Origin of the sequence: Nocardiopsis sp. NPDC058789 (assembly GCF_042745575.1) — a bacterium.
GTDB classification, from domain to species: Bacteria; Actinomycetota; Actinomycetes; order Streptosporangiales; family Streptosporangiaceae; genus Nocardiopsis; species Nocardiopsis eucommiae.
In genome coordinates, this window is sequence record NZ_JBHYOW010000020.1 from 1 (window position 1) to 56,699 (window position 56,699).

Sequence of the window (56,699 nt, forward strand, 5' to 3'; positions counted from 1 at the left end):
GCCCTGTGATGGGGTGGGAGAGTAGGTCGCCGCCACGGTTTTTCTTTGAGGGGGAGGGTTCGTCTTTCGGGGCGGGCTCTCCTCCTTTTTTGTTGCCTGGGTTTGTGCGTTTGTGAATTGGGGTGTGGGCAGCCCTGTGTGGGCGCAGGCGTGGGTTCCCCCGGTATTGAGGTTAGGCCTTCTGGGTGGGGGCTGTCAGGGGCGGCCAGGGGGGGGGCTGTGGACAACTCGGCACTGGGGGGTTGAAGCGGATGACACAGCTGGGGGTGTTCGACCACCGGGAGGCGGGGCTCCAAGCACCCCCGCGGGGTTGAGGGAGCTGCACGACCGCGCGTTCACCCCCCGCGATGAGGGGGTGAACGCGCGGGTCACGGCGATGGTGGGGGGAGTGTGAGCCGCTCGCGCGGTTCTGCTCGGGTCACCGTCCGATCGTGTCGGTGGCCCAGTCGATGTGCTTCGCTGTTTCGGTGAAGACCCACGGGCCCACGCAGGCGACGTTCTCGTCGTAGTCACCGTCCCGGCTGACCAGGCCGACCAGCTCCCAGCCGTCCTCGGTGCCACGGATCATGGGGCTGCCCGAGTCGGTCGAGCAGACCTGCGCCTCCCCGGTGGGGTGCTCGGAGCACAGGTCGTCGTGGAGCTCCGCGCAGCGTTCGTCCGCGACGATCTCGGTGTCGAGCTCCTGGAGGATCTCCGGCTTGGGCTCCTGGCCGAGCTCGTCGACCACGCCCCAGCCGAGGGCGCGTACCTCGGTGCCCGGCTCCGGACGGTCCTGTGCGACGGGTACGGGGGTCTGCTCGACCGGAGAGTCCAGCTTCAGGAGCGAGATGTCGTCGCGCACCAGAAGGAAGGAGTGGGGGTAGTCGGGGTCGTCGCTGACGTCCTCCGCCTCGTAGTCCGGGTGCTGGACCACGTCGACGACCTGGCGTTCGCTGCCACCCTCGTCACGGTTGTCGCTGCCCACCCGCACCGAGATGCTCTCCGTCGCGAGCAGGTCGAAGTCGGAGCAGTGGGCGGCGGTGAGCACCCACTGTTCGTCGATCAGCGAACCCCCGCAGTAGTGCAGGCCCCGGTCGTCGAACAGGGCCGTCACGAACGGGTAGTCCTCACTGGCGTCGACCCCGCCGATGATGGCGGAGGCGGGTGCCGCCGAGACGAGGAGTGCCGCGGATCCCACCGCCGCGACCAGTGTCGCTCTGTTCATGCCTGTCCCTTCGGTTGTGATCTGTTCACGAACCTAGAAGGGCGTCCCCCGTCGGCACATCAACCGCGAGGGCGAACCGGCGACGACGAAAGTCGGGCCCCGACGGGGTTCTGGTGGGCACGAACGGAGGTGAAGCGCCCGGCTGGGGGGCGGCCGGGCGCTTCGGTCCTAGAAGCCGTAGTTGTACATCGAGCCGCCCGGGTAGACGTTGCCCACGCCGTTGCGGTAGGCGTAGCCGCCGTAGTTGGCGCCCTCGACGAAGGTCCAGCCGCCGAGGGTCCGGCCGTTCAGCGCCACGTACCAACCGGCGGCGTTCGGGTCGGTGTAGCCCCGCAGCGCGAAGTGGATGTGGGCGCCGGTGGTCGAGCCGCCCGCGCAGAGGCTGTTGCCCTGGGTGCCCAGGTAGTGGCCGGTGCCGACGTTGTTACCGGGCAGCCACTGGTAGTCCTCCAGGTGGTAGTAGTCCGTGGAGTACCCGTTGTCGTGGATGACCCGGGTCCAGCCGGTGCACAGGGAGTAGGCGTAGCCACCCCTGGCGGCTCGGGCCTGGCCGTTGCCTCCGGCGAAGTCCACGGAGCTGTACGGCGGACCACCGCTGAACCCGTGCGGGCCGCCGGTCATGATCATGGAGGTGCCGATCGAGAACGGCAGGCCCACTCCCGTGTAGGCCATGGGGGAGAGCTGGTCGGGGTCCGTTGAGGCCGCGACGGTCTCGCGCTGTTCCGTGTCCATCAGTTCGGATTCGGCGAGGATCCGGGAGAACTCGTCGGTGCCCTCCAGTCCGATCTCCCAGGTGCCGTCGAGTTCGGCGGCGAACAACCAGGCGTAGGGGTCCTCACCCTCGATCTCGGGGGCGGTCACGATGGCGACGCCGAAGGCGGCCTCGTCGGTGGCCTCCCGGATGTCGACCCGCACGTCGCGGTCCTGGGCGGCGAGGGTGGACAGCTCGGTGGAGCGTTCCGCCAGGACGTCCTCGATGACCGAGTCGGCCAGTGAGGGAGCGGTGGTGGGGAGGTCGTCGGCCACCTCGGATTCGAGGAGGATCTCGACGTTGTCAGCGGTGCTCAGGGGGTTCGTCTGCGCGGACCCCGCTTGTGCGGACGCGGGGGTCATACCCGTGACCACGAGTGCGACGGAGGCGGTCAGTACGAGGGGGAGTCGGGGGGTTGGCAGTGTCAACGCTTCTCCTGGGGGAGTCGTGCGAACGGGGAGTGACACCACAGGCTCTGAACGTGGCTACCGCAGAGTAACCAGGCCCCCAGGAGCGGACAAGGGGTGTAACCGGAAACTTCCTCCGGCGACACCCCCGAATTGGTTGGTTAGTTACCGTTCCAGTGCCAGCAGGAACTCCTTGCGCTCCAGGCCACCCGCGTAGCCGGTCAGGCTTCCGTTGGCACCGATGACCCGGTGGCAGGGGACGATGACACTGATCGGGTTGCGCCCGTTGGCCATGCCCACGGCGCGGGACGCGGTGGGTCGGCCCAGTTCCTGGGCGAGCTGACCGTAGCTGGAGGTCGCCCCGTACTGAATGGTGGTCAGTGCCTGCCACACCTGGAGCTGCCAGGGCGTACCGGCGGGAGCGAGGGGCAGGTCGAACTGCCGCAGCCGCCCGTCGAAGTACGCGGCCAGCTGCTTCCTGACCTCGGTGAACGGGGCCTCGTCCCGGACCCAGTCGGACGGGACGGCCCGTCGGGTCCCGTCCCTGGGCGGTGTCAACAGCCCGCCCAGGGCCTCGCCGTCGCCGTACAGCGTCAGTTCGCCCAGGGGCGAGTCCATCGTGGTGTGGCGGGTCGGGCCGGGGAGGGGAGCCCGGAACGTCACCGCGGCCTCGCGCGCCGGGGCGACCGGCTCAAGATCCATCGGGAGTGCTTCTTGGGTGTTCATCCTGATCCTTCTTCCTCGGGTAGTCCCAGCGACGCCCACAGGAGGTGGGTCGCGTACGAACGCCACGGGCTCCATGCCTCCGTCGGGGCCGGACCCGTTCGTTCCAGGGCCTGCCGCACCCCGAGGTCCGTCTCCAGTAACACGTCCGGGTCGCCCAGCCCGCGCATCCGCACGTAGCCGGCGGTCCACGGGCCGATCCCGGGCAGCTCCAACAGCCTGTGCTCCGCCTCGTCCCGGTCGCAGCCCGGGCCCAGGTCCACGCGGCCCGAGGCGATCGCCCCCGCCACGTGGGTGAGGGCCCGTCCCCGGGACACGGGGATGGACATCCCCGCCGGGTCGGCGTCGGTGAGGGCCTCCGGGGAGGCGAACGTGTGGGTGAGGCCGGGGAACAGGCCGTCGAGCCCGGTACCCAGCGGCTCCCCGTACCGGGACACCAACCGTCCTGCCAGGGTACGCGCGGCCCTGACCGAGACCTGCTGGCCCAGGACCGCGCGGACCGCCAGTTCCGCGGGGTCCACGTGGCCCGGGGCGCGTACCCCGGGGCGTCGGCGCAGGACCGGGCCGAGCACGGGGTCCGGCCCCAGGACCTCCGCGACCGCGTCGGGGTCCGCGTCCAGGTCCAGGAGGCTTCGGCAGCGGCGCACGGCGCTGGTCAGGTCGCTCGGGTCGGTCAGCCACAGGCGGCACAGGACGTGGTCGGAGCCCGCGGAGAGCGCGACCACTCCGGGGCCGTGGGGCAGGCGGAGTGTGCGCCGGTACGTGTCGTCGGAGTACTCCTCCACACCCGGGACCGCGCGGTCACCGAGGAAGGTGAGCATCCCGGCCAGGTCGATGGCGCCCCGGTAGGGGAGCCGCAGCACGATGCCGCTGGTGGGCGGTGTGGTCGCCCTGCGGCGGGCCGCTCGCATCTCGGAGGGGGAGCGGTCGAAGACCGCCCGCATGGTCTCGTTGAACTGCCGCACGCTCGCGAACCCGGAGGCGAAGGCGACGTCGGCCATCGGCATGTCCGTGGTCTCCACCAGGACGCGCGCCGTGTGGGTGCGCTCGGCTCGGGCGAGGGCCAGGGGCCCCGCGCCGACCTCGGCGCTGAGCAGCCGGTTGAGCTGGCGTTCGCTGTAGCCGAGGTCCTCCGCGAGGGCGCCCACGCCGCCCCGGTCGACGGCACCGTCGTGGATCAGCCGGATCGCCCGTCCCACCACGTCGGCGCGCACGTTCCACTCGGGGGAGCCGGGCACGGTGTCCGGTCGGCACCTTTTGCAGGCGCGGAACCCGGACTCCTGTGCGGCGGCGGCCGTCCGGTAGAAGCGGACGTTCTCCCGGCGCGGGGTCACTGCGGGGCAGCTCGGTCGGCAGTAGATGCCGGTGGTGCGCACGGCGGTGTAGAAGACCCCGTCGAAACGGGAGTCCCTGCTCCGTACCGCCCTGTAGCGCTGTTCGTCGTCCATCACAACCACCATGCTCGCCGAGTCCGGAGACGGATGCTGGCGGTTTTCGGACACCCAGGTGGGGTCAGTCCTCGCCGTTGAGGTAGTCGATGTAGACGGGGCGCAGCGCCTCGTGGACCTTGGGGTCGTGCTCCGCTGAGAACGCCTCGTAGAGGAGCCCCGACACCTGGGCGACGCTGGCCTCGCTGGCGTCCCGGTTGCCCGCGGCGGCCTCGGCGGCGGGGAGCAGCCGCAGCAGACGCCAGAGGAAGGCCACGTCCCAGCGCTTCCGCGCCAGTTCCAGGGCGCGTTCCCGCAGGTCCTCGGTACTGGTCTGTTCGTATCCGTCGTCCATGGTCGGACGATACCCGCCCCCGTGCCCCGCACCCGCGAGTGACCTGGGTTACTCTTCACACGAGTTCATCATCTCCCCCACGGGAGCGCCCTCACGAGGGGCGTCCCGAGGGGAACGTAGTGAGGGGTACGCCATGGCCGAGGCCGCCGCGCGCGTCGTCGTCGCGAAGCCGGGACTGGACGGGCACGACCGGGGGGTCAAGATCGTCGCCCGGGTCCTGCGGGACGCCGGAGTGGAGGTCATCTACACCGGGCTGCGCCAGACCCCGGAGATGATCGTGGCCGCCGCGCTCCAGGAGGATGCGGACGCCATCGGGCTGTCGGTGCTCTCGGGTGCCCACATGACGATGTTCGGCCGGGTGATGGAACTGCTGCGGGAGAACGACGCCACCGACATCCGGGTGTTCGGCGGGGGCATCATCCCCGACTCCGACATCGCTGAGCTGGAGGCGATGGGGGTCGCCCGGATCTTCACACCGGGTGCGCCGACGGCGGAGATCGCGGACTGGGTGCGCGAGAACATCCGGCCCGCGCACGCGGCCTGACGGCCGGTGACCTTCGTCGCACTTCGGTGGAAGTCCGATGCGGGGCGGATCGGCCCGGGATCGGTGTTATCAGCCGTGTCTCTGGTCACATATGTTCCCATGTGGGAGGCCCCGTAGTGCCGCGTGAGCGGCATTTGTGCGTCAGGCCATGGGGTCAACGCGACCCTGGTGTCCGGCGGCCAGACGAGGGGCGACTAAGCTTTGCGCATGTCGCGGGTGGCAACGCCGCGGCGATCTCGATCTCTGTAGGCGGCTCACCCCCAACGAGGGGTTTGCGTCGTGTGACACCCCTTCAGTGCGTCACCGCCGATCCGGACACGCCACCCCGGTACACACTTGAGCCAGCGAGTTACAAGGACGGACCCTCGTGGACCTGTTCGAATACCAGGCGAAGCAACTCTTCGCAGAGTACGGGGTTCCCGTACCCCAGGGGAAGGTGGCGAGCACGGTCGCTGAGGCGCGTGCCATCGCCGATGAGTTCGCCGCCGCGGGCAAGCCCCGCGTCGTCGTGAAGGCCCAGGTCAAGACGGGCGGCCGTGGGAAGGCCGGCGGCGTCAAGGTGGCCGAGGGCCCCGAGGACGCCGAGGCCAAGGCCGAGCAGATCCTCGGCATGGACATCAAGGGCCACACGGTCCACCGTGTCCTGGTCGAGGAGGCGAGTGACATCGCCGAGGAGTACTACTTCTCCTTCCTGCTCGACCGCGCCAACCGCAACTTCCTCTCCATCTGCTCCAAAGAGGGCGGCATGGAGATCGAGGAGGTCGCGGAGACCAACCCGGACGCCGTCGCCAAGATCTCGATCGACGCCCTGAAGGGCGCCCCGGCCGATGTGGCCGCGGAGATCGTCAAGGCCGGAAACCTGCCCGAGGCCGCGGCCGCGGGCGCCACGGAGATCGTCTCCAAGCTGTGGGACGCCTTTGTGGGCAAGGACGCCACCCTCGCGGAGGTGAACCCGCTCATCCTGACCAAGGACGGTCGGGTCGTCGCCCTCGACGGCAAGGTGACCCTGGACGAGAACGCCGAGTTCCGCCAGGACCTGGAGAGCCTGACCTTCGCCGAGGAGGGTGACCCGCTCGAGGTCGCCGCCAAGGCCAAGGGGCTCAACTACGTCAAGCTCGACGGCGAGGTCGGCATCATCGGTAACGGTGCCGGTCTGGTCATGTCGACCCTGGACGTGGTCGCCTACGCCGGTGAGAACCACGGCGGCGTCAAGCCCGCCAACTTCCTCGACATCGGTGGCGGCGCCTCCGCCGAGGTGATGGCGAACGGCCTGGAGATCATCCTGGGCGACCCCGCCGTCAAGAGCGTGTTCGTCAACGTCTTCGGTGGCATCACCGCCTGCGACGCCGTGGCCAACGGCATCGTGCAGGCTCTGGAGCTCCTGGAGCAGCGCGGCGACGACGTCAGCAAGCCGCTGGTCGTCCGCCTGGACGGCAACAACGCCGAACTGGGTCGCCAGATCCTCGACGAGCGCGCCCACCCGGCCGTTCGTCGGGTCGACACGATGGACGGCGCCGCCGCTCAGGCCGCCGAGCTCGCGGCGAAGTAGGGGACAACACACCATGGCTATCTTCCTCAACAAGGACAGCAAGGTGCTCGTCCAGGGCATGACCGGCTCTGAGGGCACCAAGCACACCCGCCGTATGCTCGCGTCCGGCACCAACATCGTTGGTGGCGTGAACCCGCGCAAGGCCGGGCAGAGCGTCGACTTCGACGGCACCGAGGTGCCCGTCTTCGGCTCCGTCGCGGACGGCATGGCCGCCACCGGCGCCGACGTCACCGTGATCTTCGTTCCGCCGAAGTTCTCCAAGGACGCCGTCGTCGAGGCGATCGACGCCGAGATCGGTCTGGCCGTCGTGATCACCGAGGGCATCCCGGTCCACGACACCGCCGCCTTCTGGGCCTACGCCGGTTCCAAGGGCAACAAGACCCGCATCGTCGGCCCGAACTGCCCCGGTCTCATCACTCCGGGCCAGTCCAACGCCGGCATCATCCCGGCCGACATCGCGAAGCCGGGCCGCATCGGCCTGGTCTCGAAGTCGGGCACGCTCACCTACCAGATGATGTACGAGCTGCGCGACATCGGCTTCTCGTCCGCCGTCGGCATCGGTGGCGACCCGATCATCGGCACCACGCACATCGACGCCCTGGCGGCCTTCGAGGCCGACCCGGACACCGACGTGATCGTGATGATCGGTGAGATCGGCGGCGACGCCGAGGAGCGCGCGGCCGACTTCATCAAGGCCAACGTGACCAAGCCGGTCGTCGGCTACGTCGCCGGCTTCACCGCCCCGGAGGGCAAGACCATGGGCCACGCCGGCGCCATCGTCTCCGGCTCCTCCGGTACGGCCGCCGCCAAGAAGGAGGCCCTCGAGGCCGTTGGCGTCAAGGTCGGCAAGACCCCGAGCGAGACCGCTCAGCTGGTGCGCGACCTCTTCTAGGAGGACGCGCCCCGCGGGCGCTCGTTCAGCACGGCTCCGCCCCGCCACCGGTGACCTCCGGTCGGTGGGGCGGAGCCGTGTCGTGTGTGGGGCCTCAGCCGCCGAGCTCGCGTCGTCGGCGCTGGGCGACGAGCTGCCCGACGAGGGGGCCGATCACCATGAGGCAGAAGAACCCGAGGAAGACCGTGATGGCGTAGACGTTGCCGCTGACGAACGAGGGCGTGCCCCACACCAGGAGGAGGAAGCCTCCCCAGCCCAGGAGACCACCGACGTTCACCCCCTTGTCCTTCTCGGAGACCTCGTCCGTGGTCTCGTCGGGGACGGCGGGGGAGGTGGGGGCGGCCGGTTCGGGTACGGCGACGGCGCTGGGGGCCAGCCGGGTCGGCAGGTCGTCGAAGAGCGGGACGAGGTCGGCGCTGTTGACGGCCCGGAGGGCGGCGTCCGAGCGCTGGTCGTGCTCCTCGGTGTCCAGGCGGCCCTCCTCGAACGCCGTGCGCAGCTTCCCGAGGGCCTCGTCGCGTTCGGTGTCGGAGAGCCGGTAGCTGCGGCCGGGTTCGAGCTCTGCCATGGGGGCGTCCTTCGTGCGGGGGGCGGGCTGTCATCTTACGACGTATCGCGTTTGCGGGGCGTTCCGCCGAGGTGACGCGGGCACGACACGCGCCGCCCGGATACCACGGAGCATTCCGGTCCCTGGCAGCATAAGTCGGGTGAGTACGCCAGGATCTCCCCCCGACCGAGGCCGACAGTCGAAGCGGTCCACGAGCACCAGCGACGGGGCCTCCGAGGGTGTGCCCGCGTCACCGCACGAGACGGTGGGTCGACCGATCTACGCGACCGGCGGGATCGCCGCCGCGTCGGCGGCGGGTATCGGCCTGGCCGTGATCGTCACGCTCACCATGGCCGGGTGGGTGGCGGCGCCGCACGACACCTTCGGTGAGGACATCGCGGACCTCCTGCGGGGCGCCGTCCTGTCCTGGTTGGTGGGCCACCACGTCTCCTTCTCCGTCGCGGAGGGGCAGATCAGCCTGTTGCCCATGGGCCTGGTCCTGCTTCCGGGGCTGCTGCTGTACCGGTTCGGCCGCTGGCTGGCGCGCGGCTGCGTGATCGAGCGGCTCCGGCACGTGCACCGGGCCGCGCTGGCCATCGCCGGTCCCTACGCGGCGATCGCGGGCACGCTCGCGCTCCTGGCCCGCACCGACGAGGCGGTGCCGAGCATGCCGCGCGCGCTGCTCATGGGGTTCGTGATCGCCTTCATCGCGGGTGGGCTGGGCGTGCTGCGCCAGCTCATGCGGGACAAGGGAGTGGCCGCGCGGGACCTGCTGGACCTCATGCCCGCACGGTCGCGTTCGCTGCTGGTGGGCATGCTCGCGTCCACGGGGACACTGCTGGTCGGGGGGCTGGTGCTGTTCCTGGTGGCGCTGGGGCTGAACCTGCCGGAGGCGGTCGAGATCACGCGGTCGCTGGCTCCGGGGGTGGTCGGCGGGACGCTCCTGCTGATCGTGCAGCTCGCCTACTTGCCCAACGCGGTGGTGTTCGCGGTCTGTTACGCGCTCGGCCCGGGTTTCGCGATGGGGGTGTCGACGGTGGTCGCGCCGACGGAGGTGTCGGTGGGCGCGCTTCCCGCGCTGCCGATGCTGGCGGCGCTGCCCTCCAACGGCGCCGCCCCGGTGCTGTCCCTCGGCGCCCTGGTGGTGCCGTTCGTGGCGGGGGCGATCGGCGGGGTGCTGACCCAGCGCAGCGCTCCGGACGTGGTCAGCGAGGCGGCGCCCCTGTGGGGGTTCGTGTGCGGTGTGACGACGGGGCTGCTGTTCGCGGCCCTGGCCGGGGTCGCGGGTGGCTCCCTGGGGGCGCAGCGGCTCAGTGAGGTGGGGCCCTCGGCCTGGCAGGTGGGTGTGGTGGCCGCCCTCGAAGTGGGGGTGGCGGCCGCCGTGGCGGCGTGGATCGCCAACTGGTGGTACACGCGCAAGCAGTCCCGGCTGGTCGCCGCCGAGCGGGTGGCCGCCCCGGAGCCGCGCCCCGAACCCGCCGTGCCCGTGGTGGAGCTGCCCGAGGACGTTCCGGTCGGCAAGGGGCTGGCCACCGTCACGGCGCTGCGTCCCCGCGAGGAGGAGAAGGTGGTGGAGGAGGCGCCGGAGCCGACCGTCGCCGAGCGCCGCGCCGCGCTGCGGCGGGTGCGTCAGGCCCGCAGGCGCGACCGCGTCGTGGAGCGTCAGGCGCGCAGGGAGGCCCGCCGGGAGCTGCGGGCGCAGCGCCGGGCGGACCGGCGGGCCGAGGGCGGTTGGTGGCGCCGTGGCCGGGGGGACGAGGAGGCGGAGGAGGAGATGTACGGCATCACCTACGAGGCCGCCCCCGACGAGCCGGAACGTCGCGACTGAGGTCGGGAGACGACGGAGGGCACGGCCACCGGCCGTGCCCTCCGTCGTCGTCAGGAGTCCCGCGGGCGGGTCAGTCGCCCTGGGGGACGACCCTGCGCTTCTCGGGCTCGAAGATGGCGTTGACCAGGTCGGTGCACCACTTGAGGAGTTCGAGGTCGCGCAGCGGCTTGCCGCCGAGCCCGCCCGCCTTGGGGACCGGCACCAGGAGGGTCTTGGTGGACTCCTTCTGGATGGACCTCGGGTACATCCGGCGCAGCCGCAGCTCCTGGGACTCGCGCAGCTCCACCGGGGAGAACCGGATCTGGTTGCCCTGCATGACGACGTCGGCCAGTCCGGCGGACTTGGCCAGCACCCGGAACCGGGCCACCGCCATGAGGTTGTCCACCTGCTGCGGCGGGGTGCCGTAGCGGTCGGTGAGCTCCTCGTAGGCGGCGAGGACGTCCTCCTCGCTGGTGACGCTGGCGATCCGCTTGTACGACTGGAGGCGCAGGCGCTCGCCCGGGACGTAGTCGTGCGGGATGTGCGCGTTGATCGGCAGCTCCACCTTGGTCTCGACCTCGGCCACGGCCTCCGGGTCGCCCTTGAGCTCGGCCACGGCCTCACCGACCATGCGCACGTAGAGGTCGAAGCCCACGCCCGCGATGGTCCCCGACTGCTCGGCGCCCAGGATGTTGCCCGCGCCCCGGATCTCCAGGTCCTTCATGGCCACGTACATGCCCGCCCCGGTCTCGGTGTGCTGGGCGACGGTGGCGAGCCGTTCGTAGGCGGTCTCGGTGAGCGGGCGCTCCGGCGGGTACAGGAAGTACGCGTAGGCGCGCTCGCGGCCACGCCCCACCCGGCCGCGCAGCTGGTGCAGCTGGGACAGGCCGTAGGTGTCGGCGCGGTCGATGATCAGCGTGTTGGCGTTGGGCACGTCCAGGCCGGACTCGACGATGGTCGTGGAGACCAGCACGTCGAAGTTCTTCTCCCAGAAGTCGACCATGACCTTCTCGAGCTGCTGCTCGTTCATCTGGCCGTGCGCGTAGGCGACCCGGGCCTCGGGGACCAGTCGCTTGATGGAGGCCGCCACCTTGTCGATGGAGGCCACCCGGTTGTGCACGAAGAACACCTGTCCCTCGCGCATCAGCTCGCGGCGGATGGCCGCGGTGATCTGCTTGTCCTCGTAGGGCCCCACGAAGGTGAGCACGGGGTGGCGCTCCTCGGGCGGGGTGAGGATCGTGGTCATCTCACGGATGCCGGTCAGACCCATCTCCAGGGTGCGCGGGATGGGCGTGGCCGACATCGCCAGCACGTCCACCTGGGTGCGCAGCCGCTTCAGGGCCTCCTTGTGCTCCACGCCGAAGCGTTGTTCCTCGTCGATGATGACCAGGCCCAGGTCCTTGAACCGGGTCTCCTGCGACAGCAGGCGGTGGGTGCCGATCACCACGTCGACCTCGCCGGAGCGCAGGCCCTCGCGGGTCACCTCGACCTCCCCGTCGGTCTGGAACCGCGACATCGGCCTGACCGTGACGGGGAAGGACGCGTAGCGCTCGGTGAAGGTGGACAGGTGCTGCTGGACCAGCAGGGTGGTGGGCACCAGCAGTGCCACCTGCTTGCCGTCCTGGACCGCCTTGAACGCGGCGCGCACCGCCACCTCGGTCTTGCCGTAACCCACGTCGCCGCAGATCAGACGGTCCATCGGGACCGACTTGGACATGTCCTTCTTGACCTCGTCGATGGCGGCGAGCTGGTCGGGCGTCTCCACGTAGGGGAAGGCGTCCTCCAGTTCGTTCTGCCACGGGGTGTCCGCGCCGAAGGCGTGGCCGGGGGAGGCCTGCCGGGCCGAGTACAGGCGGATGAGGTCGCCGGCGATCTCACGGACCACCTTGCGGGCGCGGCTCTTTGCCTTGCTCCACTCGGCGCCGCCCATCTTGGACAGCGTGGGCGCCTCGCCGCCCACGTACCGGGTGACCTCGCCGAGCTGCTCGGTGGGCACGAACAGGCGGTCGCCGGGCTGGCCGCGCTTGGAGGGCGCGTACTCGATGAGCAGGTACTCGCGGGTGGCGCCCTGGATCTGGCGGCTGACCATCTCCAAGTAGCGGCCCACGCCGTGCTGTTCGTGCACGACGTAGTCGCCGGGCTTGAGCTGGAGGGGGTCGACCGTTCCCTTGCGGCGGCTGGGCATGCGCCGCATGTCGCGGGTGGAGGACTTCTGTCCCACCAGGTCGGTCTCGGTGAGGACCACCGTGTGCACCGACCGCAGCAGGAAGCCGTGGTCGACCAGCCCGGTGGTGACGGTGGCGATCGCCTCCTTGGGCGGCTCGACCAGGTCGGCGGAGAGCGTGGCGCCCAGCCCGGCGTCCCTGAGCATGGCCACCAGGCGTTCGGCGGGCCCGTGCCCCTGGGTGACCAGCACGACGCTCCAGTTGTCGTGCAGCCAGCTCTTGACGTCGGCGAGGGCGCGCTCGGTGTCGCCCCGGTAGGAGTCGGCGGGCACGGCACCCACCACGACCGCGTCGTCCTCCTCGCCCGCGTCCTCACCGGCGCTGAAGGGGGTCAGCCCCCACCAGGGCAGGCCCAGGCCGGTGGCGACCGAGCGCAGCTCGGAGATGGACATGTAGGCGGACTCACCGAGGTCGATGGGGGCCTCGCCGCCTGAGGCGGCGTTGATCCATGAGGCGTCCAGGAACTCGGCGCTGGTGGCCTCCAGCTCCACGGCGCGGGTACGGATGCGCTCGGGGTCGCAGCCCAGCACCATGGCGTTCTTCGGCAGGTACTCCAGGAAGGGTTCCATGCGCTCGGCCAGCACGGGGGCGAACGCCTCCATGCCCTCGACCGAGACGCCGTCGGCGATCTTGGTGAGCACCTCGGCCAGCGAGGGGTGCTCGGCGGCCAGGGCACGGGCGCGCTCGCGCACGGTCTCGGTGAGCAGGAGCTCGCGGCAGGGCGGCGCGAACAGGCCCGAGGCGGCCCGGGAGTCGGCGCCCTCCCCGCTCTCGCCGGGGGTGATGGAGCGCTGGTCGGCCACCTGGAAGTACCGGATGTCCTCGACGGTGTCGCCCCAGAACTCCAGGCGCAGCGGGTGCTCCTCGGTGGGCGGGAAGACGTCCAGGATGCCGCCGCGCACGGCCATGTCGCCGCGCTTCTCCACCAGGTCCACGCGGGCGTAGCCGGTGTTGGTCAGGGAGCTGACCACGTCCTCCAGGGACGCCTCGTCACCGGGCCGGATCCGGACCGGTTCGAGGTCACCGAGCCCGGCCACCAGCGGTTGGAGGACGCTGCGGACGGGGGCCACCACCACGCGCAGCGGGGTGGTGAGCGGGTCGGAGGGGTCGGGGTGCGCCAGACGGCGCAGGACCGCCAGGCGCTGGCCCACGGTGTCCGAGCGCGGGGAGAGCCGCTCGTGCGGCAGGGTCTCCCAGGCGGGGAAGAGCGCGACCGAGTCCGCGGGCAGCAGTGAGCCGAGCGCGTCGGTCAGGTCGGCGGCCTCCCGCTCGGTGGCGGTGACCGCGAGCACCGGCCGGTTCGCGCCCACGGGGGAGTCGGCGGCGAGCGCCCCCACCATGAAGGGGCGCAGCGCCGCCGGGGCGACGAGGTCGAGATGGGGATCGCGGCCGCTTCGGGCGGTCTCGATCGCACTGTGCAGTGCCGGGTCCCTGGAGACGTCGGCGAGAAGTCCAATGAGGCTCATAGCACCAAAAACTGGAAGTGGTCCGGTTCAGGAGTCGGGTCCTGCCCTGACGCCGACACCCGCGTGCGGCGGGCACGGTTGCCGCCGTCCCGCGAGTCGAGTGGGGACGGTCCGGTGACGGTTGTGGGCGGCCGTGTGTGTGGATGGGCGTGGCCACCCGGCTTCCCTCAGCTTATCCAGTACCACCGTCGCGCGCGGGCCCGGTCGGGAGGTCGGCGGTTCGGTCACCGCCCGTTCCCGACCTGCCCCCGCCCATGGCGATCCGGAGAGGTCACTACGGAGTGAACCGGCTCTGAACTGCTGATATTCCGGAGTGACGGGTTCGCCGCCGGGGCAGGGGACCGGCCGGGCATACGCTGGACGCTTGTGGAGGGTTCCGCTGAACGGTCAGAGAAGAGGATGCGCGTGGTGAGTGCCCACAGACACGGGAGCGGACCGGGCGGCGACACCGGCCGACCGGGTGCCCCGGCCTTCGCACCAGGTCCGGACGGCCTCGCCCACTTGGAGCTCATCCTCAGCGGCGCCTACCCGCTGGCCGGGTTCATGACCCGCGACCAGGCGGAGTCGGTGGCGCTCCGGGGACGGCTGCCCGACGGACGCCCCTGGCCGGTTCCGGTCACCCTGGAGGTGCCCGAGGAACTGGCGGGGAGGGAGCGGCTCACCCTCACCGACCTGGAGGGCGCCCCGCTGGCCGAGCTGGTGGTGAGCGAGAGCTGGGAGTCGCTCGGTGAGCCCGGTGTGCACCACGTGGCGGGGGACGTCACCCTGCTGCGGCCGCCCACCTACGGGGTCCTCAGGGAACTGCGGTCCACCCCGGCCGAGGTCCGTGCCCAGAGCGGGCTGGAGCCCGACCGCCCCCTTCTGGCCGTGGTCACCGACCGCCCGCTGCACCACCGGGCCCTGCACCAGATCCGTGCCGAGGCCGAGGCGCTGGGACGCGCCGAGGTCCTGGTCATCGTCGACACCGGCCTGCACGACCCGGGGCTGGCCGACGCCGTGCTGGCCGCCGAACCGCTGCTGCCGCCCCGGTCGTCGTTCGCCGTGGTCACCCTGCCCCGGTCCCGGGCCCGCGCCACTGGTGCGCTCGGGGGCACCTGGACCGAACGGGACGCCGCGCTGGCGGCGCACGTCGCCGCCGCCTACGGTGCCACCCACCTGCTGGTCGAAGCGGGTGGGCGGGCTCCCGAGACCGAGCGGGTGATGGCGCTGCGTCCGCCGCTGACGGTCCTCGACCCCGAACCCTGGCGCTACGACGCGAACGAGGCGCTGTGGAAGCCCCTCACCCACGTGGACCCGCGCACCGTCCTCGCGGAGCCGACCGACGACGAGGTCGCGGCCGAGCTCGCGCACGGCCGCGAGCTGCCCGCCTGGTTCACTCCGGCCCGGGTCGGCGCCGAGCTCGCCCGACTGCGCCCCGCGCGCACCCGACGCGGCCTCACCCTGCTCTTCACCGGCCTGTCCGGCTCGGGCAAGTCCACCATCGCCCGCGGTGTGTGCGACGGCGTCCGCCGCTCCGGCCGCACCGTGAGCCTGCTCGACGGTGACGTGGTGCGGCGGGTGCTCTCCAAGGGGTTGTCCTTCTCCCGGCAGGACCGCGAGCTCAACATCCGGCGCATCGGCTACGTGGCCGCCGAGATCACCCGCCACGGCGGGGTGGCCGTCTGCGCGCCGATCGCGCCGTACGCGTCCGGGCGGGCGGAGGTCCGTGCCATGGTGGAGGAGTTCGGGGACTTCTTCCTGGTCCACGTTGCCACGCCCCTGGAGGAGTGCGAGGCCCGCGACCGCAAGGGCCTGTACGCCCAGGCCCGAGCGGGGAGCATCCCCGAGTTCACGGGGGTCTCCGACCCCTACGAGGAGCCGACCGACGCCGACCTGGTCGTCGACACCGTGGGCGCGGACCCCGCCGAGTCCGTCGCCCAGGTGCTGGACGCCCTGCGCGCGGGCGGCTGGCTCCCCTCCGACCAGCACGTGAGCGAGGACTGATGACGAGCGACACCCCGACCCCGCCGGTGCCCGGGCACCGGATGCTTCGCCTGGTCGAGGTGATGGAGACGCTGCGCCGGGAGTGCCCGTGGGACAGCACCCAGACCCACGAGTCCCTGGCCAAGTACCTGATCCAGGAGTCCTACGAGACCCTGGAGACCATCGAGGACGGTGACTACCCCCAGCTGCGCGAGGAGCTGGGGGACGTGCTGCTCCAGGTGGTCTTCCACTCCGCGATCGGCGCCGAGCGCCCCGAGGGCGACCCGGCCCGGTTCACGGTGGACGACGTGGCCGACGCCATCATCGACAAGATGACCCGCCGCCATCCGCACGTGTTCGGCGGCCAGGACGTGTCCGGCACCGACGAGGTGTGGTCGAACTGGGAGGCCATCAAGGCGGCCGAGCGCTCCGCGAAGGCGAAGGCCAGGGGCGGCACCGGTGAGACCTCGGTGCTCGACGGGGTGCCCTTCGCGCAGCCGGCCGTGCTGTTGGCCTACGAGCTCCAGAAGCGTGCCGTACGCAACGGGTTCCCCGCCGACCTGGTGGGTGACGACGGCTCCGAGGGCGGGGAGCTGTTCGCCGCCGTGGCCGCCGAGCGGGACCAGGGTCGTGACCCGGAGAGCGACCTGCGCCTGGCGGCCCGCCGCTTCGACACCCGTGTGCGCGCGGCCGAGGAGGCCGCCCGCGCCGAGGGCCACGAGCCCCGCGAGCTCACCGACGAGGAGTGGCGCGTGTACTGGTCGAAGACCCGGTAGACGGAGGAGGACGGCCCGGAGCGGTGTCCCGCCCGGGCCGGAACGCCACGGGCGGCACCGGCCCCCGCCGACCGCGTCGCGCGACCGCCTCCCCGCCCCGGCGAGCCAGCGACGACCGCGTTCGGCCGTGGAACCCCGGCCCAGCTCGCAGGAACCTCAAATCGGTCGCCTACATCTTGACGCCCGTGTGACCCGTGCAACACAGTGCTCTCACCTCGGGGTCCGGGGCTTCGGCACCCTCCGCCGCGGCCCGGGCCCCCGTACACGTGGGAGCCCCTCATGCGCCGGTTCGGCAACGCCCTCGCGGCGTTCAGCACCAGATGGGTGCCGGACGCCTTCGTCTTCGCGGTCATCCTGTCCGCCCTCGTCTTCGGGATGGCCCTGTTCCTGACCGACCGGACCCCGATCCAGCTGGTCGGGGACTGGTACGGCGGGTTCTGGGGCCTGCTGGAGTTCGGGATGCAGATGACCCTGGTCCTGGTCACCGGGTACGCCCTGGCGTCCTCGCCCCCGGCGCGGCGGGCGATCCGCCGGGTGGCGGGGCTGGCCCGGGGTCCGCTGACCGCGGTGCTGGTCACGGCGGTGGGATCGGCGCTCCTGGGCATGCTGCACTGGGGGCTGGGACTGATCGCGGGCGCGCTCCTGGCTGTGGAGGTGGCCCGATCCTGCAAGGAGCGCGGGATCAGGGTGCACTTCCCACTGGTCGTCGCGGGCGGCTACACGGGGCTGATGGTCTGGCACAGCGGCCTGTCGGGTTCGGCGCCCCTGCTGGTCAACACCCCGGGGCACTTCCTGGAGGACCAGATCGGTCTGGTCCCGCTCAGCGAGACCATCTTCCAGCCCTTCAACCTGGTCTTCCTCGCGGCCATGCTGATCGGCGCCCCGCTGCTGCTGATGAGCATGACCCCCAAGGCGGGGGAGAGCGAGGAGATCGGCGACACCACCGGCGGCGACCCCGCGCCCGGTCGGCCCGGCCGTGACGAGCTGCGCGCCCTGTCCCCGGCGCAGCGCCTCATGCACAGCCGGGTGCTGGTGTACGCGGTGGTGGCCGTGGGGCTGGTCCACCTGGTGCCCGCCCTCGTGACCAACGGCGTGGTGGGCATGGACATCAACCTGCTCAACTTCGCGTTCCTCATGGCCGGGCTCGGCCTGCACGGGACGTTGGCGGGGTACTCGGCCGCCGCCGCCGAGGGGGCGAGGAACGCCTCGGCGGTGATCATCCAGTTCCCCTTCTACGCCGGGATCATGGGGATCATGGACACCTCGGGACTGCTGGAGGTCATCACCCAGTGGTTCATCTCGTTCTCCACCCCGTTCACGTATCCCTTCTGGGCCCTGATCAGCGCGTGCCTGGTCAACCTCGCGGTGCCCTCGGGCGGCGGCCAGTGGGCGGTGCAGGGGCCGGTGGTCATCGGCGCCACCGAGTCCCTGGGCATCCGGCCCGGAGTGGGCGTGATGGCCGTGGCCATGGGCGACCAGCTCACCAACGGCATCCAGCCGTTCTGGGCACTGCCGTTGCTCGCCCTGACCAAGCTCAGGGCGGGCCGCATCCTCGGCTACTCGGCGGTCGTGATGCTCTTCGGCATCCTGGTCGCCTCGCTGTGCATCACGTTCCTGACCTGAGCCAGCGGACGCCGTCAGTCAGCGGATGCCGTCGGGCAGGTCACGCACGTTGATGACCTCCGTCGCGGGATCACCCGGCGCCAGCCCGGAGCTGAACGACTCCTGCGGACGGCGGGCGGACTCACTGATGGTCAGCAACAGGCCCACGATCAGCCAGTTGGCCATCAGCGCGGATCCGCCCGCCGACATGAACGGTGTGGTCATGCCGGTGAGCGGGATGATCAGCGTGGCGCCGCCGAGGACGATGAACACGTCGAACGCGGTGATGAACCCGTAGCCCAGGGCGGTGAGCTTGAGGAACACGTCCCGGCAGCCCAGGGAGATGCGCAGGGCCCGCTGGGCGAACAACAGCAGCAGGGTCAGCACCGCCATGAGCCCGGTCAGGCCCAGCTTCTCGCCGGTCGACACCAGGATGAGGTCGCTGTCGGCGGCGAACAGGTTCTCCGCGTTGCCGCCGTCGAACCCCGTGCCCAGCAGCCCGCCGTAGGCGAGGGCGATCATGCCCTCCACCACCTGGAAGCTGCCGCCCTCGCTGTGGTACACCTCCGGGTCGAAGGCGTTCAGCCAGATCCGCACCCGGTTCTGCACGTGCCCGAACATCAGGTACGCCACGTACGCCCCGCCGGAGAAGGCGACCAGTCCGATGAGCACCCAGGACTTGCGGGCGGTGGCCGCGTACAGCACCGCCAGGAACGTGCCGAAGAGCAGCAGCGAGGTCCCCAGGTCCTTGGTGCCCACCAGCAGCAGGATCGCCACGCCCCAGCCCACGGCCATCGGGGCCAGGTCCCGGGCGCGGGGCGCGCTGAACACCTTCACCCCGCCGACCCGGAAGGTACGGGTGACCAGGGCCATCACGTCGCGCTGGCGGCCCAGGTACGAGGCCAGGAAGATCACCAGGAGAACCTTCGCGAACTCCGAGGGCTGCATGGTGAAGGGGCCGATCATGATCCACCGCCGGGCGCCGAGCACCTCGTGGCCCAGCGGCGACAGCGGGAGCAGCAGCAGGACCAGCGCGGCCAGGGCGATCAGGTAGGTGTACATCGTGAGGCGGCGCGGCTGCCGGACGAACGCGATGGCGGCGGCGCACAGGACCATGCCGACCAGGGTCCACATCAGCTGCCGGTCGGCCTCGCTGCTGCCTGGCGCGTGGTCCCGGGTCATCTGGAGCGCCCAGATCATCGTGATCCCGATCCCACTGAGGGCGGAGGCGACCGGGAGCAGCACGGGGTCGGCGTAGGGGGCCACGAACCGCATCAGCACGTGCAGGGCGAGCGACCCGGCGCCGAGCACCAGTCCGTAGACCAGGACACGGTCCTCCACGCCGCCGGTGACCGCCAGCGACGCGTAGAGCAGGGCCGCGAAGGTCGCCCCGATCGAGGCGAGCAGCAGCGCCAGCTCGGCGCGTCTCTGTCGTGCGGGGCGCAGCGCCCCGTCCACCTGGTCGTTCGGGTTGGCCATGCTCGTCCTCTGCCGTTCACGCGGGGCCGTGGTTGTTCGGGGCGTGGTTGGGGGGACGGTGGCCCTCAGTGGGAACTATAGACAGGCGCTCGGACCAGGCAAGGGGAACGGCCACTTCCGGGCGGTTCGGTTTAGCCCGGGGGAGGGGGCGCGTCGAGGTCGATTCCTTCGGCGGCCTCGGCCACTCGTGTGTCCAGGCCGGACAGCCGGGTCAGGAGACTGCCGAACCGCAGCAGCGTGTTGCGCGCGGCGAGGCTCGGACGGGTGCGCGGGGCGAGGAACCCCAGCCCGGCGTCGGCGATGTCCTGGTTGGCGCGCACGTAGGGACGCATCCGGGTCTCGTAGGCGTCGAGGGCGGCGGCGGGGGTCGCGTGCCGGGCAAGTTCCTCGGCCAGCACGTACGCGCCGACCAGGGCCAGGGTGGTGCCCTGGCCGGACATGGGGGAGGGGCCGTATCCGGCGTCGCCGAGCAGGACCGTGCGGCCGCGTGCCCACCGTCCCATGCGGATCTGCGTGACCGAGTCGAAGTAGAAGTCGGGGCTCGCGTCGAGTTCGTCCAGCAGCCGGGGGGTCTCCCAGCCCGCTGCGGCGAGACGGCCTCGCAGATACGCCCTCTGTCGTTCCGGCGAGGCCCGGTCGATTCCGCCGTGGTCGGGGTCGCGGACGAGGAAGAGCGCCTTGGCGCCCGCGAACCGGGGGGAGGCGCTGATCCCGACGCCGAGTCCGGGCTCGTTGTACAGGCGCACCTCGCGGTCCAGGCCGAGGTGATTCGGGACCGAGGCGATGCTGATCAGGGCGCCCAGGTACCGCGCGTAGTGCTCCTCGGGGCCAAAGGCCAGCCTACGAGTGGTGGAGTGCAGGCCGTCGGCGCCCACGACGAGGTCGAACTCGCGCGGGGCGGCGTCGTGGAAGGTCGCGAGGACGCCCCCGGGGGTCTCCTCCAGGGCGGTGAGGGTGTCGTCGTACAGGTACTCGGTGTACGCGGTGGTGGAGGCGTGCAGGATGCGGGTGAGGTCACCGCGGACGATCTCCAGGGACCGGCCGTGCCCGGTGTCCATGGTGGTGCCGATGTCCGCGCGGACCCGGCCGTCCGCGCGTACGAACACGGTGCGGGAGGTCTCGGTGACACGGGAGCGGATCTCCTCGAGCAGTCCCATGCGCTCGGCGACGTCGACGGCGGCGCCTCGGACGTCGATGGCGTGGCCTCCGGTGCGGGGGGCGGGCGCCCGTTCCACGACGGTGACGCGGACGCCGTGGCGGTGGAGCCAGTGGGCGAGGGCGGGGCCGGCGATGCTGGCGCCGGAGACCAGGACGGTACGAACGGCGGTCATGGCCGTCAGAGCTCCTTCGGGTCGGGCCCTCACGCTAGGCGCCTACTTACCGTGCGTCAAGTAACTAACCGGTCGGCCGGTTAGCGATACACTCGCCGGACCACGAGGCGGACGAGACGGGGGGAGCGTTCCGGTGCCCAGGGAGCGAAGTGACACGAAGGCCGACATCAGGGCGGTGGCCCTGGAGCTCTTCGGGTTGAAGGGCTACGAGAAGACCAGCCTGCGCGAGATCGCCGAGCGCCTCGACCTCACGAAGGCGGCGCTCTACTACCACTTCCCGTCCAAGGGCGAGCTCCTCCGCTCGCTCGTGGAGCCGCTGCGACTCGACGCCGAGGACCTGGTGCGGCGGTTCGGTGACGGGGTGAACGATCCGGGTGAGGCCCTTGGGGCCTACTTCGACCTCTGTGTGCGCCACGGCTCCCTCATGCGGGCCCTGCTCAACGACCTGGGCTCGCTCAACGAGGTCGGCCTGGTCGACCTGATCATGGACTGGCGGCGCCGGCTGGACGCCGCGCTGGTCGGCGAGGAGCCGACAATCCCCGCACGCATGGGCGCGGTAGTCGCCCTCGGGGGCATCCAGGACGTCGCCGTCATGTTCCCCCGGGAGGAGGTGGCCGCCCACCGCGAGACCGCGGTGGCGATCGCCCTGGCCGCTCTCAGTGCCGGGGCGGCCCCTATGGACTAGACCAATGTGGCAGGGCGGAGGCCACTGACCGGCTGCGGGTCGCTAGTCTCGTGTCCGGGTCCGGAAACTGTCGGCCCAGACACCGAAGATACGGAGAGATCGTGGCGTCCATCGAGTCAGTCCAGGCGCGGGAGATCCTTGACTCCCGGGGCAACCCGACAGTCGAGGTCGAGGTCCTGCTCGACGACGGGACCATCACCCGCGCTGGTGTCCCCAGCGGTGCCTCCACCGGCAGGTTCGAGGCGGTCGAGCTGCGCGACGGCGGCGACAGGTACGGCGGCAAGGGCGTGACCAAGGCCGTCACCGCCGTCAACGACGAGATCGCCGACGAACTGCTCGGCCACACCCCCGACGAGCAGCGCATCATCGACCGCGCGCTCATCGACCTGGACGGCACCCCGGACAAGTCCCGGATCGGCGCCAACGCCATCCTGGGCACCTCCCTCGCCGTGGCCAAGGCCGCCGCGGAGGAGGCCGGTCTGCCGCTGTTCCGCTACATCGGCGGCCCCAACGCGCACGTCCTGCCCGTGCCGATGATGAACATCCTCAACGGCGGCGCGCACGCCGACAGCAACGTCGACATCCAGGAGTTCATGGTCGCGCCCATCGGCGCCCCGACCTTCTCCGAGGCCCTGCGCTGGGGCACCGAGGTCTACCACTCGCTGAAGGCCGTCCTGAAGTCCCACGGTCTGGGCACCGGCGTCGGTGACGAGGGCGGCTTCGCTCCCAACCTGGAGAGCAACCGCGCCGCCCTGGACCTCATCGTCGAGGCGATCGAGAAGGCCGGGTACAAGGTCGGCACCGACATCGCGCTGGCCTTGGACGTGGCCGCCAGCGAGCTGTTCTCCGACGGCGTGTACACCTTCGAGGGCAAGTCCCGCACCGCCGAGGAGATGGCCGCCTACTACGCGGAGCTCGTCGACGCCTACCCGCTGGTCTCCATCGAGGACCCCCTCGACGAGGAGGACTGGGACGGCTGGAAGAAGCTCACCGAGCAGCTCGGCGCCAAGGTCCAGCTGGTCGGGGACGACCTGTTCGTCACCAACCCCGAGCGGCTCCAGCGCGGCATCCTCGCGGACACCGCCAACTCGCTCCTGGTGAAGGTCAACCAGATCGGCACCCTCACCGAGACGCTGGACGCGGTCTCCCTCGCCCAGCGCAGCGGTTACACGGCGATGATCAGCCACCGTTCCGGCGAGACCGAGGACACCACCATCGCCGACATCGCGGTGGCCACCAACGCCGGGCAGATCAAGACCGGTGCCCCGGCGCGCAGCGAGCGGGTCGCCAAGTACAACCAGCTCCTGCGCATCGAGGAGGAACTCGACGACGCCGCCGTCTACGCGGGCGTGTCGGCCTTCCCGAGGTTCGCCAAGCGCGGCTAGTCTGCCCCAGTGTCCCGCGAATCCAAGCAGCCGCCCACAAAGGCCAAGAAGGCGACCAAAGCCGACAGGCCTGCGAAGGCCGCTGCCCGGAAGGGCGCCCAGCGCGCCGGTGACGCGGGCCCGAAGGACTCAGGCATGGGCCGCACCTCCCGGGTGCGGCCCATGCTCACCAGCCGCGCCGCCATCCTCGCGCTGGTCGTGTGCGTGATCGCGCTGAGCCTCGCGTATCCGCTCCGCGAGTACGTGATGCAGCAGTCGCAGATCGCGCAGCTCAAGGAGGACCGCGCCCGCATGGAGGAGAACGTCGCCCACCTCCAGGAGCGCGAGGAGGCCCTGGGCGACGAGGCGTTCGTGGAGCGCGAGGCCCGTGCCCGGCTCCACTACCAGTACCCCGAGGAGACCGCCTACATCGTCATCCGGCCCGAGTCCGAGGCCGAGGCGGAGGCGGACCCGGCCGAGCCCACCGAACCCTGGTTCACCGAGCTGTGGCGCACGGTGGAGGAGGCCGACAGCCCGGACCCCGACGCCGGCCCGTAGGCCCCGCGGGCCCGGCCCGTCCGGGTGCGGCGGCAACTATGCTGGGCTGGTCATGACTTCCGCAGATCAGCCCGTTCCGGGGCACACCGACGGCGGTCCCGCGTCCGAACGGGACCTCGCCGCGATCGAACTCCAGTTGGGCCGCCAGCCGCGCGGGGTCCGTGCCGTCGCGCACCGATGCCCCTGTGGCCTCCCCGACGTGGTGAAGACAGCTCCCCGCCTGGAAGACGGCACCCCCTTCCCGACGTTGTACTACCTGACATGCCCGCGAGCCGCCTCCGCCATCGGTCGTCTGGAGAACGACGGCCGGATGCGCCGGATGCAGGAGCGCCTGGGGGAGGAGCCCGAACTCCAGGAGGCCTACACCCGGGCTCACGAGTCCTACCTGGAGGAGCGCGCCGAGCAGGCGCGCGCCGACGGGTTGGAGCCGTTGCCCGAGGGCATGCAGAGCACCGGGGGCATGCCGACCCGGGTCAAGTGCCTGCACGCGCTGGTGGGCCACGAGCTGGCGGTGCCGGGCACCAACCCGTTCGGAGCCGAGGCCCTGGCCGAGCTGCCCGAGTGGTGGGCCAAGGGCCCGTGTGTGTGCGTGGACGAGAACGCCCGCGAGGGCGCTGAAGGGACGGACGCTTCATGAGCGGTGTCGCGGCGATCGACTGCGGAACCAACTCCATCAGGCTGCTGATCGCGGACGTGGTGTTCCTGGGCGACGACGAGGTCCAGGTGGTCGACGTCGACCGGCGGATGGAGATCGTCCGGCTGGGCCAGGGCGTCGACGAGACCGGCGCGTTCGCGCCCGAGGCTCTGGAGCGCACCCTGGAGGCGCTGCGCGGCTACGCGGAGACCATCGAGGCGCACGGCATCGAGCTGGGTCCGGACGCGGTGCGGATGGTCGCCACCAGCGCCACCCGGGACGCCAGCAACCGCCAGGAGTTCGTGGACGGCGTCCGCGCGATCCTGGGTGTGGAGCCCGAGGTGGTGACCGGCCTGGACGAGGCCGAGCTCTCGTTCGTGGGTGCGACGGCCGAGCTGGAGGCGCGGGCAGCCGAGGGCGACGCCGACGCTGACCTCGCCCCGCCGTTCCTGGTGGTCGACATCGGCGGGGGCTCCACGGAGTTCGTGCTGGGCGGCCTGGACGACGACGAGGACCTCGTGCGCGCGGCCCTGTCGGTGAACATCGGCTGCGTGCGGATGTCCGAGCGGCACCTGCGCGACGACCCGCCCACCCGGGAACAGGTCGAGGCGGCCACGGCCGACATCGACGCCGCCCTGGACGAGGTGGAGAAGGTCGTCCCGCTGCGGGAGGCCGGTTCGGTGGTGTGTGTGGCGGGGACCGCGACCACGGTCGCCGGGATCGCGCTGGACCTGCCGGAGTACGACTCGGAGCGGATCCACCACACGCGGGTCTCCGCCGAGGACCTGGAGCGGATCACGGGTGAGCTGCTGGCCTCGCGGCACGCGGAGCGCGCGGAGATCGGCGTGATGCACCCGGGCCGCGTGGACGTGATCGCGGCGGGTTCCCTGGTGCTCTCTCGGGTGCTCGCGCGCACCGGCGCGGACCACTTCACCGCGAGTGAGCACGACATCCTCGACGGTGTCGCGTGGAGCCTCATCGCCCCCGAGTAGAATCAGGGCAAACTGGTACACATAAGGACATAGCCTCCTCGAAGGGACCTTCGGCTGATCCGGAGGGGTCCTTCGAGGGGGGTCCGGCAGGGCCCTCGGGTGAGACGCGTCACCCGGAAGACCCTTGTGAATGCATTCACAACCCTCCTGACCTGCACAAACGCCATCGCTTCGCACGTGGGGATGGTGGGAAGGTGGTCGGATGTGAACCTTCCTGCGGGGAGGGGCTTGTGAAAGAATGCACAAGCAGGACGAACCACGGCACGACGGGCCCCCGGTGCGGGGAACCAAAGACCGTGACAGCCTTCGCGGCCCTTGAGGCAAGGGCGCCAAAGATTAACCGTTAGGGCGGAAATGCGATGACCGAGAGCAGGAACTACCGGCTGGTGCACGGCGGCGGGGACGAGGCGGAGATCCCGCACATCCTCATCGTCGGCGGCGGTTACCTCGGGATGTACACCGCGAGGCGACTGGAGAAGAAGCTCGGGTCCGGTGAAGCCCGCATCACCGTCATCGACCCGAACTCCTACATGACCTACCAGCCGTTCCTGCCCGAGACGGCCGCTGGCAACATCTCCCCGCGCAACGTCGTGGTCCCGCTGCGGAAGGTCTTCGACCGCGTCCGCGTGCTGGGCGGCCGCGTCGTGCGCATCGACCACGCCGACAACACCGTCCGCTACGAGCCCAACGTCGGTGAGCCCCAGACGCTCGCCTACGACTACCTCGTGATGGCGGCCGGAGCGGTCTCGCGCACCCTGCCCATCCCCGGCCTGGCCGAGTGGGGCATCGGGATCAAGACCGTCGAAGAGGCGGCCTACCTGCGCAACCACGTGCTCAACCAGCTCACCATCGCTGACTCCACCGACGACGAGGCCGTGCGCGCCAAGGCGCTCAACTTCGTGTTCGTCGGCGGCGGGTTCGCCGGTGCCGAGGCCATCGCGGAGCTGGAGGACATGGTCCGCGACGCGGTCCGCCTCCACCCCTCCATCGACCTCTCCGACGTGAACTTCTACCTCATCGAGGCCGCGGACAAGATCCTGCCCGAGGTCGGCCCGGAGGTCGGCGGCAAGGCGCTCAACCAGCTCCGCCGCCGGGGCATCGACGTTCGCCTCAAGACCTTCCTCGAATCCGCCGTCGACCAGCGCATCAAGCTCAGCGACGGCGCCGAGTTCGACGCGGGCACCCTGGTGTGGACCGCGGGCGTCAAGCCCAGCCCGGTCGTCTCCGCCAGCGACCTGCCGCTCGGCCCCAAGGGTCACGTCGACACCAGCGAGTACCTCACCGTCAACGGCACGGACAACGTCTTCGCCGGCGGCGACAACGCCCAGGTCCCGGACGGCAACGGCGGCTACTACCCGCCCAACGCCCAGAACGCGGTCCGCCAGGCCCCGGTGCTCGCCGACAACGTCATCGCGACCCTGCGCAACGGCAAGCTCAAGGCCTACCAGCACAAGAACCTCGGCGCTGTGGCCGGGCTCGGCCTGCACAAGGGCGCCGCCCAGCTGTTCGGGAAGATCAAGCTCAACGGCCGCCTCGCCTGGTACGCGCACCGCTCGTACCACCTGCTCGCCGTGCCCACCTTCAACCGCAAGCTGCGGGTCCTCTCCGACTGGACGCTCGCCTTCTTCCTGCGCCGCGACTTCGCCGCGCTCCCGGAGATGTCCGAGCCGCGCCAGGCCTTCGAAGAGGCCAGCCAGCCCCAGGTGGAGGACGGCCGCCTGCGCCGCGTGAGCTGACCCGCGCGACGCCTCCGGGCTCCAACACGAACGAAACGACCGGTTTCCTCGCGAAGCCGGTCGTTTCGTGTCCCCATCCGGCCAAGCCGAACCAAAGTGGGCAATCGGCCCGGCCGGTATGATGGGCCACGCCCTCGTAGCCCAATGGAAGAGGCAGGCCCCCTAAAAGGGTCACAAGTGTCGGTTCGAGTCCGACCGGGGGTACTTTGTTTGCTTTGGGTCTCCGCTTTGGTGTGGTGTGGGTTCAGGCGTGTTTTCTTTGCACCTCCGCTTCGCTTCGGTGCGTGTTCGGCGCCTTTGCAGAGGGATCTGGGTTCAGGCAACACAGCATCCTCGTCTACGCCTGGCTTGTTCCTCGCTGGCGGCTTGACTCGTCTTGCACCGTGCCTGCTGAGACCCGGGCTCTCCGGCGCTCGAACGGGGCACCCCCTTGTGGCTGAGGTGCACGGACGGGACTCACGCGCCGTGGCTCAAGGGCGCTCTCCGCCCGGTCCGGTCAGCCCTGTTCCATGAGGAGCTGGAGCTGGGTGAACAGGCGCTCGCCCGGGTCGGAGAGGTCGATCCCGCTCACCGACGCGGCGCGGCGCACCCGGTACCGGAGCGTGTTCGGGTGGATGTGCAGCCGCTCGGCGGCGGCCCGTGCGTCGCCGAAGGCCTCCAGGTAGGCCAGCAGGGAGTGCACGAGGTCGGCGCCGCCCGCCCGGTCGTACTCGATCAGGCGACTCACCCGGGGATCGCGGAGCGACGGGTCGGCGCGCAGGTGCGCCAGTGTCTCGCTGATGAGCACCCGGGAGCGCACGTCGGAGATCGTGGCGACCTCCCAGTCGGTGTCGCCGTCCAGGTCGCGGCCCATCGCGTCCAGCACCCGGTCGGCCTCCCCGCGGGACTCGGGGACGTCGCGCAGCCGCTCCACCAACGACCCCACGGCGGCCTGCACGCGCAGGCCCAGGGCGGCGCGGGCGGCGGCCACGGTCTTGCGGGTCAGTGCCAGCACCGACTGCTCCACACCGCGCCAGCCATCGCCGTGGGGGGTCCGTGCCAGGTCGGGGAGCAGCACGTACACGCGGCCGCCGAGCTCGGTCACCAGGGAACTGCGCCGGTAGGCGGCCGTGTGCACGGACACCAGGTCGATCAGCTGGCGGCGGCGCAGCTCGCGTACGGGCCGGTCCGGGCGCTCACCGTCCGCGCCCTCGGGCTCGGCCTCGGGCTGGCTGAGGGAGAAGGCCGCCACCAGGGCGGCCCGTTCGGTGTGCACCTCGACGGTGTCCGCGAGGGCGCTCGCGTCGATCCTCCCTTCGAGCAGGCTGGACAGCAGGTCCTCGCGCAGCCGGAGCCCGGCGCTGGTCTGGGTACGCTGCCGGATCATCTGGAGCGCGGTCGTCCGGGCGGCGCCGAGAAGGGCCTCCTCGGCGTGCTGGGAGAGGGGCTGGGAACCCTCCTGCACCCAGATGGCGCCGAGCGGCTGGCGTCCCGCGTGGATGCCCACCGCCAGGCGACGGCGGATGCCGAGTTCGGGATGCTCCTCGATCCGGACCACCTCCTCGCCCGCGCGGAGCTTGGTGAACACGCCCCACTCCCGCAGGAGCGCGAGGTAGGACTCGGGTCCCTGGCGGCCGAGCACGGACAGGCGACGCAGCTCGTCCACCTCGGCGCCGCTGGAGTAGGCCAGGACCCGGCTGGCGGAGTCCTCGATGCTCACCAGACCGCCGGTGAGCTGGGCGATGGTCTGCGCCATGGAGAACAGGTCGCCGCTGGCCTCGCCCAGGTCCTCGGAGGTGGTGAGCCGGGCGTCGTCCACGATGTTCTGGCAGACGGACTGGAGCTGGTCCCAGCGCACCTCGGGCCGGACCGCGAGGAGGGCCACGCCGCTCTCCTGGGCCTCGGCGCGCAGGGTGCGCAGCTCGTCGGAGCCGGACCTGGACCGGCGGGACTCGGAGCTGGGCGGGATGGTCTCCTCGGCGGGGGCGTACCCGCCCGCCTTGACCGCGACCGCCGTCGCCCCCTGCGCGGCGAGCGCCCGGACCAGGCGCCGGGCGGCTCCGCCGCGCACACCGATCAGGAGGACCAGGTCGCCCTCGCGAGCCTCCACCCGGTCCTCGGGGTCGATGATCACGACGTTGTCCACCTGGACATCAAGCCCGTCCGGTGCGGCGGCGACGTCCAGGATCGGGTCGCCAAGGGCCAGGAGGAGTCTGCGCAGGGGCAGGCCCGCGCCTTCTTCACTCTGTGATCCTGAATGACCAGGCATCATGTGGTTCCTCACCGGTCGGGTCCGGGAACCGACACTACTGGAGGAGTGGGGGAGTGGAGCCGGGGCTCATGTGCCCGAGTTTGTTCTGGTGAACAAATAAGGCTGGCAAAGAGTGGCCCGTCCCACAAGGTCGGCGCGGGGCGGTTCTGCGACTGTTGAATCAGTCAACCCTGCTCATTCAGGGACATTCTTTCCAGGGAGGTGCCCATGGACGCCGTGACCAACGTCCCGCAGCCGGTGAACGAACCCGTTCTCACCTACGCGCCCGGGAGCGCGGAGCGCGCAGAGCTCGTCGCCAAGCTCGAGGAGCTCGGTCGCGAGAGCATCGACCTGCCGATGCGCATCAACGGCGAGAGCCGTATGGGTGGCGGCGAGCCGATCGACGCCGTCCAGCCGCACAACCACGCGTCCGTCCTGGGCACCATGCGCAACGCCACCCACCAGGACGCCCGCGACGCCGTCGCCGCCGCGAAGGCCGCCGCCCCCGCCTGGCGCGCCATGTCCTTCGACGACCGCGCCGCGATCATCCTCCGCGCCGCCGAGCTGCTCGCCGGCCCCTGGCGCGCCACGATCAACGCCGCCACCATGCTCGGCCAGTCGAAGACCGTCCAGCAGGCGGAGATCGACTCGGCCTGTGAGCTCATCGACTTCTGGCGCTTCAACGTCGCCTACGCCCGTCAGCTCATGGAGCAGCAGCCCCTGAGCGTGCGCGGGGTGTGGAACCGCATGGAGCAGCGTCCGCTGGAGGGGTTCGTCTACGCGATCACCCCCTTCAACTTCACCGCCATCGCGGGCAACCTCCCCACGGCCCCCGCCCTCATGGGCAACGTGGTCGTGTGGAAGCCGTCCCCGACCCAGCAGTTCGCCGCCGAGCTCACCATGCGCCTCCTGGAGGAGGCCGGGATGCCCCCCGGCGTCATCAACATGGTCACCGGTGACGGCCTCGCCGTCTCGGACATCGCGCTCAACGACCCCGAGCTGGCCGGTGTGCACTTCACCGGTTCCACCAGGACCTTCCAGCACCTGTGGAAGAGCGTCGGCGAGAACATCTCCAACTACCGCTCCTACCCGCGCATCGTGGGCGAGACCGGTGGCAAGGACTTCATCGTCGCCCACCCGTCGGCCGACCCGGAGATCCTGCGCACCGCCATCGTGCGCGGCGCCTTCGAGTACCAGGGCCAGAAGTGCTCCGCCGCCTCGCGCGCCTTCGTCGCCCGCTCGGTGTGGGAGAAGACGCGCGACGACCTGATCGCGGAGACCGAGGCCCTCACCATGGGCGACGTCACCGACCTGTCGAACTTCGTCGGCGCCGTCATCGACCGCCGCTCCTTCGACAAGCTGGCCAAGGTCCTGGAGGACGCCAAGTCCGACCCGACCCTGACCATCGTCGCGGGCGGCACCGCCGACGACTCGGTGGGCTACTTCGTGCGACCCACCATCATCGAGGGCACCGACCCGACCAACGACGTGTTCCGCACGGAGTACTTCGGCCCGGTCATCGCCGTCCACGTCTACGAGGACGACGCGTTCGAGGACGTCCTCAAGATCGTCGACGAGGGTTCCGCCTACGCCCTGACCGGCGCCATCCTGGCCAACGACCGCGCCGCGGTGGCCAAGGCGACCGAGGCCCTGCGCTTCGCCGCCGGCAACTTCTACATCAACGACCGCCCGACCGGCTCCATCGTCGGTCAGCAGCCCTTCGGCGGCGGTCGCGCCTCCGGCACCAACGACAAGGCCGGTTCCGCCCAGAACCTGTCCCGTTGGGCCAGCCCGCGCGCCATCAAGGAGACGTTCGTCGCGCCGACGGTCTCCTCCTACCCCCACCAGGGGTAGTCACCCGGCGGTCGCCCCCTCCTTCCGTCCGGAGGGGCCGCCGCCACCACGGGACCCGCTTTCCGAGCACCGGGAAGCGGGTCCCGGCCCCCCGAGGAAGCCATTGCGCGGACGCCGTCCGCGCGGATCGCCCGCGCCAGCCCCTTCGGCTCGCGCACGTCTCTTCGAGGTCACCATGCTTCGTAAGCCCCTGCTGCTCGCCGCCAGGTCCGCCACCTGCCGGAAGATCGTCGAGCGCACTCCCATGACCCGGGCCATGGTCACGCGCTTCGTCGCGGGCTCCAGCCAGGAGGAGGCCCTGCCGGCCGTCCACGAGCTGGCCAAGGACCGCTACGTCACGCTGGACTTCCTGGGTGAGGACACCACGGACCTGTCCCAGGCCACCGCCACCGTGACCGCCTACCAGGACCTCCTCGCCGCCCTCGGTGAGGCCGGTCTGGGCGACCGCGCCGAGGTCTCCGTCAAGCTGTCGGCCGTCGGCCAGTTCCTGAACCAGGACGGCGAGAAGATCGCGCTGGAGAACGCGCGTCTGATCGCTGAGGCCGCGCAGGCGATCGGCACCACGGTGACCCTCGACATGGAGGACCACACCACCACCGACTCCACGCTGGGCATCCTGCGCGAGCTGCGCGAGGACTTCCCGTTCGTGGGCGCGGTGCTCCAGGCCTACCTGCACCGCACCGTGGCCGACTGCCGCGACCTCAGCGGCGCGGGCTCCCGGGTGCGCCTGTGCAAGGGCGCCTACGACGAGCCCGAGTCGGTGGCCTTCCGCGACAAGCACGAGGTCGACCGGGCCTACGTGCGGGCGCTGAAGGTCCTCATGGAGGGCGACGGCTACCCGATGGTCGCCTCGCACGACCCCCGCATGGTCGCCATCGCCGGTGAGCTGGCCGCCGCCAACGGCCGCGGCGCGGACGACTACGAGTACCAGATGCTCTACGGCATCCGGGACGGCGAGCAGGTCCGCCTGGCCGCCGAGGGCAAGCGCATGCGCGTCTACGTTCCCTACGGCGACGAGTGGTACGGCTACTACATGCGCCGCCTGGCCGAGCGTCCGGCCAACATGCTCTTCCTCGCGCGGTCCCTGGTGACCCGCAACTAGGAGTGGGCGTCACCACGCGCGACGCCGACGGGGCCCGTGCCGACCTGAGTCGGCGCGGGCCCCGTTTCGCAACGGTGACCTTGGCTCCGGAACCCGTGGTCCGGGCCGTACGTTACTTTGTGGGCAGCAATCCACGCGTGAAAGGCCATTACTAGACATGCGGATGCGGAGTTCCAACCCCGTCCTCAAGCGGGCGCTTCAGCAGCAGTCCGGACCCCAACAGGGTTACGGACAGCCCGGCTACGGTCAGCAGGGCTACGGGCAGCAGGGTTACGGACAGGCGTACCCGCAGCCCTACGGCCAGCAGGGTTACCCCCAGCAGGGCTACCCGCAGCAGGGCTACCCCCAGCAGGCGCAGGCCGAACAGCCGATGACGATCGACGACGTCGTCGTGCGCACCGGCATGACCCTCGGCGCCGTCGCGATCTTCGGCGTCATCAACTACTTCCTCTTCTTCTCGGGCAACCCGGGCCTGGCCATGGGCCTGATGTTCCTGGGCATGATCGGCGGGCTCATCCTGGGCCTGGTGATCGCGTTCAAGCAGATCACCAACCCGGTCGCCATCCTGGCGTACGCGGCCCTGGAGGGTCTGCTCGTCGGCGGTCTGTCCGCCGTGCTCGGCAACATGCTGTCGATGCAGATGGGCGACCCCTCGGCCGGGACCTCGCTGGTCTCCCAGGCCGTGATCGGCACCGTCGCCGTCTTCGGCGTGATGCTCGCGCTGTACAAGTTCCGCATCATCAAGGTGACCGACGGCTTCGTCAAGGCCGTCTCGTACGCCGTGATCGGCGCCGCCGCGCTGATGCTGGTCAACTTCGTGCTCAGCTTCTTCATCGCGGGCGGCATGGGCCTGCGCGAGCCCACCTGGCTGGGCCTGGGCATCGGCATCGTGTTCGTGGTCCTGGCCGCGCTCACCCTCGCCATCGAGTTCCGTGGCATCGAGGAGGGCGTCAACGCCGGGATCCCGAACAAGTTCGCCTGGCAGTTCGCCTTCGGCCTGACCGTCTCCCTGGTCTGGCTGTACATCGAGATCCTGCGCCTGCTCTGGATCATCAAGACGATGTTCGCGGACTAGCGGGTACCGCTTCTCGCGACGAGGGGCCGTCGCCCGGGTTCTGCCCGGGGGCGGCCCCTCCGCCGTGTCGGTCGGTCAGGCGGACTTCGGGCGGGGCGACGGTATGGAGCGGTTCCGGCGGCGGCGGTCGTACTCGGTGACGATCGCGTGCGCGTAGCCGTGGGTGAGGTCGTACTCGTCGGCGAGCCAGCGCGACCGGTCCGTGGGGCGCAGGAGACCCGGTCCCTGGTCCAGCGAGTCGAACCACTCGTGGAGTCCCCGGCCGGTCACGACCGGGATGCGTTCGATGAGCTTTGCGTGGATCTCCGGCGAGTGGGTCACCGTCATAGGCACCTCCGCAGCGCGTTGAACGTGTGGCACGTACCTGTGACCCTGCATCAGGATTCCGACGGGGACAAGACCCGGCCACCAGCTTTTACCTTGGTGGAGTGGGAACGTTTGCCCCCGGGACATCCGTAGGCGATACGGGGGTCGCACGCGGTCCGCGGACACGGAAAGGGCCCCGGAGCGGCTCCGGGGCCCGCACACGGCGAAGGGCGCGTCCTAGCTGAGGCGCTCGAAGACGGCCGCCATGCCCTGGCCACCGCCCACGCACATGGTCTCCAGCCCGAACGTCCTGTCGTGGAACTGGAGGCCGTTGATCAGCGTGCCGGTGATGCGGGCACCGGTGCTGCCGAACGGGTGGCCCACGGCGATGCCGCCGCCGTTGACGTTGAGCTGGGAGTCGATGTCGATGCCCAGCTGGTCGGCGGAGGGCAGCACCTGGGCGGCGAAGGCCTCGTTGATCTCGGCCAGGTCGATGTCACCGATGGCCATGTTGGCGCGGGCCAGGGCCTGACGGGAGGCCTCGACCGGGCCCAGGCCCATGATCTCGGGGCTGAGACCGGTCACGCCGGTGGAGACGATGCGGGCCAGCGGGGTGATGCCCAGCTGCTTGGCCCTGGTGTCGCTCATGATCACCAGCGCGGAGGCGCCGTCGTTGAGCGGGCAGGCGTTGCCCGCAGTGACGGTGCCGTCGGGGCGGAACACCGGCTTGAGCTGTGAGACCTTCTCGTAGGTGGTGCCGCGTCGGATGCCGTCGTCGGTGCTGACCACCGTGCCGTCGGGCAGGGTCACCGGGGTGATCTCCCGCTCCCAGAAGCCGTTGTCCAGCGACTTCTCGGCGAGGTTCTGCGAGCGGACGGCGAACTCGTCCTGGCGCTGGCGCGAGACGCCGGTGATCTCGGCGACGTTCTCGGCGGTCTGGCCCATCTCGATGTAGGCGTCGGGCAGCAGGCCGTCCTCGCGCGGGTCGGTCCAGGTGCCCTGGCCGCCCTCCTTGCGCTTCTCGGTACGGGCCCTGGCGTCGGAGAAGAGGGGGTTCTCGTTCTGCGGGTTGTCGCTGCTGCCGTTGACGAAGCGGCTGACGGTCTCCACGCCCGCGGAGACGAACACGTCGCCCTCGCCCGCCTTGATGGCGTGGTACGCCATGCGGGTGGTCTGGAGGGAGGAGGAGCAGTACCGGGTGACGGTGGTGCCCGGGACGGTGTCCAGGCCCAGCTGCACGGCGACGATGCGGGCCAGGTTGAAGCCCTGCTCACCGCCGGGGAGACCGCAGCCGAGCATGAGGTCGTCGATGCTCTTCGGGTCGAGCTCGGGGACCTTGGCCAGGGCGGCGCCGACGATCTGGGTGGTGAGGTCGTCCGGACGCAGGTCCTTGAGGGAGCCCTTGAAGGCTCGGCCGATCGGGGAGCGCGCGGTGGCGACGATGACTGCTTCGGGCATGTTCTTCGTCCTTGTTCGGGTCACGGCGAGACTTGTTACTGACCAGTTAACCCGTCCGGTGCTCCCGCGCGCCACCCGGGGTCGGCCTGGGCGCGTCCTCCTCCTCGGGAGGTTCGGGCGGTGTCGGCCGTGCTCCGGAGCCGAGGCGGAAGGGCCCCCGGACCAGTGCCGTCCACCGGCCGTGGACCCCGCTCGGAGGCTGGTCGGAGACGCGCGTGACCTCGGTGCCGGGGGTCTGCGCGGCCACCACGGCGGCGCGGTCCAGGGGCAGGACGCCCTCGGTGCGCTCGGCCTCGTCCAGCTCCGGCAGCAGGCCCAGGGCGGCGCAGGCCGAGGGCAGGACCACGAAGGCCGCCTGCGCGTACCCGCGCGCCGACGGGTGGAACCGGTCCGGTCCGAACATCAGGTGGGGGTCGGAGCGGAAGTCGTCCGCGAGGACGTCGCTCAGGGAGACGGTGCGCCCGCCCGCCTCCGTCACCGCGATGGTCTGGGCCGCCGCCAGCTGCCGTGAGGCGCGGCGGGCCACCGACCTCAGCGGCCAGCCGATGGGGCGCACGGTGCCGAGGTCGGGGCAGGTCGCCACCACCACGGGGGTGCCCAGCCCGACCAGTTCGGCGGTGACCTCGCGCAGCGCGGCCACGGCGTCGTTGGGGCGGATCCGGCGGATGACGTCGTTGGCGCCCACGAAGACCACGGCGACGTCGTAGCGCTTCTCCGGGAGGCGGGCCTCGGACCGTTCCACCTGGGAGTCGAGGTCGGCCGAGGTGGCACCCGGGCTGGCCGTGCAGCGCAGCCGCACCGGGCGGTCGGCGGCGGCGGAGAGGCCCGACGCCAGGAGCGCCCCCGGCGTCTGCCGGGACTCGCTCACCGCGAACCCGGCGGCCGTGGAGTCACCGAGCATCAGCAGGCGCAGCGGCGGCCCCGTGCCCTCTCCGAAGACGCCGTCGGCCCTGGGCCGGTCCCAGGGGGTGTGGCCGATCGCGTTCTTGGCCAGCCGGGCCTGGAGGTAGAGCAGGGCGACGGTGCCACCGCCCACCAGTGTGAGCCCGCCGCCGCCGAACGCGGTGGCGGCGGCGATGCGCCGGGCTCGCGCGGCTCGCAGCATCGGTACCCCCCCGGAAGCGTCCGACCAGCCAGTTCTCCCCACCGACGTTACCGGCGGGCCTCCCCGGGGTCACGTACCCGGAGGGCACACAATCGGTGCCCGGGGGCCATCCATGTCGATCGCTCCGGTACGGGGTACCGGTCCACTGGTCCGAACCGGTCCACACCGCGCATCGGGGCCTTGATCCAGGTGAGAGGCGCGAGACCGGTGAAATCGGCTTAGAGTCTGGGAGGGAGCCGGACCGGTCCCCTCAGCCTCGGGCGTCACCGGGGTAACAACACGGGCGTGCCGAAGACCCGGTCGCCACGATGCGAAGGAGCGAAGTTGCGGGTACACGACTCACTGATCGACCTGGTCGGAGACACCCCCCTGGTCCGTCTTCGGAAGGTCACCGAGGGGTTGGCCCCGACCATCCTGGCCAAGGTCGAGTACTTCAACCCGGGCGGTTCGGTCAAGGACCGCATCGCGCTGCGCATGGTGGAGGCGGCCGAGAAGAGCGGCGAGCTCAGGCCGGGTGGCACGATCGTCGAGCCCACCTCGGGCAACACCGGTATCGGCCTGGCCCTCGTGGCACAGGAGAAGGGCTACCGCTGCGTCTTCGTCTGCCCCGACAAGGTCGGCCCGGACAAGCTGTCGGTCCTGCGCGCCTACGGAGCCGAGGTCGTGGTCTGCCCGACCACGGTCGCGCCCGAGCACCCCGAGTCCTACTACTCGGTCTCCGACCGCCTGGCGGCCGAGATCCCGGGGGCCTGGAAGCCCAACCAGTACGAGAACGAGAACAACCCGGAGTCGCACTACCACTCCACGGGTCCGGAGATCTGGGACCAGACCGAGGGCCGGATCACGCACTTCGTCGCGGGCATCGGCACCGGCGGCACGATCAGCGGCACCGGCCGGTTCCTCAAGGAGGCCTCGAAGGGCTCCGTCCAGGTCGTCGGCGCCGACCCCGAGGGTTCGGTGTACTCGGGGGGCAGCGGCCGTCCCTACCTGGTCGAGGGCGTGGGCGAGGACATCTGGCCCGGCACCTACGACACGGCGATCTGCGACGAGATCGTGCCGGTCAGCGACAAGGACTCCTTCCTCATGACCCGCCGCCTGGCCAAGGAGGAGGGCCTGCTGGTGGGCGGCTCCTGCGGCCTGGCGGTCGAGGCGGCCCTGCGGGTGGCCAGGGACGCCGGTCCCGACGACGTCATCGTGGTGCTCCTGCCCGACGGTGGCCGCGGCTACCTCGGCAAGATCTTCAACGACGAGTGGATGGCCGACTACGGCTTCCTGTCCGCCCAGACCGAGGAGGCCACCGCCGGACAGGTGCTCGCGGACAAGGAGGGCGAGATGCCCGACTTCGTGCACAGTCACCCGGACGAGACGGTCGGCACCGCCGTGGCGATCATGCGCGAGTACGGGGTCTCCCAGCTGCCCGTGATGAAGGAGGAGCCGCCGGTCATGGCCGCCGAGGTGGTCGGCTCCATCGCGGAGCGGGACCTCCTGGACGCCCTGTTCGACGGTCGGGCCGAGCTGGACGACCTGGTCGAGACGCACATGGGCAAGCCGCTGTCCACGGTGGGCACGGGCACGCCGGTGAGCGACTGCGTGCGTCTGCTGCGCACCTCGGGCGCGCTGGTGGTGCTCCGTGACGGCAAGCCGGTGGGCATCCTCACCCGGCAGGACCTACTGGCCCACCTGTCCGGCTGAGGCATCGTTCCCCCCGGGGTTCCGAACGAGGTTCGGGCCCCGGGGTTCACGTACCGGACACGGTGCCGCATACTCGGACACTGCTAATGTTCGCGTCAGTTCGTACTGGCCGGTAATAAGTAGGTGCACCCGTGTCGCGGCTCCTCAACTGGATCATCCGCTCCGCCTGGTCGTACGCGCGGAGCCACGGAGAGATCCGAGCCGACTCCAGGGCGGCCCGGAAGTTCGCGCGCTTCGGCGTCGGTTCCGCGATCGCCTTCCCCACGGCCACGCTCTACGGCGAGCCGTGGATCGAGATCGGCGTGCACACCGTCCTGGGCGGGGACATGACCCTCGCGGCCGGGATGGGTCCGGACTACGACCTCGGTGAGGGCACGGTCGTGCGCATCGGTTCGGGCTGCGCCATCGGCCGGGGGTCGCACATCGTGGCGCACCGCTCGGTGGACATCGGAGACCACGTGTACACGGGGCCCTACGTCTACATCACCGACCAGAACCACGCCTACGCCAACACGGAGATCCCCGTGGGGCTTCAGTGGCCCGTGGACGACCCGGTGAGCATCGGGGACGGGAGCTGGCTCGGTGCCAACAGCGTGATCCTGCCCGGAGTGCACCTGGGACGGAACTCCGTGGTGGCGGCCGGGACCGTCGTGCGGCCGGGCCGGTACCCCGACCACGCGGTGATCGCGGGCATCCCCGGGAAGGTCGTGCGCACCCACGACCAGGAGCTGGGCTGGGACCCGCCCCTGAGGGAGACCGGGACGCCGACCCGCGTCCCGACCCCGGTCTCCGGACTGCCCCCAGAGGTGCCCTCGGAGCCTCCCGAGCCGGGCTCCCCGACCCGCTTCCCCCCGGCCTGACCCGGGGCGAGACCCGCGGCCCGACGGGCGGGTGGCCGCGCCTTCGGCGCCTCATCGGTCCCTCCCGTGGACGATTCGCTCGGCCCTTCCAAGGCCGGGCGCGGGCGGGGGAGCCGACGTACCACCGCCGTCCGGTGCGACCGGGATGCCGACGCGGGCCCCGGGCGGGGCGAGGAGCCCTTCCCCGCCGGGACCCGGGGCGGGGGAGAGCCCCACGGCGAGGGGTGACCACATCCTGAGATGTGCCTGTTGACAAAGGGTTCCGGCGGTGTTCTGGGCACTAGGCTGGACCCATGAAGTTCGACGGTTTTGAAACGCTGGCCATCCACGCGGGGCAGGAGCCGGACGCCGGTACCGGCGCCGTGGTTGTGCCGATCTACCAGACGAGTACCTACGCCCAGGACGGCGTCGGCGGGATGCGGCAGGGGTACGAGTACTCCCGCACCAGGAACCCCACGCGCACCGCGCTGGAGGAGTGCCTGGCGGCACTGGAGTCCGGGGCGCGCGGCCTCGCCTTCGCCTCCGGCATGGCGGCCGAGGACACCCTGCTGCGCGCGGTCCTCTCCCCGGGCGACCACGTCATCATTCCCGGTGACGCCTACGGCGGCACCTTCCGGCTCATCTCCAAGGTGGTCGAGCGCTGGGGCGTCAGCTGGGACGCCGTCGACCAGACCGACGTGGACGCGGTCCGTGACGCCATGCGCCCCAACACCAGGGTGGTGTGGACGGAGACGCCCACCAACCCGCTGCTGGGCATCACCGACATCGAGTCGGTCGCGCAGGTCGCCCACGACGGCGGCGCGCTGCACGTCGTGGACAACACCTTCGCCTCCCCCTACCTCCAGCGTCCGCTCACCCTGGGCGCCGACGTGGTCGTGCACTCCACGACCAAGTACATCGGCGGGCACTCCGACGTCGTCGGCGGCGCGCTGGTCGTGGCCGACGCGGAGCTGGGCGAGCGCCTGGCGTTCCACCAGAACACCATGGGCGCCATCCCGGGCCCGTTCGACTCCTGGCTGACGCTGCGCGGGGTCAAGACGCTGGGTGTCCGGATGGACCGCCACAGCGAGAACGCGGAGCGCGTGGTGGCGGCCCTGGAGGGGCACCCGGCGGTGCGCAGGGTCTACTACCCGGGCCTGGACAGCCACCCGGGGCACAAGATCGCCGAGCGGCAGATGCGTTCGTTCGGTGGCATGGTCTCCTTCGCGCTGCGTGACGGGGAGAAGGCCGCCCTGGAGCTGTGCGAGCGGACCAGGGTGTTCACCCTGGGTGAGTCGCTGGGCGGGGTGGAGTCCCTGATCGAGCACCCGGGGCGGATGACGCACGCGTCCACCGCGGGTTCCCCGCTGGAGGTGCCGGCCGACCTGGTCCGGATCTCCGTGGGCATCGAGTCCGGCGACGACCTCGTGGCGGACCTGACGCAGGCCCTCGAAGGCTGAGGTCCCCGGTCCGGGGCGCCCGCGTCGAGCCGCGCGGGTTCCCCGGCCGTGTGCCGGGCCCGTCGCGGCCTGTGCCTCGGTGGTGCTCGTCGGACGTGGGTCCGGTCAGACAGCGGTGGGGGTACGGCCGCTGTCCGGAAGCTCGCGCCGGTCGTCCCGGAAGCGCAGGCCGACGACGGCCCGGCTCGAACGGGAGAGTGCGCTGTGGTTGCCGCCCTGGCGCAGGGAACGGTAGGTGCCGTTGCGGTCCTGGCGCCGGATGCCGATGGAGACGGCGAGAAGGAACCCCGTGGCGAGGCCCAACAGGAGGAGTCCGGCGAGGATGAGGAGGGCGAAGGCGATGTTCATGGGGAGTGTCCTCTGAGTCGGTGGTCGTCAGTTCCTGGTCGGCCCCCTGGTGCACCGGGGGAGAGTAGGGCTGGGGTTCATCGGTCGCGGGTTCCTCTGGCGGTATGGGGCGGGTGGTCCTGGAGGGGTCTGCGCATGCGGGGGATCTCCGATTCGGGGCCTGGGCGCCCTGTACTGAGGGTCACCTTCCTTTAGGATGGGTTCAGGAAAACCAGTGGGACCTGTTCTGCTGGTTGAGCACTTAGCTTGTTGGTACAAGCTGTATACCCCTCCTAGGGCGGACTTATGCGGGCAGAGAGCAGATATCGACAGATCGCCCGTGTCCTGCGGCGGGAGATCCAGGACAGGAGCCTGCCGCTGGGCGGGCAACTCCCCTCGGAGAAGCAGCTGGAGGAGCGCTTCGAGGCCTCCCGCAACACGATCCGCCTCGCCCTGGGCATGCTGCGCAACCAGGGACTCATCGTGAGCAGGCCCGGACGCGGGCACTTCGTGCAGGACGTGGTTCCCGAGATCTTCTACGCCACCCGCAAGGCGGGCGGCCCCGACGGGCTCAACGAGTTCAACATGAGCGGACTGACCCTGGAGGAACTCCAGCTGCTCAGCGCCACCCCCGACATCGCCAGCCGACTCCGCGTCCCGGAGGGCGAGATGACGGTCGTCCGGCGGATGCACCGCTTCTCCGGTGAGCGTTCCGGGTCGATCAGCTCCGCGTACTACCCGGTGGACCTCGTCCAGGGCACCTCACTGATGGTCCCCGAGAACGTCGAGAGCGCCCTGACCGTCCTCCTGGAGCACGGGCACCGCCAGGTCGGGTACGTGGACGAGCTCGAGACCCGCATGCCCACCCCCCAGGAGGCGTCCGAGCTCGAACTCCCGCCCGGGGTCCCGGTCCTCAACGTCCACCGCACCGACTACTCCGACGACCGCCCCCTGCGCATCGTGCACACTGTCCACGCGGGGCACAGCATCCGCTACCAGTTCGAGCACGGCAACCTCCAGGCCTACTACCGGGACTGATCCAGCCAATGAGCGCGACGAAGAAGACCGTGGTCGCCGACTACCTGCGTGAGGCCCTGTCCAGGGGCGACTACCGTCCGGGCGACCGGCTGCCCGGCGAGGAGGAGCTCGCGGACGAGCTCGACGTCTCCCGTGCCACCGCGCGCCTGGGGATGCGCATCCTCCAGGACGAGGGGCGCGTCTCCATCCGCGTCGGCCGGGGCGCCTTCGTCGCGGACCACCACCCGGTCATGCACAAGGCCAGTCCGGACGGTTCCGACGACCCCGCCCGGTTCGACCTCGGCTACCACGACCGGCTGCGGCAGGCCGGGTACGGCAACATCGACGAGAAGGTCAAGGTCAGCCTGGACACCATGCGGCCGAAGGTGGCCAAGCGGCTGGTGGACGCGGCCGACGGGCGGGCGGCCAGCGGCGGACTGGTCGTGATCCGCTCCTCGGAGTACTACGTGGACGGCGGCCTGTGGCAGTCCCACGTCACCTACTTCCCGTTCGGGATCGCCAACAACACCCCCCTGATGTCGCCCGAGTACCTGGAGAACGGCATCGGCGCGGTCATGCGCGAGCTCGGCTTCCACGAGCAGTGGAACTGGGACGTCGTGGGCGCGCGGATGCCCTCCCAGGACGAGGCGGACGCCTTCGGGCTGGGACCCGGCCTGCCCCTGCTGGTCCAGGAACGGGTGACCTACGAGGGCCACCGCCCGCTGCGCTACACCGAGACGCTCATGCCCGCCAACCGCCACCAGCTCCTGTACGCGGGCGGCGACGCCCCGGACGACCTACCGGTCATGGACTCCGACGTCAGCGTCTTCGAGCACTGACACGACATGCCCTAGGGGCGCCTCCGGAGGTACTGGTCGACGACCATCGGACCCAGGGCGTCGGCTTCGGCGCCCACCACGCGCACGCCCCGGCGGCGTTCGAGCAGCTCCCGGAACTCCCGCAGCCGGGGGTCGTCCGCGAGCAGGAAGAACGTGATTCCGGCGCCCTCGGCGAGCGCGGCGTCGAGTTCGGCCGCCGTGAGCTCCACCGTGCGGGGTGCGGGCGGCCAGGCGAACCGGGCGTCCCCGTCGTCGCCCAGGTGCGCGGTGGGCTCCCCGTCGGTGACCACCAGGACCAGCGGCCGCAGCCCCCGGTGACGTCGCAGGTGCCGCCGGGCCAGGTGCAGCGCGTGCTGGAGGTTGGTGCCGGGGACGGGCCGCCAGTCGTGCTCCACCAGGTCGGCGGGGGTCATCTCGCGGGCGCGGTCGCCGAACCCGACCAACAGGATCCGGTCCTCGGGGTGCCGGGTCCGTACGAGGGTGTGCAGGGCCAGCGCGGTGCGGGTGGCGGCCTCGTGCAGGCCGCGCGTGGCCATCGAGTGGGACAGGTCCACCAGCAGGCACACGGCGGCGGCCCCGGCCGGTTCGGTCTCCGCGTACCGGAGGTCCTCCGCCCGCAGGGGCGCGGCGGAACCGCCCTCGGCGGCGCGGCGCAGCATGGCCTCCCGCAGGGTCGCGACGGCGTCCAGGGCACGGTCCCGGCCGTCGTGGGCCAGGGTGGCCCCGGTGGGTTCGTCGCCCACGCCGTCACCGACCCGGTGGCCTCCGGGCGCCGCGCGACGGGCCGACTCGATCTCGCCCAGCGCCACCTCGCCCAGCCTGCGGAGCTCGCGCGGGGTGAGCCCGTGGTCGGCGGCGTCCAGCCGCTCCAGGTCCGCGGACGCGGCACCGCCCAGGGCACCCCGGAGCGCACCGGTGTCCAGCCCTGACAGAGCGTCGCGCTCGCCCCCGGCGTAGCGGGTCAACGCCTCCTCGGCGGCGGTGAGCGCCTCCTGCGGGGCGCCCTCCTCGGAACGCTCACCGGCGATCATCTCCAGCAGGCGTCCAGCCGCCCGCACCGCCTCCTCCGGGGGCGGATCGGGCTCGGCCAGGGGGTCGGGGCCACCCATGTACTCCCGGTACCGGAACCTCATCAGAAGCGGTACACACCACCGTCGGGCACGGTGTCCTTGGACAGCCGCCGTTCGAGGTAGAGCCCCTCCAAGGCGAACTCGACCACGGCGGCGGCCAGCCCCGGCGTGGGCGGGCCGTCGACCGACTCGGGGGCGGCCCGCTCCAGGAGGCCGGACAGCCCGGGTACGGTCCCCACCCGGCGCAGCAGCTCGGCGGCGCCCACGAGGTCCCCGCTCTCCACGGTTCCGCCGCCCGCGAACCGGTCGCTGAGCGGTTCCAGGTCCGCCTCGCCCAGCCGGGCGCGGAAGGTCTCGGCCACCGCCCGGCGCAGCAGGGTCTCCAGGACCGACGCCTCGCGGCCCTCCGCCCCGGTCTCGAACTCCACCTTGCCCAGGAGCGGCGCGGCCACCCCGGACAGGTCGCAGACCCGGGCCACCGGGACCTCCTCCCCGGTCAGGGCGGCCCGCCGCAGCGCCGAGGCGGCCAGGGTCTCGGCGGCGGCCACCGAGAAGCGCACGGACACCCCCGAGCGCTGGTCCACCCGGTTGGAGGCGCGCACGAGGCGGGTGAAACGCGCCACGCTCTCCAGCAGGTGCGACGGGACGGTCGTGCCCGGGGGCAGGGCCGCCTCCTGCCGGATCAGCGCCAGCTCGTCATCGAGGTCGGGCGGGTAGTGCGTGCGCACCTGGGCGCCGAACCGGTCCTTCAGCGGAGTGACGATCCGGCCCCGGCTCGTGTAGTCCTCGGGGTTGGCGCTGGCCACCAGCAGCAGGTCCAGGGGAAGGCGCAGGCTGTAGCCGCGCACCTGGAGGTCGCGTTCCTCCAGCACGTTGAAGAGGGCCACCTGGGCGCGCGCGGGCAGGTCGGGGAGTTCGTTCACGCAGAACACGCCCCGGTTGGCGCGCGGCAGCAGGCCGTAGTGGACCGTCTCGGGGTCGCCGAGGGAGCGGCCCTCGGCCAGCCGGGCCGGATCCACGTCACCGATCAGTTCCGTGGTGCCGGTGTCGGGGGTGGCCAGCTTCTCGCCGTAGCGGGCGTCGCGGTGCCGCCAGGCCACGGGGAGGTCGTCGCCCTCGGCCGCGCTCCGGCGCAGACAGGCGGGGCAGACCGGGGCGAAGGGGTGGTCGTTGACCGGGCAGCCCTCGACCACGGGGCTCCACTCGTCGAGGAGTCCGGCGACGGTGCGGATCAGCCGGGTCTTGCCCTGGCCGCGCTCGCCCAGCAGAACGATGTCGTGCCCCGCGATCAGCGCCCGTTCCAACTGCGGCAGCACGGAGTCGTCGAACCCGTGCACCCCGGGGAAGCGGGGGCGGCCCGCGGCCATCCGGGCCAACAGGTTCTCTCGCACCTCCGCCGTGGTGGTGCGGCGGACGTGGCCGGACGCGCGCAGCGCGGCACGGGTGCGCGGGAGCCCGCTCGGAGCGGGTGCGGCATGGGTCACAAGGGGAGTGTAGGGCGTGCCCGGTTGTGCCGCCCGCCCTGGGAGGGGGAGGAACCGGGGGACACACGCCGGGGTCGGGGCGTTTGAGGGGCCACCAGGAGGAAAGCTCCTGTTGGGAGTCCGGATGGAAGAATGAGACGGCAAGGTTCCCAGGGACCGGTCCGCACGACCGGTGAAGGCGGGGGTGGCAGCTGGTGGCTAGGTTCGGCGATGCACTGACGACGGGGGCCGACCTCGTGAACGCGGCCGAGCGCGCCGCGCTTCAGGCCCTGGAGCAGATGGACGGCCCGGCCGACCTCGTCTGCTTCTTCGTCAGCGGGGCGGACCCGGACGAGGTCACGCTCGCCGGAAGGCGGGTCATGGAACTGACCGGCGACGCGCTCACGCTGGGGTGCAGCGCCACCGGCGTGGTCGGCGGCGGCCGGGGCGTGGAGGGGCAGGGCGCGGTCAGCGTGTGGTGCGCACGCCTGCCCGGGGTCGAGCTGACCCCTTTCCGGCTGGACACCGTGGTGGAGGGCGACCAGTTGGCGGTGGTGGGTATGCGTGAGCCGTCCCCGCGCGACCGGGCCGGGATCCTGTTCACCAACCCCTACGAGTTCCCCACCCAGGCGTTCGTTCGCGAGACGACGGCCGCCCTCGACGGTCTTCCGCTGGTCGGGGGCATGGCCGACGGGCTGCACGGCGAGGAGTCGGTCCGTCTGTTCTGCGAGGGCGACGTGGCCGACAACGGCGCCATCGGCGTGCTGATCGGCGGTGAGGGGGTGCTGGGCACGGTGGTCAGCCAGGGCTGCCGTCCGGTCGGACCGAGCATGACCATCACCAAGGCCGACGGCAACCTCGTGCTGGAACTGGCCGGGACCAACGCCTACGAGCGGTTGGAGACCCTCGTGGAGGAGCTCTCCGAGGAGGACCGTGAGCTGGCCTCGCGGGGGCTGCACATCGGGATCGCGATGGACGAGTACGCCGACCACCACGAACAGGGCGACTTCCTCATCCGCACCCTCAGCGAGGCCGATCCGGGGCTCGGGGCCCTGACCATCGACGAGATGGTGGAGGTCGGTCAGACCGTCCGCTTCCAGGTGCGCGACGCCAGCACGGCGGACGAGGACCTCGCCCGCAAACTGACGGAGTTCGGCGCCGAACACGCCGTGGGCGGGGGCCTGCTGTTCTCGTGCAACGGCCGGGGAGAGGCGCTGTTCTCGCAGTCCGACCACGACGTCCTCGCGGTCCGCCGGATCCTCGGCGTGGGTCCCGTGGCGGGCTTCTTCGCGGCGGGGGAGATCGGCCCGGTCGCCGGGGTGAACCACGTGCACGGCTTCACGGCCTGCCTGCTGGCCTTCGCCGCCTGAGAGCCGCCCAAGTCGGACTTTTACCCTCGGATCACCAACACCCTGACCAACCTGCTTGAGTGCGGGCACACCAGGGTGATTACTAAGAGTGACTAGATCGATCACTTTTTGTGTTTGGTGAGAGAAGGAACGATGGCCGACAACCGGCGTACGACCACGTCCCTCGTGGCCCTCGGGGTGTTCGCCCTGCTGGCTCCGCTGGCGACACCCACCGCCGCCCTGGCCGCGTCGGCCTGGCTGGAGCAGGACCTGTCCTCGGCGGACCGGATCGGGCTCACCCTGGACTCCGGTGGACTGCGCCTGAACACCGGGGACGCGACCGAGCGCCTCGGCGCCTCCCCGCGTCTGGACCCGGCCCAGCGCCGCGCGGGGCTCGCGACCTTCCCCGAACAGGAGCTGGAGGGAGCTACCGACACCCTCGACGTGGCCGTGCGCGTCACCGGTGACGCCGAGGAGGTGCTCACCGAGGCCCGGGGCGTGCGCGCCGACGGCATGTGGACCGAGTGGCACCCGACCGGTACCGGCGGAGGCCGCGTGACGCTGCCGGAGGCGGTCAGCGAGGTCCAGCTGAGGGTCGGGGTGGAGGCGACGGGCGCCTCGGCGTCACGGGAGCGGGACGATCGCACCGCGGTCACCGAGGTCAGCGTCCGCCCGGTCGAGGGCACCGGGACCCCTCCGGAGGACCCCCGGACCGGGGAGGCGGAGGGCTCCGGTGGGGGCTCCGCCGGAAGCACGGAGGAGGCGCGGGGCGACGACGTCCCGAAGCCGTTCTCCGCGCGCCTGTTCGCCACCCGCATCGGCCTGGTCGGCAACAAGACCGCCAACGGCCACACGGTCCGCACCGCCGACCAGTTCGCGGCACTGCCCTCGCGACGGGGCCTGTCCACCCGGGGAGGCGGAGAGTACACCGTCCGGGTGTGCAGCACCGGTGCTCTGGGGCCCGAGGCGAGCGGCGACACCGAGAACCACGTCCCGCGCTGCGCCTACCTGCCCGTGTGGGACGTCGGCCCCTGGAACATCACCGACGACCACTGGAACGACGACCGCGAGTCCTGGCGCGACCTGGACCGGGGGCGCCCCCAGGCCCAGGCCGCCTACACCGAGAACCACAACAACGGCCTGGACGGGTTCGGCCGCCGGGTGCTCAATCCGGCGGGGATCGACCTCGCGGACGGCGCGTTCAACGAGGGGCTCCAGCTGCCCACCAACGGGTGGGTGCGGGTCGACTACCTCTGGACCGCCGAGTACCGGGCCCGCGCCGAGATCACCACGGCCAGCGGCACCGATCCGGTGGTCGTGCGGGAGGGGCCGGGCACCGCGTTCGACACCGTCGGCCTGGCCGCGCACAAGGCCAACGTGGACGTGGCCTGCCGCACCACCGGCGACCGGGCCACCGGGCCCACCGGCGTCTCGGACGTCTGGTACCGCATCGGTGAGGGCCACTACGTCCCGGCGGCCTTCGCGGAGGGCGGGACGGACGCCCCCGTCTGCCGGACGCGCTAGCGGGACCACGGGTACGACGCACACACGACAGGGGCGGCCGGAGCCGCCCCTGTCGTCCTGCTCATACGCGCCTGGTCCACCCGGTGGCCGTACGGCGGCGTGTCACATGCCGCTGTAGGGAACCGCCTCGATGATCTCGACACCGAGGCTCTTGCCGTTGGGCAGGTTGTAGCTGACGGTCTCGCCGACGGGCTTGCCGTTGATGGCGGAACCGAGCGGGGACTTGGGGGAGTACACGTCGATGGGGGAGCCGCTCTCCTCACGCGAGGCGAGCAGGAAGGTGACCTCCTCCTCGTCGCCGTCGAACTTGACGGTGACGGTCATACCGGGGCCGACCACGCCTTCGGTGCGGGGCGCTTCGCCGACCCTCGCCGTGCGCAGGATCTCGGTGAGCTGGAGGATGCGGGCCTCCATCTTGCCCTGTTCCTCCTTGGCGGCGTGGTAGCCGCCGTTCTCCTTCAGGTCGCCCTCTTCACGGGCGGCCTCGATCTTCTCCGCGATCTCGATGCGCCCGGGCCCCGACAGGTGGTCCAGCTCTCCCTTGAGCCGGTCATACGCCTCCTGGGTGAGCCAGGTGACGTTGTCATCGCGGGTCTGGGTCACGGGAACTCCTTGTGTACTAGTAGCAATGGCCACCAGGCGGCCAGAGCTGAACTCACGAGAATATCACCGTGCGCGATCGCGCACCGGTGACGCGGTTCTCGGGGGCTCCGTTCCGGTACCTGTGCCGAACAGGGGGGAAGGCTCGGTGGATCAGTCTTGCGAACCTTGTTCCCTGCACGAGGCCACTTCTACCGTGGAAGCCTGACGAACCGTTTCAACGGTCTGACTGACCATTCGGTTCCCACCCTCCACCTCGACCCGTTCGGTCCCGACCTCGACCATCTGGCCGTCCAGCGCGCGCAGCAGGCACTCGGCCCCGTTCTTGCTGTTCACCTCGAAGTCGATCCGGGCCGCGTCACCGGTGGGAGCGGTGACCGCCACCACCTGGTGGTACACGCCCCCGCTCAGCCCGGTGTAGTTCATGACGGAGAAGCCCCAGCCGACGCTGACGGCCACCGCGAAGAGCGTCGCGACGACGAAGAAGACGGGCCCGTTGCCGTGGCGCTTGCGTAGCGCGGGCGCGGTGTCGGCACTGTTCACGGCATCATCTTCCGGGGTCGCTGACATTGGGAATCTCCGAGCAAGGGGACGGTGTTGTCTAAGATATCCCCGACCTGACAGCCCCCCTACGCGGCCCGCACGTGAGTCGTCCACGCCGTGATCCGGGGTGGTGTCGGACAGCCGCGTGCAGTGGCCGTCGACCGAGCCAAGGAGAAGCCTTCGTTGTCCGAGCGTCTGCGGCTTATGGCCGTCCATGCCCATCCCGATGACGAGTCCAGCAAGGGTGCCGCCACGATGGCGCGCTACGCCCGTGAGGGCGCCGAAGTGCTGGTCGTCACCCTGACCGGTGGCGAACGCGGTGACATCCTCAACCCGGCCATGGAGCGCCCGGAGATCCGCGAGAACATCGCGGAGGTCCGCCGCGAGGAGATGAACCGCGCCCGCGAGATCCTCGGCGTCGAGCAGGAGTTCGCCGGGTTCGTCGACTCCGGTCTGCCCGAGGGCGACCCGCTGCCCCCGCTCCCCGAGGGCTGCTTCGCGACCCTTCCGGTGGAGGACGCCGCTGAGCCCCTGGTGGCCGCGATCCGCCGGTTCCGCCCCCACGTCATCCTGACCTACGACGAGAACGGCGGCTACCCGCACCCCGACCACATCATGACCCACAAGGTGTCGATGCACGCGTTCGACGCCGCCGCCGAGCCGAACGCCTACCCGGACGCCGGTGACCCCTGGCAGCCGCTCAAGCTGTACTACTTCGTCTCGTTCCCGCCCGAGCGGTTCGAGGCCCTGGCGAAGATCCTGGCCGAGCGCGGCCTGGACAACCCCTTCGAGGAGTGGATGGAGCGGATCAAGGACCGCGAGCGCCCGCGCTGGGAGATCACCACCCGCGTCGAGTGCAGCGAGTACTTCGACATCGCGCACGACGCCCTGCGCGCGCACGCCACCCAGATCGACCCGAACGGCTTCTGGTTCGCCGTGCCCAACGCGGTCGTGGCCGAGGCCTGGCCGACCGAGGACTACCACCTGGTCCGCTCACTCGTGGACACCGAGGTCCCCGAACAGGACCTCTTCGCGGGTGTCCGCGAGGCAATGAGAGTATGAGTGGCATGAACACCCTTCTCGCGTCCACCACGGTGCTCGCCCAGGACTTCGCGCTGAACAAGGACACCGTCACACCCGGTGTCCTGGGCTTCCTCGCGATCTTCGCGATCGGCGTGTGCCTGTACTTCCTGATGCGCAGCCTGGTCGGCAAGCTGCGCGGTGTCTCGGCCCGCGCCGAGTCCGAGGAGGCCGGGGAGACGACGGAGAAGGACGGTCAGGAGGCGACCTCCGGGGTGGAGGCCGCCGCCGGAGGGGCCTCCGGCGAGGACTCCTCGACCAGGGCCTGACCCCGGTCCCGCCCCCGCCGCGCACCCGCGGGGGCGGACTCGGCGGGCACGTCCCCGCACGGGGCAGTGCCTACCATGGGGGGATGCAGTCCGAGCCCTCCCGAAGCCCCTCCCTGCGTGACCGCGTCCACGACCAGCTCAGGTCGCGCATCATCGACCTCGAACTGCCTCCCGGGCACCGGATCACCGAGCGGGAGGCGTCGGCCGAGCTCGGCGTCTCGCGGGTGCCGCTGCGCGAGGCACTGCGCCTGCTGGAGGCGGAGGGGCTGGTGGTCCTGGTGCCCCGGCAGGGCGCCATGGTGGCCAGCTGGTCCCGTGAGGACATCGTCCGGCTGTTCGAGGTCCGCGAGGAGCTGGAGACGCTGGCCGCCCGCCTGGCGGCCACCCGGCGCACCGACGCCGACCTGCGCCGGATGCGCGCCCTCCTCGACGACGCCGAACACGCGTTGAAGGCGGACGACGAGTCGGCCACGGCAGCCGCCAACGCGGGCTTCCACCGGGCGGTGGTCGCCGCCTGCGGCAACCCCCTCCTCCAGCGCATGATGGCCCCGCTCGACTCCCGCGTGCAGTGGCTCTTCCACCTCACCAAGCACCGTGACACCCGCGAGCAGCGCGAGGAGCACGTGCGCCTGCTCGAACTGATCGAGGCCGGAGACGGGGACGGCGCCGCCGGTCTCTACCGAGCGCACATCGCGGCCGGGCTCGAACCCACGCTGGCCGTCGCCGACACGTGGGAGCGGTTCGACCCGGTGGACGTCACCCGCACCCGTACCCGGAGGTAGGCCCCGCGCCGTGTCGCGGGCCGACACCGCCCGAAGGGTGCACCCGTGCCGGGATTAGTGGTATACCGCTATTGCACGGAAGTGGACCCACGGAGAAGGCACCGATGACGCTCATCCTCACCCGTTCCGAACTCACCGGACTCGTCACGCCCCGCCAGGTGGCCGAGGCCGTGGAGACCGCCTTCACCGATCTGGCCCAGGGCCGGGCCGCGCAGCCGCACGCGGAACCCGCGCGCCTGCCCGGGGCCGACCCCCAGTTCGTTCCGATGGTCGGACTCCTCGGCGGCGGGGTGGCCGTGAGCAAGCTCCTCAGCGACATCCCCGGCAACCGCGGGCGCGGGCTCCCCACCCAGCAGTCGGTGGTGGTCCTGGCGGACGCCGAGACCGGCGCGCCCCTCGCGATCCTGGACGGTGCGGTCCCCACCCGCCTGCGCACGGCCGCCGCCACCCGCGTGGCCACCCGACACCTGGCCCGCCCGGACTGGGACACCCTGGGTGTCGTCGGCGCCGGACCGCTGGCCGCCGCCCACGTCGTCGCCCTTGCCGACGAACGCGACCTGGAACGGGTCCTGGTGTGGTCCCGCTCCGCCGCCACGGTCGAGACGCTCCGTCGCACGGTGGCCGAGGCGTGCCCCGGCCTGGAGGTGGTCGCCGCCGCCTCACCCCGCGAGGTCGTGGCCGCCGCCGATGTGGTCTGCACGGTGACGCCCTCCCGGGAACCGCTGGTGGAGGGGGCCTGGCTGCGCCCCGGCCAGCACCTCAACGCGGTGGGATCTCCGCCCCGGAACGACCACCGCGAGGTGGACGCCGCCGTCCTCGGCGCCGCCCGGGACTCCGGTCTCCTCGTGGTGGACTCCACCCCGGCCGCCCTGCACGAGTCGGGCGACGTCGCGCACGCGGTGGCCGAGGGCGTGATCACCGCCGAGGACTGCGCCCTCGAACTCGCCCGGGTGGTCGGCGGCCAGCACCCCGGACGCACCTCGGACCGGCAGGTCAGCGTCTTCAACTCCGTGGGCATCGGGCTGGAGGACGCCGCTGTCGGCCGACTCCTGCTCGACGCCGCCCGCGAGCGTGGCCTGGGCACGGAGATCACCCTGTCCTCCTGAGGCGACGCGAGCGGGCCGCGCGCCCGGGGCGCGGAGTGGCACAGTGGAACCATGCCCAACCGCCTGAGCGACGCGACCAGCCCGTACCTGTTGCAGCACGCCGACAACCCCGTCGAGTGGTGGCCCTGGGGTGAGGAGGCCTTCGCGGAGGCCCGCCGCCGGGGCGTCCCCCTCCTCATCTCCGTGGGCTACGCGGCCTGCCACTGGTGCCACGTCATGGCCCACGAGTCCTTCGAGGACCCCGAGACCGCGAGCCGGATGAACGCGCTGTTCGTCAACGTCAAGGTCGACCGCGAGGAACGCCCCGACGTCGACGCCGTGTACATGGAGGCCACCCAGGCCATGACCGGCCAGGGCGGCTGGCCCATGACCGTGTTCGCCACTCCCGACGGCGCACCGTTCTACTGCGGTACCTACTTCCCCCGCGACCACTTCCAGCGCCTCCTCGAAGGCGTGGGCAACGCCTGGCGGGACCAGCGCGCCGACCTCCTCGACCAGGGGCGCCGCGTGGTGGAGGCGCTGGGCGCCCCGCGCCGCCTGGCCAGCTCCCCGCCGCCCACCGCCGAGGACCTGGACCTGGCCGTGCAGGCCCTGATCCGTGACTACGACGTCGTCAACGGCGGGTTCGGGGACGAACCCAAGTTCCCGCCGTCCATGCTGCTGTCCTTCCTCACCGCGCAGCACGAGCGCACCTTCCCGTTCCAGAGCTCCGACGAGCCCACGCCCGCCGCGCTCATGGCCGGGGGGACCGCCGAGGCCATGGCCCGGGGCGGCATGTACGACCAGATCGGCGGCGGCTTCGCCCGCTACACGGTGGACGGCGCGTGGGTGGTCCCGCACTTCGAGAAGATGCTCTACGACAACGCCCTGTTGCTGCGCGCGTACACCCGCCTGTCCCGGCGTCCGGTGGGCACCGACCCCGCGGCGAGGGCCGGCCGCGCGCTCATGCTCAGGGTGGTCCAGGAGACCGCCGACTGGATGCTGCGCGACCTGCGCACCCCCGAGGGCGGGTTCGCGTCGGCCCTGGACGCCGACAGCGAGGGCGAGGAGGGCACCTACTACGTGTGGTCCCCCGACCAGCTCACCGAGGTCCTGGGGGAGGAGGACGGAGCCTGGGCCGCCGAGCTGTTCGGCGTGACCCCGCAGGGCACCTTCGAGCACGGCACGTCGGTGCTCCAGCTCCGCGCGGACCCCGACGACCCCGAGCGCTACGACCGCGTCCGCTCCGCACTGCTCGGGGCCCGCGCGGACCGGGTCCCGCCCGCACGCGACGACAAGGTGGTCGCCGCGTGGAACGGGCTGGCGATCGCCGCGCTGGCCGAGGCGGGCGCCCTCCTGGAACGCCCCGACTGGATCCGGGCCGCCCGGGAGACGGCCGACCTCGTCCTCGGCGCCCACCTGGCCCACGGGCGGCTGGTGCGCACCTCGCGGGACGGCCGCCCCGGGCCCGGCGCCGGAGTGCTGGAGGACTACGCCGACCTGGCGGAGGGGCTGCTCGCACTGCACGGCGTGACCGGTGAGGCCCGCTACGTACGTGAGGCCGGGGGCCTGCTGGACACCGTCCTGGACCACTTCGGTGACGAGGAGGGCGGGTTCTTCGACACCGCCGACGACGCGGAGCGGCTGTTCAGCCGTCCGCAGGACCCCACGGACAACGCCACCCCCTCGGGCCGGTTCGCCGCCGCGTCCGCGCTGCTCTCGTACGCGGCCCTGACCGGCGGGGAGCGCTACCGGGCCGCCGCGGAGGGGGCCCTGAGCGTGGTCCCGCTGCTGGCCGAGAAGGCGCCGCGCTTCGCCGGTTGGGGCCTGGCGGCGGGGGAGGCCCTGTTGAGCGGGCCGCGTGCCGTCGCCGTGGTGGGCGAGCCGGGCGCACCGGAGACCGAGGAACTGGTGCGCACGGTGCTGCGGTCGGCGCCCCTGGGCACGGTGCTCTCCCGTGGGGACGGCGAGGACAGCGGGGGAGTGCCGCTCCTCGAACAGCGTGTACGCGTCGGGAGTCGGGCCACCGCCTATGTCTGCGAGGGCTTCGTCTGCAAACTCCCCGTCACCACTCCGGAGGAACTCAGGGCGCAGCTGACGATTTAGGTGATCGCCCGGCATTTGGTTGAAAAATAAACTTCATTCGCCTGAGGCACTCGGAGGGCACCCGTTCTTCGGGTGTCCTCCGAGGCGTTCGCAATGGTCGAACGGCAGGCCACGGCCACGGCGGAGCTTTTCTTTCGAGGAGTCGCGCCCGGGAAAGGCCGGAGCCGGGTCAGAGGATTTCGATGCCCTCCACGATCTCGTCCACGACGTCGGGGCGGTAGTCCGGCTGACGGATTTCCAGGTACACCGTCTTGGGGGTGTCCGGCGGGTGCACGGCGACGGAGCTGAAGGCCCCGCTGCCGTTGCACTCGGTCCACTCCCAGACCAGGCCCTGCCAGTCACCGTCGTTGATCGCCCGCTCCTTGGGAGGCCCGGGGCACGGCTTGGTGTCGGCGACGGAGTCGAGGTTCGGGGCCCCCGGAACCACCGTCGCGTAGACCCCGTAGGAGGGGACGTCGGTGGAGTGCCAGTCGTCCACGTCCGTCGCGGCCAGCAGCCCGGGCCCGGCACCCGCCTCGGCGACGGAGTCGCGGGAGGCCTGGTCGGTGTGGAACTCGCGGGCCCACACCGAGGGCACCTTCACCCGGATCTCCAGGGCGGAGTCGCGCACGGTGGTCAGCACCATGCCCGGCGAGCCCAGGGAGGAGGTCACCCCGGCCAGAAGGAGACCGCAGGCCAGGACCAGGGCTCCCGCGCGCTGCCAGGGCATCCGGTAGCGCCGCCACCAGGAGGAGTCCTCGGGCACGTTGGGCGCCATACGGATGGCGCGGACCCGGTCGGTGAAGGTCTTCGCGTCGGCCGGGCGGCTCTCCCGGTCCACCGACAGCGCGGACAGGATGAGTTCGTCCAGGGCCGGAGGCAAACCTGGCCGAATCCGGCCAGGCGCGACCTTCACCGGCGGGCGGGACGGCGGCCGTCCGGTGATGAGCTCGTAGGCGACCGCGCCCAGGGAGTACACGTCGGAGCGGACGTCCAGGTCCCCGCCGGGGATGCTCTGCTCGGGGGACATGTACCCGGGCGTCCCGGCGGCGGCCGTGAAGCCGGAGGCCTCGTCGATCGCCTTCGCGAAGCCGAGGTCGGCCACCAGCACCCGCTGACCCACGGGGGAGGACTGGAGGAGCACGTTCGAGGGCTTGATGTCCCGGTGGATCGTGCCGTGGCCGTGCAGCACGGTGATGCCCTGGCCGATCTCCGTGAGCAGCCGCAGCGCCTCGTCCAGGGGCAGCTGACCTCGGTGGACGAGGTCGGCGACGCTGCCCTGGTCGGCGTAGGTCATCACCATGTACGGGCGTCCGTCGGGCAGCACGTCGACGTCGTGCACGGCCACCAGCCACGTGGAGTCGGTCTGGCGCAGGATGCGCGCCTCCTCCAGGAACCGGTGCTGGATGTCCATCTGGTGCGCCCAGTTCTCGGCGAGTACCTTGATGGCCACCGGGTAGTTCAGGAGATCGTCCTGCGCCAGCCACACCGTGGCGAAGGAACCGGAACCCAGGCGCCTGATGACGCGGTAACGTCCGAAGGCCTCCGGTTGGCTCATCTTCGCCTCGGTCTGTCGGGGGTGAATACGCGGTCGTTGCCCACTAATACACCATCTGCGCCTTCACGTTGACTTCCGTGGATATGATCCCCTCCCCCGGGTATCGTCGACGCCTTCGGGGCATGGAGACTGGAGGTGCCCTTCGAGTTCCGTGCGCCGTGTGCACCGGGGCGGAGATCATCAGGATTCGCGAGGCGGGAGCCGAGCGGCGCTCATAGACGTCCCATTGACGTGTGACCCTCTCACGAGTGGGCGCGTACGCCCTCGTACGGACGATCGGACGTCTGTCGCAAGCCAGGAAGAGAATGAGCCATGCACAGTAGTGACAACTCGGAGAACGAGGAGACCCCCACCCCCCGACGTCGGGTGGCCAGCAACGTCGACGAGGAGCTGGAGGAGCTCGCGCGCCGCGCCAAGCACGGCGACGCCGTGGCCCTGGACGACCTCCTGCGCCGCATCCAGCCCGAGGTGCTGCGCCGCTGCGCCCGGTTCCTTCCCTACCGCCAGGACGCCGAGGAGGCCTGCCAGGACGCGCTCCTGCGGGTCGCCCGCAAGATCGACAGCTTCAAGGGCGACTCCCTCTTCACCACGTGGCTCTACACCGTGGTGTCCAACTCCGCCCGTCAGACCTACCGCTCCATGAAGCGCCGGTCGGCCGAGTTCCCCACCGAGGCCGAGCGCATGCCGCACCAGCGGGACCCGCGCACCACCAGCGTCATCGCGGGTTCGCGGATCGACCTGCTGGAGGCACTGGACCAGCTGGAGAAGGACCGTCCCAACCTGGTCGCGCCCCTCGTTCTCCGCGACCTGTGCCAGATGGACTACAACGAGATCGCCTCCGAACTGAACCTCGCCCTCGGCACGGTGAAGTCCCGCATCCACCAGGGCCGCAAACACGTGCGCAAATCGCTCGCCGTGACGTGACGCCCACGGGCGAACTACTCTGGAGGAATCCCCGTCGGCACATCCGT

At 71.2% G+C, this 56,699-nt stretch carries 48 protein-coding genes and 1 tRNA gene; 30 read left to right on the forward strand and 19 right to left on the reverse strand.

Annotated features, from left to right (window positions below; genetic code table 11):
• Nucleotides 1-418: 418 nt before the first annotated feature.
• The 5 genes from ACFW3L_RS23310 to ACFW3L_RS23330 all read right to left on the reverse strand — a co-directional run bounded on the left by ACFW3L_RS23310 (nt 419) and on the right by ACFW3L_RS23330 (nt 4,867).
• Nucleotides 419-1,204 (reverse strand): S1 family peptidase, encoded by a 786-nt coding sequence (locus ACFW3L_RS23310; RefSeq protein WP_378745177.1) that lies wholly within the window; start codon nt 1,202-1,204, stop codon nt 419-421.
• 168 nt (nt 1,205-1,372) lie between these two features.
• A complete protein-coding gene (locus ACFW3L_RS23315) occupies nt 1,373-2,383 on the reverse strand; it encodes a M23 family metallopeptidase (RefSeq protein WP_378745185.1) in 1,011 nt (336 codons plus the stop codon).
• 144 nt (nt 2,384-2,527) lie between these two features.
• Entirely contained in the window at nt 2,528-3,088 is a 561-nt protein-coding gene (locus tag ACFW3L_RS23320) for a methylated-DNA--[protein]-cysteine S-methyltransferase (protein WP_378745189.1), read from the reverse strand.
• The gene (locus ACFW3L_RS23325; protein WP_378745202.1) at nt 3,085-4,533 is read right to left on the reverse strand and encodes an AlkA N-terminal domain-containing protein; all 1,449 of its coding nucleotides are present in this window, start codon (nt 4,531-4,533) and stop codon (nt 3,085-3,087) included. Before ACFW3L_RS23325 ends, ACFW3L_RS23320 begins: the two co-directional genes overlap by 4 nt.
• A gap of 64 nt (nt 4,534-4,597) precedes the next feature.
• A complete protein-coding gene (locus ACFW3L_RS23330; protein WP_378745207.1) occupies nt 4,598-4,867 on the reverse strand; it encodes a hypothetical protein in 270 nt (89 codons plus the stop codon).
• 133 nt (nt 4,868-5,000) lie between these two features.
• On the opposite strand from ACFW3L_RS23330, the gene ACFW3L_RS23335 reads away from it, so the two are divergent.
• The 3 genes from ACFW3L_RS23335 (at nt 5,001) to sucD (ending at nt 7,852) form a co-directional block, all read left to right on the forward strand.
• A complete protein-coding gene (locus ACFW3L_RS23335) occupies nt 5,001-5,411 on the forward strand; it encodes a cobalamin B12-binding domain-containing protein (protein WP_378745213.1) in 411 nt (136 codons plus the stop codon).
• A gap of 367 nt (nt 5,412-5,778) precedes the next feature.
• A complete protein-coding gene (gene sucC / locus ACFW3L_RS23340) occupies nt 5,779-6,960 on the forward strand; it encodes an ADP-forming succinate--CoA ligase subunit beta (RefSeq protein ID WP_378745220.1) in 1,182 nt (393 codons plus the stop codon).
• Nucleotides 6,961-6,973: 13 nt separating this feature from the next.
• The gene (gene sucD, locus ACFW3L_RS23345) at nt 6,974-7,852 is read left to right on the forward strand and encodes a succinate--CoA ligase subunit alpha (protein WP_017545891.1); all 879 of its coding nucleotides are present in this window, start codon (nt 6,974-6,976) and stop codon (nt 7,850-7,852) included.
• 94 nt (nt 7,853-7,946) lie between these two features.
• Here sucD and ACFW3L_RS23350 read toward each other — a convergent pair whose 3' ends face one another.
• On the reverse strand, nt 7,947-8,420 hold the full coding sequence (locus ACFW3L_RS23350) for a DUF1707 domain-containing protein (RefSeq protein WP_378745229.1): 474 nt from the start codon (nt 8,418-8,420) through the stop codon (nt 7,947-7,949).
• A gap of 139 nt (nt 8,421-8,559) precedes the next feature.
• Here ACFW3L_RS23350 and ACFW3L_RS23355 point away from each other — a divergent pair, with 139 nt between their 5' ends.
• The gene (locus ACFW3L_RS23355) at nt 8,560-10,227 is read left to right on the forward strand and encodes a DUF6350 family protein (RefSeq protein WP_378745233.1); all 1,668 of its coding nucleotides are present in this window, start codon (nt 8,560-8,562) and stop codon (nt 10,225-10,227) included.
• A 70-nt stretch (nt 10,228-10,297) separates the two neighbouring features.
• On the opposite strand, the gene mfd is transcribed toward ACFW3L_RS23355, so the two are convergent.
• Nucleotides 10,298-13,897, reverse strand: a complete 3,600-nt coding sequence (gene mfd, locus ACFW3L_RS23360; protein WP_378745241.1) for a transcription-repair coupling factor — start codon at nt 13,895-13,897, stop codon at nt 10,298-10,300.
• Nucleotides 13,898-14,302: 405 nt separating this feature from the next.
• Here mfd and cysC point away from each other — a divergent pair, with 405 nt between their 5' ends.
• From cysC to ACFW3L_RS23375, 3 genes are all read left to right on the forward strand, one after another.
• Entirely contained in the window at nt 14,303-15,880 is a 1,578-nt protein-coding gene (cysC, locus tag ACFW3L_RS23365; RefSeq protein WP_378745248.1) for an adenylyl-sulfate kinase, read from the forward strand.
• The gene (locus ACFW3L_RS23370; RefSeq protein ID WP_378745253.1) at nt 15,880-16,635 is read left to right on the forward strand and encodes a MazG family protein; all 756 of its coding nucleotides are present in this window, start codon (nt 15,880-15,882) and stop codon (nt 16,633-16,635) included. The genes cysC and ACFW3L_RS23370 overlap by 1 nt, the downstream gene beginning before the upstream one ends.
• Nucleotides 16,636-16,914: 279 nt before the next feature.
• Complete coding sequence (locus ACFW3L_RS23375; protein WP_378745257.1) at nt 16,915-18,258, forward strand: short-chain fatty acid transporter; 1,344 nt, start codon at nt 16,915-16,917, stop codon at nt 18,256-18,258.
• Between the two features lie 18 nt (nt 18,259-18,276).
• Here ACFW3L_RS23375 and ACFW3L_RS23380 read toward each other — a convergent pair whose 3' ends face one another.
• The gene (locus ACFW3L_RS23380; RefSeq protein ID WP_378745263.1) at nt 18,277-19,716 is read right to left on the reverse strand and encodes an FtsW/RodA/SpoVE family cell cycle protein; all 1,440 of its coding nucleotides are present in this window, start codon (nt 19,714-19,716) and stop codon (nt 18,277-18,279) included.
• 131 nt (nt 19,717-19,847) lie between these two features.
• Nucleotides 19,848-21,047: an FAD-dependent monooxygenase gene (locus ACFW3L_RS23385; RefSeq protein ID WP_378745271.1), complete on the reverse strand. Its 1,200-nt coding sequence runs from the start codon at nt 21,045-21,047 to the stop codon at nt 19,848-19,850.
• A 133-nt stretch (nt 21,048-21,180) separates the two neighbouring features.
• Between ACFW3L_RS23385 and ACFW3L_RS23390 the strand changes: the two genes are divergently transcribed.
• From ACFW3L_RS23390 to ACFW3L_RS23420, 7 genes are all read left to right on the forward strand, one after another.
• The gene (locus ACFW3L_RS23390) at nt 21,181-21,732 is read left to right on the forward strand and encodes a TetR/AcrR family transcriptional regulator (RefSeq protein WP_378745277.1); all 552 of its coding nucleotides are present in this window, start codon (nt 21,181-21,183) and stop codon (nt 21,730-21,732) included.
• Nucleotides 21,733-21,833: 101 nt separating this feature from the next.
• Nucleotides 21,834-23,117, forward strand: a complete 1,284-nt coding sequence (gene eno / locus ACFW3L_RS23395) for a phosphopyruvate hydratase (protein WP_378745283.1) — start codon at nt 21,834-21,836, stop codon at nt 23,115-23,117.
• Nucleotides 23,118-23,279: 162 nt separating this feature from the next.
• Nucleotides 23,280-23,654, forward strand: coding sequence for a septum formation initiator family protein (locus ACFW3L_RS23400; protein ID WP_378745531.1), 375 nt, complete (start codon nt 23,280-23,282; stop codon nt 23,652-23,654).
• 52 nt (nt 23,655-23,706) lie between these two features.
• The gene (locus ACFW3L_RS23405) at nt 23,707-24,291 is read left to right on the forward strand and encodes a DUF501 domain-containing protein (RefSeq protein WP_378745289.1); all 585 of its coding nucleotides are present in this window, start codon (nt 23,707-23,709) and stop codon (nt 24,289-24,291) included.
• The gene (locus ACFW3L_RS23410) at nt 24,288-25,280 is read left to right on the forward strand and encodes an exopolyphosphatase (protein ID WP_378745295.1); all 993 of its coding nucleotides are present in this window, start codon (nt 24,288-24,290) and stop codon (nt 25,278-25,280) included. Before ACFW3L_RS23405 ends, ACFW3L_RS23410 begins: the two co-directional genes overlap by 4 nt.
• A gap of 359 nt (nt 25,281-25,639) precedes the next feature.
• A complete protein-coding gene (locus tag ACFW3L_RS23415; protein ID WP_378745300.1) occupies nt 25,640-27,016 on the forward strand; it encodes an NAD(P)/FAD-dependent oxidoreductase in 1,377 nt (458 codons plus the stop codon).
• A 130-nt stretch (nt 27,017-27,146) separates the two neighbouring features.
• Nucleotides 27,147-27,220, forward strand: a tRNA-Leu gene (locus ACFW3L_RS23420).
• A 292-nt stretch (nt 27,221-27,512) separates the two neighbouring features.
• Here the strand turns inward: ACFW3L_RS23420 and ACFW3L_RS23425 are convergent.
• On the reverse strand, nt 27,513-29,264 hold the full coding sequence (locus tag ACFW3L_RS23425; protein WP_378745536.1) for a helix-turn-helix domain-containing protein: 1,752 nt from the start codon (nt 29,262-29,264) through the stop codon (nt 27,513-27,515).
• Nucleotides 29,265-29,474: 210 nt separating this feature from the next.
• Between ACFW3L_RS23425 and pruA the strand changes: the two genes are divergently transcribed.
• The 3 genes from pruA to ACFW3L_RS23440 all read left to right on the forward strand — a co-directional run bounded on the left by pruA (nt 29,475) and on the right by ACFW3L_RS23440 (nt 33,277).
• Nucleotides 29,475-31,100, forward strand: a complete 1,626-nt coding sequence (gene pruA / locus ACFW3L_RS23430; RefSeq protein WP_378745305.1) for an L-glutamate gamma-semialdehyde dehydrogenase — start codon at nt 29,475-29,477, stop codon at nt 31,098-31,100.
• A 175-nt stretch (nt 31,101-31,275) separates the two neighbouring features.
• A complete protein-coding gene (locus ACFW3L_RS23435) occupies nt 31,276-32,202 on the forward strand; it encodes a proline dehydrogenase family protein (RefSeq protein ID WP_378745312.1) in 927 nt (308 codons plus the stop codon).
• A 157-nt stretch (nt 32,203-32,359) separates the two neighbouring features.
• The gene (locus ACFW3L_RS23440; RefSeq protein WP_378745321.1) at nt 32,360-33,277 is read left to right on the forward strand and encodes a Bax inhibitor-1/YccA family protein; all 918 of its coding nucleotides are present in this window, start codon (nt 32,360-32,362) and stop codon (nt 33,275-33,277) included.
• Nucleotides 33,278-33,352: 75 nt separating this feature from the next.
• Here the strand turns inward: ACFW3L_RS23440 and ACFW3L_RS23445 are convergent, their stop codons facing one another.
• From ACFW3L_RS23445 to ACFW3L_RS23455, 3 genes are all read right to left on the reverse strand, one after another.
• Nucleotides 33,353-33,604 (reverse strand): DUF4287 domain-containing protein, encoded by a 252-nt coding sequence (locus ACFW3L_RS23445; RefSeq protein ID WP_378745326.1) that lies wholly within the window; start codon nt 33,602-33,604, stop codon nt 33,353-33,355.
• Nucleotides 33,605-33,820: 216 nt separating this feature from the next.
• Nucleotides 33,821-35,041, reverse strand: a complete 1,221-nt coding sequence (locus ACFW3L_RS23450) for an acetyl-CoA C-acetyltransferase (protein WP_378745333.1) — start codon at nt 35,039-35,041, stop codon at nt 33,821-33,823.
• A 46-nt stretch (nt 35,042-35,087) separates the two neighbouring features.
• Nucleotides 35,088-36,146, reverse strand: coding sequence for an SGNH/GDSL hydrolase family protein (locus ACFW3L_RS23455; RefSeq protein ID WP_378745338.1), 1,059 nt, complete (start codon nt 36,144-36,146; stop codon nt 35,088-35,090).
• 324 nt (nt 36,147-36,470) lie between these two features.
• On the opposite strand from ACFW3L_RS23455, the gene ACFW3L_RS23460 reads away from it, so the two are divergent.
• The 3 genes from ACFW3L_RS23460 (at nt 36,471) to ACFW3L_RS23470 (ending at nt 40,137) form a co-directional block, all read left to right on the forward strand.
• Nucleotides 36,471-37,838, forward strand: a complete 1,368-nt coding sequence (locus ACFW3L_RS23460; protein ID WP_378745343.1) for a cystathionine beta-synthase — start codon at nt 36,471-36,473, stop codon at nt 37,836-37,838.
• A gap of 131 nt (nt 37,839-37,969) precedes the next feature.
• Nucleotides 37,970-38,698, forward strand: coding sequence for an acyltransferase (locus ACFW3L_RS23465; protein ID WP_378745350.1), 729 nt, complete (start codon nt 37,970-37,972; stop codon nt 38,696-38,698).
• A 293-nt stretch (nt 38,699-38,991) separates the two neighbouring features.
• A complete protein-coding gene (locus tag ACFW3L_RS23470) occupies nt 38,992-40,137 on the forward strand; it encodes a cystathionine gamma-synthase (protein ID WP_378745357.1) in 1,146 nt (381 codons plus the stop codon).
• Nucleotides 40,138-40,242: 105 nt separating this feature from the next.
• Here ACFW3L_RS23470 and ACFW3L_RS23475 read toward each other — a convergent pair whose 3' ends face one another.
• A complete protein-coding gene (locus tag ACFW3L_RS23475; RefSeq protein ID WP_378745363.1) occupies nt 40,243-40,485 on the reverse strand; it encodes a hypothetical protein in 243 nt (80 codons plus the stop codon).
• A 285-nt stretch (nt 40,486-40,770) separates the two neighbouring features.
• On the opposite strand from ACFW3L_RS23475, the gene ACFW3L_RS23480 reads away from it, so the two are divergent.
• The gene (locus tag ACFW3L_RS23480; protein WP_378745371.1) at nt 40,771-41,502 is read left to right on the forward strand and encodes a GntR family transcriptional regulator; all 732 of its coding nucleotides are present in this window, start codon (nt 40,771-40,773) and stop codon (nt 41,500-41,502) included.
• An 8-nt stretch (nt 41,503-41,510) separates the two neighbouring features.
• Complete coding sequence (locus tag ACFW3L_RS23485; protein ID WP_378745383.1) at nt 41,511-42,320, forward strand: GntR family transcriptional regulator; 810 nt, start codon at nt 41,511-41,513, stop codon at nt 42,318-42,320.
• Nucleotides 42,321-42,331: 11 nt separating this feature from the next.
• On the opposite strand, the gene ACFW3L_RS23490 is transcribed toward ACFW3L_RS23485, so the two are convergent.
• Nucleotides 42,332-43,453, reverse strand: a complete 1,122-nt coding sequence (locus ACFW3L_RS23490; RefSeq protein WP_378745389.1) for a VWA domain-containing protein — start codon at nt 43,451-43,453, stop codon at nt 42,332-42,334.
• Complete coding sequence (locus ACFW3L_RS23495) at nt 43,453-44,874, reverse strand: sigma 54-interacting transcriptional regulator (protein ID WP_378745398.1); 1,422 nt, start codon at nt 44,872-44,874, stop codon at nt 43,453-43,455. The genes ACFW3L_RS23490 and ACFW3L_RS23495 overlap by 1 nt, the downstream gene beginning before the upstream one ends.
• Before the next feature lie 194 nt (nt 44,875-45,068).
• Between ACFW3L_RS23495 and ACFW3L_RS23500 the strand changes: the two genes are divergently transcribed.
• A complete protein-coding gene (locus ACFW3L_RS23500; protein WP_378745405.1) occupies nt 45,069-46,223 on the forward strand; it encodes an FIST N-terminal domain-containing protein in 1,155 nt (384 codons plus the stop codon).
• A 132-nt stretch (nt 46,224-46,355) separates the two neighbouring features.
• Entirely contained in the window at nt 46,356-47,726 is a 1,371-nt protein-coding gene (locus ACFW3L_RS23505; protein ID WP_378745411.1) for a hypothetical protein, read from the forward strand.
• Nucleotides 47,727-47,828: 102 nt separating this feature from the next.
• Here ACFW3L_RS23505 and greA read toward each other — a convergent pair whose 3' ends face one another.
• Nucleotides 47,829-48,329: a transcription elongation factor GreA gene (gene greA / locus ACFW3L_RS23510; protein WP_378745420.1), complete on the reverse strand. Its 501-nt coding sequence runs from the start codon at nt 48,327-48,329 to the stop codon at nt 47,829-47,831.
• Between the two features lie 150 nt (nt 48,330-48,479).
• On the reverse strand, nt 48,480-48,896 hold the full coding sequence (locus ACFW3L_RS23515) for a DUF4307 domain-containing protein (protein WP_378745424.1): 417 nt from the start codon (nt 48,894-48,896) through the stop codon (nt 48,480-48,482).
• 156 nt (nt 48,897-49,052) lie between these two features.
• Between ACFW3L_RS23515 and mca the strand changes: the two genes are divergently transcribed.
• The 5 genes from mca to ACFW3L_RS23540 all read left to right on the forward strand — a co-directional run bounded on the left by mca (nt 49,053) and on the right by ACFW3L_RS23540 (nt 54,191).
• Nucleotides 49,053-49,931 (forward strand): mycothiol conjugate amidase Mca, encoded by an 879-nt coding sequence (gene mca / locus ACFW3L_RS23520; RefSeq protein WP_378745431.1) that lies wholly within the window; start codon nt 49,053-49,055, stop codon nt 49,929-49,931.
• 5 nt (nt 49,932-49,936) lie between these two features.
• Nucleotides 49,937-50,218, forward strand: coding sequence for a hypothetical protein (locus ACFW3L_RS23525; RefSeq protein ID WP_378745437.1), 282 nt, complete (start codon nt 49,937-49,939; stop codon nt 50,216-50,218).
• A gap of 83 nt (nt 50,219-50,301) precedes the next feature.
• Complete coding sequence (locus ACFW3L_RS23530; RefSeq protein WP_378745443.1) at nt 50,302-51,000, forward strand: GntR family transcriptional regulator; 699 nt, start codon at nt 50,302-50,304, stop codon at nt 50,998-51,000.
• A 104-nt stretch (nt 51,001-51,104) separates the two neighbouring features.
• Nucleotides 51,105-52,106, forward strand: a complete 1,002-nt coding sequence (locus ACFW3L_RS23535) for an ornithine cyclodeaminase family protein (RefSeq protein ID WP_378745449.1) — start codon at nt 51,105-51,107, stop codon at nt 52,104-52,106.
• A 51-nt stretch (nt 52,107-52,157) separates the two neighbouring features.
• Nucleotides 52,158-54,191, forward strand: coding sequence for a thioredoxin domain-containing protein (locus ACFW3L_RS23540; RefSeq protein ID WP_378745462.1), 2,034 nt, complete (start codon nt 52,158-52,160; stop codon nt 54,189-54,191).
• A gap of 169 nt (nt 54,192-54,360) precedes the next feature.
• Here the strand turns inward: ACFW3L_RS23540 and ACFW3L_RS23545 are convergent, their stop codons facing one another.
• Nucleotides 54,361-55,728 carry a serine/threonine-protein kinase gene (locus tag ACFW3L_RS23545; RefSeq protein WP_378745470.1) on the reverse strand — a complete coding sequence of 456 codons (1,368 nt, stop codon included), beginning with the start codon at nt 55,726-55,728 and terminating at the stop codon, nt 54,361-54,363.
• 312 nt (nt 55,729-56,040) lie between these two features.
• On the opposite strand from ACFW3L_RS23545, the gene ACFW3L_RS23550 reads away from it, so the two are divergent.
• Nucleotides 56,041-56,652 (forward strand): RNA polymerase sigma factor, encoded by a 612-nt coding sequence (locus tag ACFW3L_RS23550; protein WP_378745480.1) that lies wholly within the window; start codon nt 56,041-56,043, stop codon nt 56,650-56,652.
• The last annotated feature ends 47 nt before the right edge of the window (nt 56,653-56,699 follow it).

What these genes read in the sequence shown, in the direction of transcription:
- ACFW3L_RS23375 (WP_378745257.1), top strand. Translation starts at nt 16,915, where the DNA reads ATGCGCCGGTTCGGCAACGCCCTCGCGGCGTTCAGCACCAGATGGGTG.
- ACFW3L_RS23380 (WP_378745263.1), bottom strand. Translation starts at nt 19,716, where the DNA reads ATGGCCAACCCGAACGACCAGGTGGACGGGGCGCTGCGCCCCGCACGA.
- ACFW3L_RS23445 (WP_378745326.1), bottom strand. Translation starts at nt 33,604, where the DNA reads ATGACGGTGACCCACTCGCCGGAGATCCACGCAAAGCTCATCGAACGC.
- ACFW3L_RS23475 (WP_378745363.1), bottom strand. Translation starts at nt 40,485, where the DNA reads ATGAACATCGCCTTCGCCCTCCTCATCCTCGCCGGACTCCTCCTGTTG.
- ACFW3L_RS23405 (WP_378745289.1), top strand. Translation starts at nt 23,707, where the DNA reads ATGACTTCCGCAGATCAGCCCGTTCCGGGGCACACCGACGGCGGTCCC.
- sucD (WP_017545891.1), top strand. Translation starts at nt 6,974, where the DNA reads ATGGCTATCTTCCTCAACAAGGACAGCAAGGTGCTCGTCCAGGGCATG.
- ACFW3L_RS23410 (WP_378745295.1), top strand. Translation starts at nt 24,288, where the DNA reads ATGAGCGGTGTCGCGGCGATCGACTGCGGAACCAACTCCATCAGGCTG.
- ACFW3L_RS23490 (WP_378745389.1), bottom strand. Translation starts at nt 43,453, where the DNA reads ATGAGGTTCCGGTACCGGGAGTACATGGGTGGCCCCGACCCCCTGGCC.
- ACFW3L_RS23455 (WP_378745338.1), bottom strand. Translation starts at nt 36,146, where the DNA reads ATGCTGCGAGCCGCGCGAGCCCGGCGCATCGCCGCCGCCACCGCGTTC.
- ACFW3L_RS23450 (WP_378745333.1), bottom strand. Translation starts at nt 35,041, where the DNA reads ATGCCCGAAGCAGTCATCGTCGCCACCGCGCGCTCCCCGATCGGCCGA.
- ACFW3L_RS23505 (WP_378745411.1), top strand. Translation starts at nt 46,356, where the DNA reads ATGGCCGACAACCGGCGTACGACCACGTCCCTCGTGGCCCTCGGGGTG.
- ACFW3L_RS23550 (WP_378745480.1), top strand. Translation starts at nt 56,041, where the DNA reads ATGCACAGTAGTGACAACTCGGAGAACGAGGAGACCCCCACCCCCCGA.
- ACFW3L_RS23440 (WP_378745321.1), top strand. Translation starts at nt 32,360, where the DNA reads ATGCGGATGCGGAGTTCCAACCCCGTCCTCAAGCGGGCGCTTCAGCAG.
- ACFW3L_RS23535 (WP_378745449.1), top strand. Translation starts at nt 51,105, where the DNA reads ATGACGCTCATCCTCACCCGTTCCGAACTCACCGGACTCGTCACGCCC.
- ACFW3L_RS23515 (WP_378745424.1), bottom strand. Translation starts at nt 48,896, where the DNA reads ATGTCAGCGACCCCGGAAGATGATGCCGTGAACAGTGCCGACACCGCG.
- ACFW3L_RS23310 (WP_378745177.1), bottom strand. Translation starts at nt 1,204, where the DNA reads ATGAACAGAGCGACACTGGTCGCGGCGGTGGGATCCGCGGCACTCCTC.
- ACFW3L_RS23435 (WP_378745312.1), top strand. Translation starts at nt 31,276, where the DNA reads ATGCTTCGTAAGCCCCTGCTGCTCGCCGCCAGGTCCGCCACCTGCCGG.
- ACFW3L_RS23545 (WP_378745470.1), bottom strand. Translation starts at nt 55,728, where the DNA reads ATGAGCCAACCGGAGGCCTTCGGACGTTACCGCGTCATCAGGCGCCTG.
- ACFW3L_RS23480 (WP_378745371.1), top strand. Translation starts at nt 40,771, where the DNA reads ATGCGGGCAGAGAGCAGATATCGACAGATCGCCCGTGTCCTGCGGCGG.
- ACFW3L_RS23330 (WP_378745207.1), bottom strand. Translation starts at nt 4,867, where the DNA reads ATGGACGACGGATACGAACAGACCAGTACCGAGGACCTGCGGGAACGC.
- ACFW3L_RS23530 (WP_378745443.1), top strand. Translation starts at nt 50,302, where the DNA reads ATGCAGTCCGAGCCCTCCCGAAGCCCCTCCCTGCGTGACCGCGTCCAC.
- ACFW3L_RS23350 (WP_378745229.1), bottom strand. Translation starts at nt 8,420, where the DNA reads ATGGCAGAGCTCGAACCCGGCCGCAGCTACCGGCTCTCCGACACCGAA.
- ACFW3L_RS23425 (WP_378745536.1), bottom strand. Translation starts at nt 29,264, where the DNA reads ATGCCTGGTCATTCAGGATCACAGAGTGAAGAAGGCGCGGGCCTGCCC.
- ACFW3L_RS23485 (WP_378745383.1), top strand. Translation starts at nt 41,511, where the DNA reads ATGAGCGCGACGAAGAAGACCGTGGTCGCCGACTACCTGCGTGAGGCC.
- ACFW3L_RS23470 (WP_378745357.1), top strand. Translation starts at nt 38,992, where the DNA reads ATGAAGTTCGACGGTTTTGAAACGCTGGCCATCCACGCGGGGCAGGAG.
- ACFW3L_RS23540 (WP_378745462.1), top strand. Translation starts at nt 52,158, where the DNA reads ATGCCCAACCGCCTGAGCGACGCGACCAGCCCGTACCTGTTGCAGCAC.
- ACFW3L_RS23400 (WP_378745531.1), top strand. Translation starts at nt 23,280, where the DNA reads ATGCTCACCAGCCGCGCCGCCATCCTCGCGCTGGTCGTGTGCGTGATC.
- ACFW3L_RS23385 (WP_378745271.1), bottom strand. Translation starts at nt 21,047, where the DNA reads ATGACCGCCGTTCGTACCGTCCTGGTCTCCGGCGCCAGCATCGCCGGC.
- ACFW3L_RS23415 (WP_378745300.1), top strand. Translation starts at nt 25,640, where the DNA reads ATGACCGAGAGCAGGAACTACCGGCTGGTGCACGGCGGCGGGGACGAG.
- ACFW3L_RS23525 (WP_378745437.1), top strand. Translation starts at nt 49,937, where the DNA reads ATGAACACCCTTCTCGCGTCCACCACGGTGCTCGCCCAGGACTTCGCG.
- ACFW3L_RS23335 (WP_378745213.1), top strand. Translation starts at nt 5,001, where the DNA reads ATGGCCGAGGCCGCCGCGCGCGTCGTCGTCGCGAAGCCGGGACTGGAC.
- pruA (WP_378745305.1), top strand. Translation starts at nt 29,475, where the DNA reads ATGGACGCCGTGACCAACGTCCCGCAGCCGGTGAACGAACCCGTTCTC.
- ACFW3L_RS23325 (WP_378745202.1), bottom strand. Translation starts at nt 4,533, where the DNA reads ATGGACGACGAACAGCGCTACAGGGCGGTACGGAGCAGGGACTCCCGT.
- ACFW3L_RS23320 (WP_378745189.1), bottom strand. Translation starts at nt 3,088, where the DNA reads ATGAACACCCAAGAAGCACTCCCGATGGATCTTGAGCCGGTCGCCCCG.
- mfd (WP_378745241.1), bottom strand. Translation starts at nt 13,897, where the DNA reads ATGAGCCTCATTGGACTTCTCGCCGACGTCTCCAGGGACCCGGCACTG.
- ACFW3L_RS23370 (WP_378745253.1), top strand. Translation starts at nt 15,880, where the DNA reads ATGACGAGCGACACCCCGACCCCGCCGGTGCCCGGGCACCGGATGCTT.